Source organism: Massilia polaris, from assembly GCF_012927275.1.
In the GTDB taxonomy this organism is placed as follows: Bacteria; Pseudomonadota; Gammaproteobacteria; order Burkholderiales; family Burkholderiaceae_D; genus Telluria_A; species Telluria_A polaris.
On the sequence record NZ_JABBGG010000007.1, the window covers coordinates 226,531 to 282,629 of the forward strand.

Annotated in this window: 53 protein-coding genes, 2 tRNA genes, 1 other RNA gene, 1 pseudogene and 1 riboswitch (2 of these 58 only partly in view); of the genes and pseudogenes, 26 read left to right on the forward strand and 31 right to left on the reverse strand. The window is 62.8% G+C overall.

Annotated features, from left to right (window positions below):
- Window positions 1-2,691: the 3' portion of an efflux RND transporter permease subunit gene (locus HHL21_RS14130; protein ID WP_169466901.1), read on the forward strand. Its footprint begins 522 nt before the window's first position; only the last 2,691 of its 3,213 coding nucleotides appear in the window; its start codon lies beyond the left edge, outside the window; the stop codon is at window positions 2,689-2,691.
- A gap of 142 nt (window positions 2,692-2,833) precedes the next feature.
- Here HHL21_RS14130 and HHL21_RS14135 read toward each other — a convergent pair whose 3' ends face one another.
- The 16 genes from HHL21_RS14135 to HHL21_RS14210 all read right to left on the reverse strand — a co-directional run bounded on the left by HHL21_RS14135 (window position 2,834) and on the right by HHL21_RS14210 (window position 14,583).
- Window positions 2,834-3,145: a hypothetical protein gene (locus tag HHL21_RS14135; protein ID WP_169466903.1), complete on the reverse strand. Its 312-nt coding sequence runs from the start codon at window positions 3,143-3,145 to the stop codon at window positions 2,834-2,836.
- A gap of 318 nt (window positions 3,146-3,463) precedes the next feature.
- A complete protein-coding gene (locus tag HHL21_RS14140) occupies window positions 3,464-4,381 on the reverse strand; it encodes an NAD(P)H-hydrate dehydratase (RefSeq protein ID WP_169466905.1) in 918 nt (305 codons plus the stop codon).
- An 11-nt stretch (window positions 4,382-4,392) separates the two neighbouring features.
- Complete coding sequence (locus HHL21_RS14145) at window positions 4,393-5,124, reverse strand: histidine phosphatase family protein (RefSeq protein ID WP_370659729.1); 732 nt, start codon at window positions 5,122-5,124, stop codon at window positions 4,393-4,395.
- A 111-nt stretch (window positions 5,125-5,235) separates the two neighbouring features.
- Window positions 5,236-6,636 (reverse strand): L-cystine transporter, encoded by a 1,401-nt coding sequence (locus HHL21_RS14150; RefSeq protein WP_169466909.1) that lies wholly within the window; start codon window positions 6,634-6,636, stop codon window positions 5,236-5,238.
- A 212-nt stretch (window positions 6,637-6,848) separates the two neighbouring features.
- Entirely contained in the window at window positions 6,849-7,097 is a 249-nt protein-coding gene (locus HHL21_RS14155; RefSeq protein WP_169466911.1) for a DUF3297 family protein, read from the reverse strand.
- Window positions 7,098-7,186: 89 nt separating this feature from the next.
- Entirely contained in the window at window positions 7,187-7,594 is a 408-nt protein-coding gene (locus HHL21_RS14160) for a GYD domain-containing protein (protein WP_169466914.1), read from the reverse strand.
- A gap of 182 nt (window positions 7,595-7,776) precedes the next feature.
- Entirely contained in the window at window positions 7,777-8,193 is a 417-nt protein-coding gene (locus tag HHL21_RS14165) for a PaaI family thioesterase (RefSeq protein ID WP_169466916.1), read from the reverse strand.
- Window positions 8,194-8,311: 118 nt separating this feature from the next.
- Window positions 8,312-8,387: transfer RNA gene (locus HHL21_RS14170), tRNA-Lys, on the reverse strand.
- Window positions 8,388-8,459: 72 nt separating this feature from the next.
- Window positions 8,460-9,221 carry a tol-pal system protein YbgF gene (gene ybgF, locus HHL21_RS14175; protein ID WP_169466919.1) on the reverse strand — a complete coding sequence of 254 codons (762 nt, stop codon included), beginning with the start codon at window positions 9,219-9,221 and terminating at the stop codon, window positions 8,460-8,462.
- Between the two features lie 142 nt (window positions 9,222-9,363).
- The gene (gene pal / locus HHL21_RS14180) at window positions 9,364-9,882 is read right to left on the reverse strand and encodes a peptidoglycan-associated lipoprotein Pal (protein WP_169466922.1); all 519 of its coding nucleotides are present in this window, start codon (window positions 9,880-9,882) and stop codon (window positions 9,364-9,366) included.
- 31 nt (window positions 9,883-9,913) lie between these two features.
- Window positions 9,914-11,176, reverse strand: a complete 1,263-nt coding sequence (gene tolB, locus HHL21_RS14185) for a Tol-Pal system beta propeller repeat protein TolB (protein WP_169466925.1) — start codon at window positions 11,174-11,176, stop codon at window positions 9,914-9,916.
- Window positions 11,177-11,214: 38 nt separating this feature from the next.
- Window positions 11,215-12,096 carry a cell envelope integrity protein TolA gene (tolA, locus tag HHL21_RS14190; RefSeq protein ID WP_169466927.1) on the reverse strand — a complete coding sequence of 294 codons (882 nt, stop codon included), beginning with the start codon at window positions 12,094-12,096 and terminating at the stop codon, window positions 11,215-11,217.
- 10 nt (window positions 12,097-12,106) lie between these two features.
- Window positions 12,107-12,541 carry a biopolymer transporter ExbD gene (locus HHL21_RS14195; protein ID WP_169466929.1) on the reverse strand — a complete coding sequence of 145 codons (435 nt, stop codon included), beginning with the start codon at window positions 12,539-12,541 and terminating at the stop codon, window positions 12,107-12,109.
- Between the two features lie 15 nt (window positions 12,542-12,556).
- Entirely contained in the window at window positions 12,557-13,240 is a 684-nt protein-coding gene (tolQ, locus tag HHL21_RS14200; protein WP_169466931.1) for a protein TolQ, read from the reverse strand.
- 30 nt (window positions 13,241-13,270) lie between these two features.
- A complete protein-coding gene (gene ybgC / locus HHL21_RS14205; protein WP_169466933.1) occupies window positions 13,271-13,675 on the reverse strand; it encodes a tol-pal system-associated acyl-CoA thioesterase in 405 nt (134 codons plus the stop codon).
- Window positions 13,676-13,836: 161 nt separating this feature from the next.
- A complete protein-coding gene (locus HHL21_RS14210) occupies window positions 13,837-14,583 on the reverse strand; it encodes an SDR family NAD(P)-dependent oxidoreductase (protein WP_169466935.1) in 747 nt (248 codons plus the stop codon).
- Window positions 14,584-14,712: 129 nt separating this feature from the next.
- Window positions 14,713-14,822, forward strand: a riboswitch (ZMP/ZTP riboswitch).
- A gap of 97 nt (window positions 14,823-14,919) precedes the next feature.
- On the opposite strand from HHL21_RS14210, the gene glyA reads away from it, so the two are divergent.
- From glyA to HHL21_RS14240, 6 genes are all read left to right on the forward strand, one after another.
- The gene (gene glyA / locus HHL21_RS14215; protein ID WP_169466937.1) at window positions 14,920-16,167 is read left to right on the forward strand and encodes a serine hydroxymethyltransferase; all 1,248 of its coding nucleotides are present in this window, start codon (window positions 14,920-14,922) and stop codon (window positions 16,165-16,167) included.
- A 68-nt stretch (window positions 16,168-16,235) separates the two neighbouring features.
- Window positions 16,236-16,703: a transcriptional regulator NrdR gene (gene nrdR / locus HHL21_RS14220; RefSeq protein ID WP_169466939.1), complete on the forward strand. Its 468-nt coding sequence runs from the start codon at window positions 16,236-16,238 to the stop codon at window positions 16,701-16,703.
- A gap of 82 nt (window positions 16,704-16,785) precedes the next feature.
- Window positions 16,786-17,349 carry a type IV pilus modification protein PilV gene (gene pilV, locus HHL21_RS14225; protein WP_370659730.1) on the forward strand — a complete coding sequence of 188 codons (564 nt, stop codon included), beginning with the start codon at window positions 16,786-16,788 and terminating at the stop codon, window positions 17,347-17,349.
- Window positions 17,346-18,287, forward strand: coding sequence for a PilW family protein (locus HHL21_RS14230; RefSeq protein ID WP_169466941.1), 942 nt, complete (start codon window positions 17,346-17,348; stop codon window positions 18,285-18,287). Before pilV ends, HHL21_RS14230 begins: the two co-directional genes overlap by 4 nt.
- 7 nt (window positions 18,288-18,294) lie before the next feature.
- Complete coding sequence (locus HHL21_RS14235) at window positions 18,295-18,915, forward strand: PilX N-terminal domain-containing pilus assembly protein (protein WP_169466943.1); 621 nt, start codon at window positions 18,295-18,297, stop codon at window positions 18,913-18,915.
- Window positions 18,912-22,454, forward strand: a complete 3,543-nt coding sequence (locus tag HHL21_RS14240; protein ID WP_169466946.1) for a pilus assembly protein — start codon at window positions 18,912-18,914, stop codon at window positions 22,452-22,454. Before HHL21_RS14235 ends, HHL21_RS14240 begins: the two co-directional genes overlap by 4 nt.
- On the opposite strand, the gene HHL21_RS14245 is transcribed toward HHL21_RS14240, so the two are convergent.
- Window positions 22,399-23,544 carry an RNA-guided endonuclease InsQ/TnpB family protein gene (locus HHL21_RS14245; RefSeq protein WP_229496414.1) on the reverse strand — a complete coding sequence of 382 codons (1,146 nt, stop codon included), beginning with the start codon at window positions 23,542-23,544 and terminating at the stop codon, window positions 22,399-22,401. The genes HHL21_RS14240 and HHL21_RS14245 overlap by 56 nt on opposite strands.
- 158 nt (window positions 23,545-23,702) lie before the next feature.
- Here HHL21_RS14245 and HHL21_RS14250 point away from each other — a divergent pair, with 158 nt between their 5' ends.
- From HHL21_RS14250 to HHL21_RS14265, 4 genes are read left to right on the forward strand one after another with little or no spacing between them, the layout of a single operon-like run.
- On the forward strand, window positions 23,703-24,152 hold the full coding sequence (locus tag HHL21_RS14250) for a type IV pilin protein (RefSeq protein ID WP_169466948.1): 450 nt from the start codon (window positions 23,703-23,705) through the stop codon (window positions 24,150-24,152).
- Window positions 24,140-24,691: a GspH/FimT family pseudopilin gene (locus HHL21_RS14255; RefSeq protein ID WP_169466950.1), complete on the forward strand. Its 552-nt coding sequence runs from the start codon at window positions 24,140-24,142 to the stop codon at window positions 24,689-24,691. Before HHL21_RS14250 ends, HHL21_RS14255 begins: the two co-directional genes overlap by 13 nt.
- A 15-nt stretch (window positions 24,692-24,706) precedes the next feature.
- Window positions 24,707-25,810 (forward strand): bifunctional diaminohydroxyphosphoribosylaminopyrimidine deaminase/5-amino-6-(5-phosphoribosylamino)uracil reductase RibD, encoded by a 1,104-nt coding sequence (gene ribD, locus HHL21_RS14260; RefSeq protein WP_370659731.1) that lies wholly within the window; start codon window positions 24,707-24,709, stop codon window positions 25,808-25,810.
- A gap of 7 nt (window positions 25,811-25,817) precedes the next feature.
- Entirely contained in the window at window positions 25,818-26,444 is a 627-nt protein-coding gene (locus HHL21_RS14265; protein ID WP_169466953.1) for a riboflavin synthase, read from the forward strand.
- Between the two features lie 60 nt (window positions 26,445-26,504).
- Here HHL21_RS14265 and HHL21_RS14270 read toward each other — a convergent pair whose 3' ends face one another.
- The gene (locus tag HHL21_RS14270) at window positions 26,505-29,321 is read right to left on the reverse strand and encodes a M16 family metallopeptidase (protein WP_169466955.1); all 2,817 of its coding nucleotides are present in this window, start codon (window positions 29,319-29,321) and stop codon (window positions 26,505-26,507) included.
- 240 nt (window positions 29,322-29,561) lie between these two features.
- Here HHL21_RS14270 and ribBA point away from each other — a divergent pair, with 240 nt between their 5' ends.
- Genes ribBA through nusB form a run of 3 tightly spaced genes read left to right on the forward strand, consistent with a single transcriptional unit; the run spans window position 29,562 to window position 31,699 of the window.
- Window positions 29,562-30,674: a bifunctional 3,4-dihydroxy-2-butanone-4-phosphate synthase/GTP cyclohydrolase II gene (gene ribBA / locus HHL21_RS14275; RefSeq protein WP_169466957.1), complete on the forward strand. Its 1,113-nt coding sequence runs from the start codon at window positions 29,562-29,564 to the stop codon at window positions 30,672-30,674.
- A gap of 46 nt (window positions 30,675-30,720) precedes the next feature.
- On the forward strand, window positions 30,721-31,200 hold the full coding sequence (gene ribH / locus HHL21_RS14280; RefSeq protein WP_169466959.1) for a 6,7-dimethyl-8-ribityllumazine synthase: 480 nt from the start codon (window positions 30,721-30,723) through the stop codon (window positions 31,198-31,200).
- Between the two features lie 31 nt (window positions 31,201-31,231).
- Window positions 31,232-31,699, forward strand: a complete 468-nt coding sequence (gene nusB / locus HHL21_RS14285) for a transcription antitermination factor NusB (protein ID WP_169466961.1) — start codon at window positions 31,232-31,234, stop codon at window positions 31,697-31,699.
- Window positions 31,700-31,841: 142 nt separating this feature from the next.
- Here the strand turns inward: nusB and HHL21_RS14290 are convergent, their stop codons facing one another.
- A complete protein-coding gene (locus HHL21_RS14290; protein WP_229496416.1) occupies window positions 31,842-32,666 on the reverse strand; it encodes a lytic transglycosylase domain-containing protein in 825 nt (274 codons plus the stop codon).
- 34 nt (window positions 32,667-32,700) lie between these two features.
- Here HHL21_RS14290 and HHL21_RS14295 point away from each other — a divergent pair, with 34 nt between their 5' ends.
- The 8 genes from HHL21_RS14295 to HHL21_RS14330 all read left to right on the forward strand — a co-directional run bounded on the left by HHL21_RS14295 (window position 32,701) and on the right by HHL21_RS14330 (window position 40,258).
- The gene (locus HHL21_RS14295; RefSeq protein WP_169466505.1) at window positions 32,701-32,949 is read left to right on the forward strand and encodes a hypothetical protein; all 249 of its coding nucleotides are present in this window, start codon (window positions 32,701-32,703) and stop codon (window positions 32,947-32,949) included.
- A gap of 299 nt (window positions 32,950-33,248) precedes the next feature.
- Window positions 33,249-34,733 (forward strand): 4-hydroxy-3-polyprenylbenzoate decarboxylase, encoded by a 1,485-nt coding sequence (gene ubiD / locus HHL21_RS14300; protein WP_169466965.1) that lies wholly within the window; start codon window positions 33,249-33,251, stop codon window positions 34,731-34,733.
- 54 nt (window positions 34,734-34,787) lie between these two features.
- Window positions 34,788-34,886, forward strand: an RNA gene (gene ffs / locus HHL21_RS14305) — signal recognition particle sRNA small type.
- A gap of 213 nt (window positions 34,887-35,099) precedes the next feature.
- On the forward strand, window positions 35,100-37,229 hold the full coding sequence (locus HHL21_RS14310; RefSeq protein WP_169466967.1) for a DNA polymerase III subunit gamma/tau: 2,130 nt from the start codon (window positions 35,100-35,102) through the stop codon (window positions 37,227-37,229).
- Between the two features lie 56 nt (window positions 37,230-37,285).
- Complete coding sequence (locus HHL21_RS14315) at window positions 37,286-37,612, forward strand: YbaB/EbfC family nucleoid-associated protein (RefSeq protein ID WP_131422741.1); 327 nt, start codon at window positions 37,286-37,288, stop codon at window positions 37,610-37,612.
- Window positions 37,613-37,618: 6 nt separating this feature from the next.
- Complete coding sequence (recR, locus tag HHL21_RS14320; RefSeq protein ID WP_169466969.1) at window positions 37,619-38,209, forward strand: recombination mediator RecR; 591 nt, start codon at window positions 37,619-37,621, stop codon at window positions 38,207-38,209.
- A gap of 167 nt (window positions 38,210-38,376) precedes the next feature.
- Window positions 38,377-39,516, forward strand: coding sequence for a glycosyltransferase (locus HHL21_RS14325; RefSeq protein WP_169466971.1), 1,140 nt, complete (start codon window positions 38,377-38,379; stop codon window positions 39,514-39,516).
- Complete coding sequence (locus tag HHL21_RS14330; protein WP_229496418.1) at window positions 39,503-40,258, forward strand: DUF2334 domain-containing protein; 756 nt, start codon at window positions 39,503-39,505, stop codon at window positions 40,256-40,258. Before HHL21_RS14325 ends, HHL21_RS14330 begins: the two co-directional genes overlap by 14 nt.
- Here HHL21_RS14330 and HHL21_RS14335 read toward each other — a convergent pair.
- Window positions 40,249-40,533: a hypothetical protein gene (locus tag HHL21_RS14335; protein ID WP_229496420.1), complete on the reverse strand. Its 285-nt coding sequence runs from the start codon at window positions 40,531-40,533 to the stop codon at window positions 40,249-40,251. The genes HHL21_RS14330 and HHL21_RS14335 overlap by 10 nt on opposite strands.
- 190 nt (window positions 40,534-40,723) lie before the next feature.
- Here HHL21_RS14335 and HHL21_RS14340 point away from each other — a divergent pair, with 190 nt between their 5' ends.
- Complete coding sequence (locus HHL21_RS14340) at window positions 40,724-43,126, forward strand: penicillin acylase family protein (protein ID WP_169466976.1); 2,403 nt, start codon at window positions 40,724-40,726, stop codon at window positions 43,124-43,126.
- Between the two features lie 114 nt (window positions 43,127-43,240).
- On the opposite strand, the gene HHL21_RS14345 is transcribed toward HHL21_RS14340, so the two are convergent.
- From HHL21_RS14345 to HHL21_RS14360, 4 genes and pseudogenes are all read right to left on the reverse strand, one after another.
- Window positions 43,241-45,349, reverse strand: coding sequence for a putative bifunctional diguanylate cyclase/phosphodiesterase (locus HHL21_RS14345; protein WP_169466978.1), 2,109 nt, complete (start codon window positions 45,347-45,349; stop codon window positions 43,241-43,243).
- Between the two features lies 1 nt (window position 45,350).
- The gene (locus HHL21_RS14350; RefSeq protein WP_169466980.1) at window positions 45,351-48,194 is read right to left on the reverse strand and encodes a response regulator; all 2,844 of its coding nucleotides are present in this window, start codon (window positions 48,192-48,194) and stop codon (window positions 45,351-45,353) included.
- Between the two features lie 239 nt (window positions 48,195-48,433).
- A complete protein-coding gene (locus HHL21_RS14355; RefSeq protein WP_169466982.1) occupies window positions 48,434-48,631 on the reverse strand; it encodes a YbdD/YjiX family protein in 198 nt (65 codons plus the stop codon).
- 7 nt (window positions 48,632-48,638) lie between these two features.
- Window positions 48,639-49,217, reverse strand: a pseudogene (locus HHL21_RS14360) (carbon starvation CstA family protein); the annotation flags it as partial.
- Between the two features lie 130 nt (window positions 49,218-49,347).
- On the opposite strand from HHL21_RS14360, the gene HHL21_RS14365 reads away from it, so the two are divergent.
- The 3 genes from HHL21_RS14365 to HHL21_RS14375 all read left to right on the forward strand — a co-directional run bounded on the left by HHL21_RS14365 (window position 49,348) and on the right by HHL21_RS14375 (window position 51,530).
- Complete coding sequence (locus HHL21_RS14365) at window positions 49,348-49,983, forward strand: response regulator transcription factor (protein ID WP_169466987.1); 636 nt, start codon at window positions 49,348-49,350, stop codon at window positions 49,981-49,983.
- Window positions 49,984-50,051: 68 nt separating this feature from the next.
- Window positions 50,052-50,141 (forward strand) — tRNA-Ser (locus HHL21_RS14370).
- Window positions 50,142-50,336: 195 nt separating this feature from the next.
- On the forward strand, window positions 50,337-51,530 hold the full coding sequence (locus HHL21_RS14375) for a tyrosine-type recombinase/integrase (RefSeq protein WP_169466989.1): 1,194 nt from the start codon (window positions 50,337-50,339) through the stop codon (window positions 51,528-51,530).
- Here HHL21_RS14375 and HHL21_RS14380 read toward each other — a convergent pair.
- The 7 genes in view from HHL21_RS14380 to HHL21_RS14410 are tightly spaced (at most 51 nt apart) and all read right to left on the reverse strand, a layout consistent with a single transcriptional unit that may run on beyond the window.
- The gene (locus HHL21_RS14380; protein ID WP_169466991.1) at window positions 51,494-51,709 is read right to left on the reverse strand and encodes an AlpA family transcriptional regulator; all 216 of its coding nucleotides are present in this window, start codon (window positions 51,707-51,709) and stop codon (window positions 51,494-51,496) included. The genes HHL21_RS14375 and HHL21_RS14380 overlap by 37 nt on opposite strands.
- A gap of 11 nt (window positions 51,710-51,720) precedes the next feature.
- Entirely contained in the window at window positions 51,721-52,365 is a 645-nt protein-coding gene (locus tag HHL21_RS14385) for a 3'-5' exonuclease (RefSeq protein WP_169466993.1), read from the reverse strand.
- The gene (locus tag HHL21_RS14390) at window positions 52,362-52,748 is read right to left on the reverse strand and encodes a calponin homology domain-containing protein (RefSeq protein ID WP_169466995.1); all 387 of its coding nucleotides are present in this window, start codon (window positions 52,746-52,748) and stop codon (window positions 52,362-52,364) included. Before HHL21_RS14390 ends, HHL21_RS14385 begins: the two co-directional genes overlap by 4 nt.
- Complete coding sequence (locus HHL21_RS14395; RefSeq protein ID WP_169466997.1) at window positions 52,745-53,488, reverse strand: DUF5906 domain-containing protein; 744 nt, start codon at window positions 53,486-53,488, stop codon at window positions 52,745-52,747. Before HHL21_RS14395 ends, HHL21_RS14390 begins: the two co-directional genes overlap by 4 nt.
- Before the next feature lie 15 nt (window positions 53,489-53,503).
- Window positions 53,504-53,761 carry a DUF7706 family protein gene (locus HHL21_RS14400; RefSeq protein WP_169466999.1) on the reverse strand — a complete coding sequence of 86 codons (258 nt, stop codon included), beginning with the start codon at window positions 53,759-53,761 and terminating at the stop codon, window positions 53,504-53,506.
- Complete coding sequence (locus tag HHL21_RS14405; RefSeq protein WP_169467002.1) at window positions 53,731-55,878, reverse strand: ParB/RepB/Spo0J family partition protein; 2,148 nt, start codon at window positions 55,876-55,878, stop codon at window positions 53,731-53,733. Before HHL21_RS14405 ends, HHL21_RS14400 begins: the two co-directional genes overlap by 31 nt.
- 51 nt (window positions 55,879-55,929) lie before the next feature.
- Window positions 55,930-56,099, reverse strand: the 3' portion of a protein-coding gene (locus HHL21_RS14410) for a hypothetical protein (protein ID WP_169467004.1). 172 nt of this gene lie beyond the right edge of the window; only the last 170 of its 342 coding nucleotides appear in the window; the start codon falls outside the window, past its right edge; the stop codon is at window positions 55,930-55,932.

Here is a 56,099-nt window from a genome sequence, read left to right on the forward strand (position 1 = left end):
AACGTCAACGGCTCGCTGCGGCGCGAGCTGTCGGTGCTGCTGCGCGCGGAAAAGCTGCGCGAATACAACGTGTCGGTCTCGGAAGTTGTGACTGCCTTGCGCAGCCAGAACACCAACGCGCCAGTCGGCAAGATTCGTGGCGACCTGGACGAGAAGAGCATCCGCCTGATCGGCCGTATCGAGTCGCCCGACGACTTCCAGCAGATCGTGGTCAAGCGCCGCGGCGACGAGCTGGTGCGCCTGGCGCAAGTGGCGACAATCGAAGACGGTTTTGCCGACGTGAACAACGTCAGTATCCGCAGCGGCAAGCCGAACGTCGGCATTACCGTGACGCGCTCACGCGAAGCTTCCACGGTCAGCGTGGCCAACAAGGTCAAGACCCTGATCAAGGAAATCGAGAAGGACCTGCCTGAAGGCACCAAGCTGGAAGTTACCCGCGACGGCGGCGACGAAGCCCAGCGCAGCCTGAACAACGTGATCGAATCGCTGATCTTCGGCGCGGTGCTGACCATTTTCGTGGTCTACGCCTTCCTGAATTCCTGGCGTTCTACCTTGATTACCGCGCTGTCGCTGCCAACCTCGGTACTGGCATCGTTCATCGCCGTGTGGTTGTCGGGCTTCACCCTGAACTTCATGACCTTGCTCGGCCTGTCGCTGGCGATTGGCGTGCTGATCGATGACGCGATCGTGGTGCGTGAAAACATCGTGCGCCACATGCAGATGGGTTCCGAGCGCCGCAAGGCTGCGCTGGAAGGTACCGCCGAGATCGGTATGGCGGTGGCCGCGACGACCTTCTCGATCATCGCCGTGTTCATTCCGGTGGCGTTCATGCCAGGCATTTCCGGCGAATGGTTCCGTCCGTTCGCACTGACAGTGACCTGCTCGGTGCTGGTCTCGCTGGTGATCTCGTTCACGCTCGACCCGATGCTGTCGGCCTACTGGGGCGACCCGGTCGACCATCACACCGCGCCGAAGAAGGGCCTGTCGAAAGTCTTGCAGCGCTTCAACGACTGGTTCGACCACCAGGCCGACCGCTATGGCAACGTGATCGCCTGGGCGCTGCACCACCGCATCTGGATGGTCCTGATTGCGGTCGGCTCGTTTGTCGGCGCGATCGCACTGCACGCGATGTTCGGCGGATCGAGCTTCCTGCCTGCGGCCGACTCCGGCAACCTGATGATCGAAATCCGCACCCCGGCATCGTCGAGCGTTGGTTACTCGCAGGCAAAGGTTGAGAAGGCGGCCGAGCTGGCCCGTTCGATTTCTGAAACCAAGGATACGAACAGCTTCATCAATACGGGCGGTGGCCGCGTGTATGTCGACCTCGGCAAGCGCAACACCCGCGACCGCAGCGCCAAGGAGATCGCGGTCGAGCTGCGCGGCAAGGTTGCCCAGCTGGTTGGCGCTGAATACACGGTGATCGACGACCTCAACGGCGGCGGCAAGCCGATCCGCATGGAGTTCACCGGCCCTGATTCACGCAAGCTGCTGGAAATAACGACTGCGTATATGGAAAAGCTGCGCCAGGTACCGGGCGTGGTCGACGTCGGCCTGTCGGAGCAGGATCCGAAGAACGAGCTGCAGATCGAACTCAACCGCGGCCTGGCCAACTCGATGGGCATCTCGGTCAACGACGCCGCCCAGTCGCTGCGCGTGGCATTTGCTGGCGTGGAAGTAGGCGACTGGGTCGACCCGACCGGCGAAACCCGTGACGTCGCAGTGCGCCTGCACCCGGCTGACCGCGTCAGCGCCGAGAACATCGAGCGCCTGCCGATCGCCGTGACTGGCACCAACCAGATGGTTCCGCTCGACCAGATCGCGACGATCACGATGGGCAAGGGTCCATCCGCGATCTCGCACAAGGATGGCAAGCGCGTTATCGCTGTGTCCGCCAACGTCCAGGGCCGTTCGTCCGGCGAAGCGACCCAGGACGCCGTCAAGCTGGCAGAGACGATGGACTATCCGCCAGGCTACGGCCGCAAGCTCGGTGGCGCTGGTGAAGACCAGAAGGAACTGTTTACCGAGATGACCATTGCGCTGGTATCGGGTATCGGCCTGATGTACCTGATCCTGGTGATGCAGTTCGGCTCGTTCACCGCACCGGTGGCGGTGATGCTGTCGCTGCCGCTGTCGCTGATCGGCGTGGTGCTGGCGCTTATGCTGACCGGCAATACCCTGAACCTGATGAGTTTCATCGGCATCATCATGCTGATGGGCCTGGTGGCGAAGAACGCGATCCTGCTGCTGGATGCGGCGCGCAAGCGTGAAGCGGAAGGCTACGGCCGTGAAGACTCGCTGATGTACGCCGGCCGCATGCGCCTGCGTCCGATCCTGATGACCACGTTCGCGTTGATCGCCGGTATGTTCCCGGTCGCGCTGGGCTTGGGCGAGGGTGGCGAGTTCTACCGTCCGCTGGCGATTGCGATTATCGGTGGCACGATCACGTCGACGATCCTGACCTTGCTGGTGGTGCCGACGTTCTACGACAGTATCGAGATCAAGCGCGACAACATGGTTGCGAAGTTCCACCGCCGCGCCGAGCGTTTCCATGCACTGCCTGCGTTCGTGATGACCTTCGTGGAAGTGATCCTGTTCATTACGTTCATCCGCCTGATCTACCGCCTGGTGATGAAGGTGGTTGGCAAGGTGACCGGGCGCCGCGCAGTGGTGGCGCCTGGGCTGGCACGGTAAAAAACAGTCGCTTGGTAATTGAAGAGGGGCCGCAAATGCGGCCCCTTTTTTTTATGGCTGGCTCGAGCGGACGCCAGTGGCAGTCGGGGTCAGACCCCTAACAGAAAAATCGGGGTCTGACCGCTCCCGTGCGTCACCGGCTTTACTTGGTATCAGGCGGCGGCGTCGTGGTGGTCGTGGTGGTGCTTTCCGTGGTGCCAGTAGTGCCGTCGGCAGGCGGCGTGATCGTGGTGGTGGTGGTGCTCTCGGTAGTGGCCGGTGCTGGCGTCTCCATGGTCCCGGTTGCCGCATCGCCCGTGGTGCCACTGGTGCCCGACGTAGTGCTTGGCGTCGTGGTGGTCGTGGTCGTCGTATCGGTGGTGGTAGCAGGTTCGTCACGCTTGCAGGCGCTCAGCGACGTTGTTACCACGACGGCCGCCAGGAGGATCTTCGTTACATTCGAAAGTGATTTCATTGTTAACTCCTCGTTCACGTCAATTGAGTGTCGCCCGCGTTTCAAGAACTTGCGGAAACGTAGGAAACGCCATTCAGTCCCTCGGTTGAACCTGATATCGACCCGCGAAAGGGACTATCGGGGAACCGACGCAGCGAGACACGTGGCCCCGTTCAGTGCACGAATTCGACTGTAAAAATTAGACTTGGAAGCGTGTCGCCAGTTCGTCGAATTGTTTAAAACGCCTCCAATTCGAGATTCGCGCGGCTTTGATTTGATGCGGCGCAAACTTGTATCACCCGGTTAGCGTACGGATGGCAATATACTTCGCACTTTCCCTCATCCGCGGGCAATGCTCTCCATCAAGGCGGGAATTTCATCGGGAAGTTCGCGGGCCAGGTAGCCCAGCGTGCCCAGGCGTTCGGCCAGCTTGTCGCCGGCCCGGGCGTGCAGGGCAACGCCCCAGCATGCGGCTTGCTCGAGGGTGGCGCCGCGCGCAGCCAGCCCGGCAATGATGCCGGCCAGCGTGTCGCCCGACCCGGAAATCGCCAGTCCAATGTTGCCGCCCTCGTGCTGCCATATTGACCGGGCAGGCGAGGCGATCAGGGTGCGCGCACCCTTCAAGGCAACGACCGCGTTCCATTGTTCCGCCGCGCGCGCTGCGTGCATCTCCGGCTGGGCAAGGATCTCCTGTTTAGGCGTACCGGTCAGGTGCGCGATTTCACCGGCATGCGGCGTGACGACAACGGGCAGCTCGAAACGGAAGGGCCGCTGCTGGGGCGCGAGGTCGGGATTCAGGATGATGCCCATGGCGCAGGCGTCGAGCACGACGCTGGTGCCGTCGAGGCGTGGCAGCAGTGCGCGCACCAGTGCGGCCGTGGACGCTTCGTCCTGCATCCCCGGACCGATCAGCACCGCGTTGACCCGGTCCGCCAGCGGGTTCAGCTCCGCCGTCGCGTCGCGGGTGAAACCGCCGTCCTTGTTCTCGCGCAGGCCGATCACGCGCGCTTCAGGAATCGCCAGCGCCACCAGTTTGGCGACGCTCGCGCCGGTCGCGATGGTCAGTTTGCCGGCGCCCGCACGCAGTGCCGCGGTTGCGGCAAGGATCACCGCGCCGGGCATTTCGGCCGAGCCGCCCAGGATCAGGACGTGGCCGCGCGCTTCCTTGTCGCCGTCGGACGGTGTGGCCGGAAGGGCCCACGCGCGCAAGAAAGCGTCGTCGACAGTCGTCGGTGATGCGGGAGTTGCTTGTTTCATCGAGCGCCTTGCTACGCTTTTGGCGCAAATGGAATGTCTTTTTGAACCGTGATCGGCGTGCCGGTGTCGAGCAATGGCGCGACGAAGTTTGCCGTCTGCAGCACCAGCTTGCCGCGCTTGCCCAGTGTGCGGTCGAACGAGTAGGAGGTGGCCGAACAATTCGGCACGTCGCCGGCGCGGTCGATATCGAGGATCATGGCTTCGTCGAGCCGTTCGAACAGGTAGCGGAAGCAGTTCACCGTGACCTGGTGGCCGACGATCAGGACGCGTTCCTTGCAGTATTCGCGCGTGATGGTGTCGAGCACGCTGCGCAGGCGCAGGATCACGTCGCACCAGCTTTCGCCGCCGGGAGGGCGGAAGTAAAACTTGCCGACGTGATGGCGCTGCTCGTACAGCTCCGGGTATTTGTGCGAAATGCCGTGCGTGGTCAGGCGGTCGAGGATGCCGAATTCCTTTTCGCGCAGGCGTTCGTCGACCTGGACAGTCATCAGCTTGTCGCGGCCGATGGCGTGGATGATGATGCGGGCGGTTTCGGCTGCCCGGACGTAAGGCGAGTGCAGGACAACGTTCGGCCGCTTGTCGTCAGGCAGCGAGGAAAACCAGTCGCCGAGCGCGTGCGATTGCCGGACGCCGAGTTCCGACAGCGGCACATCGACGTCGCGCTCCGCGATGTCGATCAGGTGGCCGGCCGCCGCCTCGGCAGCATCGCGGGCAACGTTCCCCGAGCTTTGGCCATGCCTCACCAGCCAGATATCCTGAGGCCACTTTTGTTCCATTCCTGCCGCCTTGCCAATGTTGACATGGCGTTAATCATAGACGGATTCGGCGGTCCGTCAGCGCACGATAGGGCAGGGTCAGGCGACCTGTTCGTCCCTGTCGAGATTAAGTTCGGCGCCGCTGTTGAAGACGGCGAGGTCGGTCTGGCCCAGCACCCGGCTGGTCACGGCGCCTGCGGTAATCGACCCGCTCACATTCAGCGCGGTACGGCCCATGTCGATCAGCGGCTCGATCGAGATCAGCAGGCCGGCCAGCGCCACCGGCAGGTCCAGCGAGGACAGCACGATCAGCGCGGCGAAGGTGGCGCCGCCGCCGACGCCGGCCACGCCGACCGAGCCCACCGCGATGATGGCGAGCAGCGGGACGATGAACGACATGGTCCACGGGTCGATGCCGACGGTCGGCGCGATCATCACGGCCAACATGGCCGGATAGATGCCGGCACAGCCGTTCTGGCCGATCGTCGAGCCGAACGAGGCGGCAAAGTTGGCGATGCCTTCCGGCGTGCCGAGGCGCGCGGTCTGGGTCTGCACGCTCATCGGGATCGAGCCGGCGCTGGTGCGCGACGAGAAGGCGAACGCAAGGACCGGGAAGATCTTCTTCACGAAACGCACCGGGTTCAGTCCGACCGCCGAGATCAGCAGCAGGTGGACGCAGAACATCAGGATCAGGGCGCTGTACGATGCCGCGACGAAGCTGATCAGTTTGGCGATGTCGTCAGGATTGGAGCCCGCCACAACCTTTGTCATCAGCGCGAAGACGCCAAACGGCGTGAGGCGCAGGACCAGCGTCACCATCCGCATGACGATCACATGGGCGACCTTGATGAAGTGGCTGAAGGAATCGAAGATTTCGGGCATCTTTTTGGCGATGCCCGTGGCCGAGATGCCGATCAAGATCGAGAACAGCACGACGGCAATGGTCGAGGTCTTGCGGGCGCCGGTCATATCCAGGAAGGGATTTTCCGGGATGAAGGACAGGATCATGCTGGGCAGCGAAATTTCCTGTGCCGCGCCGAGCTTGCCCTGCATGTATTCGCCACGCGCGACTTCGGCTGCGGTGGACGTCAGGCCGACCGCGGTCAAGCCGAACAGCTTGGCCATCAGGATGCCGATGGCGGCCGCGACGATGGTTGTCGCGATCAGGATGCCGATGGTCAGCGCGCTGATCTTGCCGAGCGAGGAAGCATCCCGCAGCTTGAGGATGGCCGAGATGATCGACACCATGATCAGCGGCATGATGATCATTTTCAGCAGGCTGACATAGCCGGTGCCGACGATGTCGAGGTAGGCGTTGGTGTCGGTGACGACCGGGGATGCGGTGCCGTACAGCAGCTGGAACGCGGCGCCGAGCAGGATGCCCAGGCCCATGCCCGTGAACACCCGCTTGGTGAACGAAGCGTGGGCGGCTTGCATGCGGTACAGCAGGAAGCAGATGGCTAGCGCGACAGAGAGGTTCAGGATTAGCAGGGGGGTCATGTGGTCCTTTTGTAGGGCAGGCACAAGACGAGTATGCCTGCAGCTTTACTGCTGGCATATTCTAAATCTAAACTTGCAAGGGTGCATGTCGAGGCGTCGATCGGACCCGGGAGCGGGGGGAGGGGGGCTGCGCGGCGGTGCGGGCGCCACGTCCATGGCAGCCGGGTGGCCGGCCTGCGATGGACGCGATATAGCGGCGTCAGGCGAAGTAATTATTTGTAGAACGCTTCGACCTTGCCTTTTAGCTTGATCAGCATCGACTTGCCTTTGCGATCCAGGGTCTTGCCGGCAGCGACTTTAATCCAGCCCTCGCTGATGCAATATTCCTCGACATCCGTACGTTCTTTGTCGTTAATGCGGATGCCGATGTCGTGTTGGAACACGTCACGGTTGTGGTAAGGACTGCTCGGGTCAATCGACAGGCGGTCGGGAAGAGGGGGGAGTGTGGTGGTATCGTTCATGGGCAAGGATTATCCACCAGAAGTGCGACGATGACAACGCCAGTTCATCGCCGCTGCCCCGGTGCCGGTGCCATGCTGTGCTGGTTGGCTCATGTTGATTTGCCCTTGCTGCCGCCCGGCGGTCCTTGCACAAGGTGTCCTCCTTCGCCTTCCCACTTCGCCACTTCGGCTTGCTCCTCGTAGCCGGGTGGCCGGTAGACACTGGTCCTCTGCACTGCCTCGTCGATATCCGTGGGGGTGAGCAGGACAGTCGTTTTGCACGTGGTCACGCCGGCAGCGTTGACCCTGATGGCGAGCGCCGCGGCAGCGGCGTTGTCGGGAAGATCGCCAATGATGAAGACGTCCTGGTCACCGAAGGCGTAATAAAAAGCTTCAACAGCCCCGCCCAGGGACTTGAATAACTCATCAACCGCGCCACGGCGCCGGGTTCCGCCTTCCTTGATCAGGCCGTTCAGGCCTTCGCTGAGATAGCTGGCTTCAAATAGAAATTTTGGCATTTCAATCTCCTTCCAGTGGGCAATGTCTAACGGGGACATCACCCTGATCGGTGAGGGCATGCCCGATAGTGAGTATGCACCTCAATTTTGAGATTGGAGCCAGCGTGGGGTGCGGTGTTGTGCGTTTGGCGGTGAAGCCGCGTTCACGGGTTGCGGGCGGGGCCGGCTGCCGTCGTGCAAGTTCAGGTGCGGACGGTGACGATTGTCGCCTGCATGATCGCAACCAGTTTGGAGCCGCTCCCGGTGAAGGCGTGGACTTCGCCTGTGCAGACCGTCAGGAGCTTGCCCGAACTTTGCACTTTGCCGATGGCCACAAAGCGTACACCGATCGCGGGCCGAACGAAATTGACCTTGAATTCGGCGGTGACGACCTCGGCGCCTGCCGGGGCTTTGGTCAACGCTGCATAGCCGCAGGCATTGTCGACGATGCTGGTGATGGCGCCGGCGTGGATGTAGCCGTGCTGCTGCGAAAGCTGGGCAGAGAAGGGAAGCGCGATGTGGACTTCGCCGTCTTCGACCGAGACAAGCTCTGCGCCTAGCGTTGTCATCAGGCCCTGGAGTTTGAAACTGGCGGCGATGCGGTCGTGAAGTTCACTCATGGTGCTAAACCTTCGTCGTTGGTTTGTTGACTGTGGTGGCAACCCCTTGCGTCGACCACCAAAAACAAAAAAGCAGTTACGATTTCTCGTAACTGCTTCATTGCTTACTGCGCATTCGTGGTAGGCCGTGCGGGATTCGAACCTGCGACCAACGGATTAAAAGTCCGCTGCTCTACCAGCTGAGCTAACGACCCGAAAGAAGCAAGATTATAGGGGCCCCTGGCGATCCTGTCAAATGCAGGAAACCACAAACTCCCCATTTTTTCTTACTTCAGTGCAGCTAAACGGCTCTTGGCGGTCTGCGCGGCAGGGGAGCCAGGATACTTCGATACCAGCGCCTGCAGCGCCTTTTTGGCGTTCTTGGTGTCGTTCAGCTCGATGTAGTTGCTGGCGATGTTGAGCATCGCGTCAGGCGCCTTGGCGCTGGCCTTGTAGGTCGCGGCGACCACCTGTTGCGCTGCGATCGCCTTCTTGTAGTCGCGCAACGCGTAGTAGGCGGTGCCGAGCGAGTACTGGGCGTTGGCGGCGTAAGCCGACTCTGGATGGCGGCGTACGAACTCCGACAACGCGGCTGCGGCGCCCTTGTAGTCGCCACCGGTGAGCAGCGCCAGTGCGGCTTCGTAATCCTGCTGTTCGGTCGGCGCGACCGCGGCTTGCTCGCCGTCGATGGTGACCTGGCGCGGCTCGAGCTTCTTGATACGCGCGTCGATGTCGGCGTACAGGTCCTTCTGGTTTTTCTGGATGTTGGCCAGTTCGTTGGCCAGCACTTCAATCTGTCCGCGCAGGCGGGCGATTTCCTGCAGCGTTTGTTCGTGGCGGTTCAGGCTTTCGAGCGCGGCGGTCTTGTCGGACTTGGTCTCGAGGCGGGCGTTAACGTCGCGGGCCAGGTTGTCGACCTTGGTGCGCAGTTCGAGGATGGCGCGGCGCGCTTCATCGTCGTCGAGCAGGCCGGCCGACGCTTGCAGCGGCAGCAGGGCGGCGAACACGAGGCCGGCGGCGGCCAGGCGGGATTTGGAAAATGTAATCATGATCGTGACTCTTTCAAAAACCGGGTGTCGAATCTGTACTGCTTGCTTGGCAAGGGCAGGGTTCTGCCGCTTGCGCCGGGCCCTACAATAACACGGGGCGCAAGCGCCCCGTTGTGTATCTCTACGGTACCGCGGTCAGATATTAATAGACGATGTCTGAACGACGGTTTTCCGACCATGCCGCTTCGGTCGAACCGCTTGCTTTTGGCTTTTCTTCGCCCAGCGATACGGCTTCCATCTGCGACTCGGCTACGCCCAGTGCTGCCATCGACTTGCGAACAGCTTCAGCACGCTTCTGGCCCAGCGCCAGGTTGTACTCGGTGCCGCCGCGTTCGTCGGTGTTACCCTGGATCAGGATCTTGCGTTCCTTGTTCTTGTTCAGGTAGCCGGAGTGGTTCTGGACAATTGGCTGGCCGTCTTCACGCACAACGTAGCTGTCGTAGTCGAAGTAAACGCTACGGTTTGCCAGAACGCCTTTTGGGTCGTTCAGTGGGTCAACCGAGCCGGTCTCGACTGGACGAACGTCACGGGTGTCGGTCACTGGCGCTGCTTCTGGTGCGCGCTCGACGACTGGAGCGTCGTTCAGTTTGACTGGCGAGCTGCAAGCTGCGAGCAGGGCGGCGCTCGTGATGATGAAGGCTACGCTTTTAATATTGCGCATGATTTTTCTCCTGATCGGGGGGGGTTAAAAATTACTTCATGAAGGGACCCCAGTTGGGCTCCCTGATGTTTCCTGCTTGGGTTGTTAAGCGCTGCTTGACGCGTCCATCGACCGAGACCACGGCGAGTGACGTGCGTCCCCCTCCCTTGGTCGCATACATGATGTACTTGCCGTTTGGCGAAAAACTCGGTTCAGTGGCCGACTCGGCCAGGCGGATTTCCTGGCCGCTGGCCAGGTCCATGGCATACAACGAGAAGCCGTTACGCTGCGAGACCCAGGCCAGCGTCTTGCCGTCCGAGGAAACGCGCGGGCTGATGTTGTAGCTGCCGTTAAAGGTGACACGCGATGCGGCGCCGCCATTGGCGCTCATGCGATAGATCTGCGGGCCGCCGCTGCGGTCGCTCGTGAAGTAGATTTGCTGGCCGTCAGCCGACCATTGCGGCTCGGTGTCGATGCCGTTGCTGTTCGACAGGCGGCGCAGTCCGCCACCGTCGGCGTTGACGCTGTACACCTGGGTATGGCCGTCCTTGGACAGCGACACCGCCAGCTTGGAGCCGTCGGGCGACCACGATGGGGCCGAGTTGCTGCCTTTTTCGTTGACCACGATCTTGCGGCCGCCGGTGACGAGGTTCTGCACGTAGATGACCGGCTTGCGTTTCTCGAACGATACGTAGGCGACCTTGGTGCCGTCCGGCGACCACGACGGCGAGATGATCGGTTCGTTCGAGCGCACGGCGACCTGCACGCCTTCGCCATCGGCGTCGGCGATTTCAAGGCGGTAGTCCTTGGCGGAGCGGTTCTCGTTGACGTAGGCGATGCGGGTCGCGAAGGCGCCGCGGGTGCCGGTCATTTTTTCGTAGATGTCGTCGGCGATCTTGTGGGCCGCCAGGCGCGCGTAACGCGGCGTCGGGGTCTGGCCGAGGGTCGACAGTTCCGACGACTTGATGGTGTCGAGCAGTTTGTAGCGGACGTTGAAGCTGCCGTTGGCGAGCTTCTGCACGCTGCCGACCACGACGGCGTCGGCGCCGCGCGATTTCCACTGGCCGTAGTCGATCGGCGAGGTGTCCGACAGCACGGTGCCGGCATCGATTACCTTGAACACGCCGCTGCGCTCGAGGTCGGCCTTGATGATGGCCGACATTTGCGCCGGCGCGACGCCTTCGTCGGCGAACGTGGCGACGGCGATAGGGATCTGGCCGCTGCTGACGCCGGCGATCTCAACTTTGAGCTGGGCATTCGCGCTGGCACCGACAACGACGGCGGCGCTGAAAAACAGGTAACTGATTTTTTTCATGGTTCCGTTCTATCCAGGTTCGTGGTTCCGACAAAGCCTCAGTCGAGGTCCTTCATCGAGAATCCGATTTCAAGTGTTCGCTCTACCGTACCATCTTTCTTCTTTGGCAGTGGTGACGATTTGATAATGCCTTTTTCAACGGCATCGTCAAACGAAGGCACGCCACTGCTCTTGATCTTGCGTGCGGAGATGATCTCGCCGGTCGGCAGTTGCTCGACCTTGAAGACCGCGCGCGGGTTGCCCGGCACATCGGTACTGCCCAGGAAAGTCGTGTTGCTCTTGACCTTCGCCGTGATGCTGGCGGTGTAGCCGCTGTCGATGCGCGGGGCGGTCGACTTGGCGGCGGTGCCGCTGGTGCCCATCCCGGCGATGCTGCGCATGTCGGCTTCGCGAATTTCTTTACGAAGTTTTTCAGCTGCGACTTTCGCTTTTTTATCCGCCTCTTCCTTTTTCTTCTTGTCTGCCAGTTCCTGCTTCTTCTTGTCGTCTTCTTCCAGCTTGCGGGCCTTCTCGTCGGCGAGCTTTTTCTCGGCCGCTTCCTTTTCCTTGCGTTCCTTCAGTTCCTTGGCGCGAAGGATCGCCTTTTCGAGCGCGATATCGGGCGGCTTCGGCGTTGCTTCCACTTCCGGCGGTCGTTCGACCGGTTGCGGCGGCTCCGGCTCGACCTTCGGTTCCGGCGCAGGTTCCGGCGCAGGTTCCGGCGCAGGTTCCGGCGGCGGGGCGGCCGACTGTACCTTCATGTTCCACACTTCCGCCTCGACCGCGACCGGCGGAGTGCTCTGCCAGCTCACGCCCGCCCACAGGAACAGCAGCAGGCCGGCATGCACCAGTGCCGCGAGGGTTAGCGCACCCCAGCGGCTTGGTTCCGGTGGCAGCCGGTATGGCGTGCTGTCGAGGGCAGCAGGGTTTATCGTGGACATTGTTGCTTCATCACTTAGTCGCGAGCCCGACCCGGTCGATGCCCATTTTCTTGGCTTCGGAAATCAGCTGGATCACGTCGTCGTACTTGCTCTCGCGGTCGCCCGAGATCATGACAGGGTAGTCCGGATTCTCCTCATGCAGCGCGCGCAGGCGGCGCAGGACGGCGGCGCGGTCAGGCGCCTGTTCCGCCGCGACCGGGTTCCTGCCGTTGACGCCGATGCTCAGGCTGGTGTCGGGTTTGAGCACGATCTGGATGTAATCGTCCGGCGGCGCGGCGGATCGCTCGGCGCTTGGCAGGTTGATCACGTTCGGATCGTTGGTCTGCGGCACCGCCATGAAAATGATCAGCAACACCAGCATCACGTCGATGTAAGGAACGACGTTGATTTCCGACTTGAACTTGCGTCCGCGTCCGCCGCGCAGGCTGCTGGAGAATGAAGCCATGGTCTGCCTCTTCGCTTAACGGGACTGGCGTTGCAGGATGTTCGAGAACTCTTCAACGAAGCTCTCGAAACGGATCGCAAGGCGGTCGATGTCGTGGGTGAAGCGGTTGTAGGCGACGACCGCAGGGATCGCGGCGAACAGGCCGATGGCGGTGGCGATCAGCGCTTCGGCGATGCCGGGGGCGACAGTGGCGAGGGTTGCCTGCTGCACGCTGGCCAGGCCGCGGAACGCGTTCATGATGCCCCACACGGTGCCGAGCAGGCCGATGTACGGCGACACCGAACCGACCGACGCCAGGAAGTTCAGGTGCGAGTCGAGGCCGTCGATTTCACGCTGGAACGCGGCGCGCATGGCGCGGCGGGCGCCATCGAGCACTGCGCCGACGTCGAGCGACTCGCGCGATGCGGCCTTGCCTTTGACGAACTCGCCCATGCCGGCTTCGAAGATGCGGGCCAGCGCGCCGCTCTGGTCGCGGTTGCTGCTGGCGCTCTGGTGCAGGGTGTGCAGGTTGCCGCCGGCCCAGAAGCTGCGTTCGAACTGCTCGGTCTGGCGGCGGGCCGCGCGGATCGCGAACATTTTGCGGAAGATATAAGTCCAGCTAACGAGCGAGAGGCCCAGCAGCAACGCCATGATCAGCTGCACAATCAGGTGCGCATTGCTGATCAGCGCGAGGAAGGAAAGGTCTTGGGCTGGATTCATTGGATAAGTGTCTTGTGTATGTGTAATGGGTCAGGCGGCACGCATTTTAGCAGCCGTAGCGTCCGGCAGCGAGCGCGGACGCAAGGTGGCGGCATCGACGCAGCCCACTTTGACGCTGGCCGAGGTCAGCAGCGTGTCGCCGCACCAGGCCTGCTGGACGAAACTGACCGACGCGCGGCCCAGTTTTTCGATGCTCAGCGTTAAGTTTAGTACATCATCGAGTCTGGCTGGCGCGTGATAGTCCACGCTGGCGCTCTTGACGACGAACATGGCCCCATCCTGATTCAGCAAATCCTGCTGCGACACGCCCGCCGCGCGCAGCCACTCAGTGCGCGCGCGCTCGAAAAACTTCAGGTAATTGGCGTAGAAAACAATGCCGCCGGCGTCCGTGTCTTCGTAGTACACCCGGACGGTCCAGGTAAATGCTGAGGGCATTTCAGTTGTCATAAGTGAATTTGGGCAACATTTTAGCCTATTTATCAGGCGTTATGTACTAAAGCGTACACATATCACCTTCGGGGTCCGTCCCCGGGGACAGACCCCGGGGACGGACCCCGATGGAGGCGCCATGGAATTGCTTTGGACGCCGGAAGGATTTAGCTGCGCTTGATGTTGAACGGCGCGAATCCCTGGCAGGTCGGCATCAGTTCGATGCTGTTGACGTTGATGTGCGGCGGCAGCGTGGCGATCCAGTACGCGGTCGCGGCAATATCGGCTGCGGTCAGCGGCGTCGTGCCTTCGTAGACTTTGGCCGCGGCGGCGTCGTCGCCCTTGAAGCGGACGTTCGAGAACTCGGTGCCGCCGCACAGGCCGGGCGCGAGGTTGGTCGCGCGTACGCCCGTGCCGGCCAGGTCGGCGCGCAGGTTCAGCGTGAATTGCTCGACGAAGGCCTTGGTCGCGCCGTAGACGTTGCCGCCCGGGTAAGGGTAGTGGCCGGCCACCGAGCCAAGATTGATGACCAGGCCGCTGCCGCGCTCGACCATGGCCGGGAGCAGCGCGCGCGTCAGGCGAACCAGGCCGGTGCAGTTGGTGCCGATCATGGTTTCCCAGTCTTCCAGCGGCGCTTCATGCGCAGGCTTGGTGCCGAGCGCGAGCCCGGCGTTGTTGATCAGGACGTCGACCTGGCGCCACGATTGCGGCAGCAGCGCCAGCGCATCGGCGATCGATGCCGGGTCGGTGACGTCGAGCTCGATCGGCAGGGCGGCTTCTCCCAGTTCGGCGGCCAGCGCTTTGAGCCGGTCGGTGCGTCGCGCGCTGATCACAACCTGATGGCCGTTTTTAACGAAGATTCGCGCCATTTCGGCGCCGAAGCCGGAGGAGGCGCCAGTGATAAATACGATCATGATGAGTGTCCTGAAGGGAGGTGAGCTGCTTCGATTGTAGCCGAACTGGCTATATAAGCTTGAATCCCCCTTGTTTGCGTTGCCATTCCTTGCCCTAATCAACGACTTAACTTACAATTTGGCCTCCATTTCGTCTCACATGACTGGCGAAAAACCGCGGCATCCCGTGCCGGTCGGTGAAAGGTGGGCATCCACCGGGGAATGTGAGATTTCATTAGCCGTTCGCCTGGGCAGCCCGCGATGGAAGCGCGCGACGAGGCTGCCTGCCGTTTTCCGGCCCCTCATTCGATCCAAAATCAGCCAGGTGCCACGCACCGTTATCGATTGGAGTTTCTCATGTTTGCTAAAGATCACACGCTCGCCAATGTCGACCCGGATTTGTGGGACGCTATCCAGAAGGAAAACACCCGCCAGCAGGATCACATCGAGCTGATCGCGTCGGAGAACTACACCTCGCCAGCCGTGATGCAGGCGCAGGGTTCGCAGTTGACCAACAAGTATGCTGAAGGTTATCCAGGCAAGCGCTACTACGGCGGTTGCGAGTACGTCGACGTCGTCGAGCAACTGGCGATCGACCGCGTCAAGCAGCTGTTCGGCGCGGATGCGGCCAACGTGCAGCCGAACTCCGGTTCGCAGGCCAACCAGGGCGTGTTCTTCGCGATGCTCAAGCCAGGCGACACCATCATGGGCATGTCGCTGGCTGAAGGCGGCCACCTGACCCACGGCATGGCGCTGAACATGTCGGGCAAGTGGTTCAACGTGGTTTCCTACGGCCTGACCGAAAAAGAAGACATCGATTACGACGCCATGGAGCGCCTGGCGCACGAGCACAAGCCGAAGATGATCATCGCGGGGGCATCGGCATTCTCGCTGAAGATCGATTTCGAGCGCTTCGCCAAGGTCGCCAAGGCTGTCGGCGCGTACTTCATGGTCGACATGGCGCACTATGCCGGCCTGATCGCGGCCGGCCTGTATCCGAACCCGGTCCCTCACGCCGACTTCGTCACGTCGACCACGCACAAGTCGCTGCGCGGCCCGCGCGGCGGCATCATCCTGATGAAGGCGGAGCATGAGAAGGCGATCAACTCGGCCATCTTCCCAGGCATCCAGGGCGGTCCGCTGATGCACGTCATCGCCGGCAAGGCAGTGGCGTTCAAGGAAGCGCTGACGCCTGAATTCGTCGCGTACCAGAAGCAGGTCGTGAAGAACGCCGACGCACTGGCCAAGGCGCTGATCGCGCGTGGCCTGCGCATCGTATCGGGCGGCACCGAGTCGCACGTGATGCTGGTCGACCTGCGCGCCAAGGGCCTGACCGGCAAGGAAGCCGAGGCCCTGCTCGGCGCCGCGCACATGACCTGCAACAAGAACGGCATCCCGAACGATCCGCAGAAGCCGTTCGTCACCTCGGGCATCCGCCTGGGCAGCCCGGCGTTCACCACGCGCGGCTTCAACGAAGAAGATGCGACCACCGTCGGCAACCTGATCGCCGACATCCTCGACAGCCCGAACGATGCCGACGTCACTGAACGGGTCAAGAAGGAAGTCAAGAAGCTGACCGACAAGTACCCGGTCTACGCTGCGTAATAGTTGTAATTGCCGGGCCTGCGATTTTCGAAGGCCCGGCCCCAATTGAGTAGTCCACGGCGGCCCACATGAAATGTCCGTTCTGTCAGCATGAAGACACCCAGGTCCTCGATACGCGCGTATCGGAGGAGGGCGACGCCATCCGCCGGCGCCGTAAATGCGGAAAATGCGATAAACGATTTACCACGTATGAGCGGATCGAGCTGTCGATGCCGATCATCGTCAAGAAGAACGGCAGCCGCACCGAGTTCTCGTCGGCCAAGCTGCGCGGCAGCCTGATGCTCGCCTTGCGCAAGCGGCCGGTGTCGGCCGAAGCCATCGACACCGCCGTCGCCACCATCGAAGAGAAGCTCCTGACCAGCGGCCGCCGCGAAGTCGACAGCGTCTACGTCGGCGAACTGGTGATGCAGGAGCTTAAGCGCCTCGACAAGATCGCCTACATCCGCTTCGCATCGGTCTACAAGAACTTCGAAGACCTGGCCGAGTTCCAGGACGCCATCGCCGAAGTCGGCCACGAGCGCAAGCCGCGCAAGTAGTTCCCCCCACACAGTTGAGGTAACTCAGGCGTGGCATTGCCCCGCCTGATAACTTGGGCCTTCATCGATATGGAGGTGCCGGGTGCGTCTACGTTCCGTCAGCGGCTTTACGCTCATCGAAGTGCTGGTGGCCGCGTTCGTGCTCGCCGTAGGCGTGATGGGCGCGCTGGCCGCGCAGACGGTCGCGCTGCGCACGCGCCAGGAGTCCGCGCTGATGTCCCGCGGCGTTCAGCTGGCTTCCGCGTTCGCCGACCGCATGCGCGCAAATACGGCGCAAATGCGCGTGCCAGACGACGCCAATCCCTATCTCCAGATCCGCTACACCGCCGCCAGTGACGGTGCGCCAGGCCCGCCGGCGCAGCCGTGCCACTCTGGCGCGGCATGCGACAGCGCCGCGATGGCGTCCTTCGACATTTATGAACTTCAGCGCGAGCTGCACTCTTCGTTTCCTGCGGCACGCGTCTCCGTGTGCCGCGACGCGGTGATGTGGAGCCAGGCAGACGGCAGCCTGTCATGGGACTGCAGCGGCGCGGCGTCCGATCCCGTCGTCATCAAGCTTGGCTGGCGCCTTCGGCCTTCCCGCGATGGCGTGACAGCGACGATAGCGCCGATCGTCGCCATCGTCGTATCCGGGGATCCCGCATGACGCCGGTGCGCCAGCTCGGCCTGACGATGGTTGAGCTGATGGTCGCGCTCACGGTCGGCTTGCTGGTGCTGCTCCTGGCGGCAGGGATGCTGATCTCCGCCAACCGCGGCCACGCTGCGCAGGAAGATGCCGCGCGGCTGGACGACAGCGGTCGCTTTGCGCTCGAAACGATCGCGCGCGCGGTGCGGCAGACTGCCTACGTCAACTGGGACCGCGCCGATGCCGGCATCGCATACGATCCCACCGCACCGGCGCGGGTGGTTGGCCTGGACAACCGCTCGCTGGTCAAGACCGCCGATTTCATCTCCGATCCACGGCCCGATGTGGCCAACGGCAGCGACGTGCTGGCATTGCGCTTCGCGGGCGCTGGCCCAGGGCCGGACGGCGATGCCAGCATGACCAGTTGCGCCGGGTTCGGCGTCAGCGAGCTTGAGGAAGGCTGGAGCATTTTTTATGTTGGCCGCAGCGCTACCGGTGACACTGAGCTGCGCTGCAAATATCGCGGCTCCTCCAGTTGGGGTGCCGATGCCATCGTCGGGGGCGTCGATTCGTTCCAGGTGCTGTACGGACTCGATACCGACGTGCCAGCCGACGGTCTCGCCAACCTGTTCATCAACGCCACTGTCGTTGAAGCGCTTGACGATGGCCTGGCGCTCGAAGGCGCCAACGAGGCGGAACTTGAGCTTGACCTGCGCCGCAAGACGCACTGGAAGCGCGTCGCCAGCATCAAGGTCGGCCTGGTGCTGCACGGCGCGAAGCGCGTGCGTTTCAATGCGCAACCGATTGTCTTCGACGTGTTCGGTCCGGTCTACGCCGACGCGCTTGGCGACGACGACCCGGGCACGCGCATCGGCGAGAGCGACATGCCAGGCTCGCTCCGCGAACGTGAACGACGCTTGTTTTCGTCGACGATCATGCTGCGCAATCCGCCCAGGTGAGGGTGCGATGACCTTGTCTCCTCACGCGCGCGCTGGCGGCGCCGCGCTGGTCACGGTACTGTTCGTGCTCATTGCGGTGCTCGTCGTCGCAGTGTCAGCGGCGACGGCGGCGCTGAACGCCGAGAAGTCGGCGCGCAACGAGCGTGACCGTCACATCGCCCTGCAAGCGGCCGAGGCGGCGCTTGCCGACGCCGAACGCGATATCCAGCCGCTCGATCCCGCCACACCGCGCGCGGCCATGTTCGCTGCCGGCAGTGCACTTGGTTTCGTGGATGGCTGCGGAAAACGCGAGGATGATCCCGACCTCGGTTTATGCAGCCGTGTCGAAGCGCCTGGCGTGCCGGCCTGGATCAGCGCCGCGCTGGCTGCCGAAGACGCAAGCGGCGCGGTTGCATACGGCGCCTTCACGGGAGCTGTCATGCCGACCGGAGCGGGCACGCTGCCTGCACGTGCGCCGCGCTACATCATCGAGCTGATGCCGTTTCCCCGCGCGGGGGAGGACGCGAGCCAGCCGGTGACGAATTTCTACCGCATTACCGCGATAGGGTTTGGGTCGCGTCGAACCACCAAAGTGGTCCTGCAGTCGTTCTACCGAAAGAGCGTTCCGCCTGAGGGGGCAGCGCCATGAGGGCGGCGGCACTCGCGGCTGCGGCGATGTTCAGTGCATGCGCAGTTTGGGCTGCGCCTCCGCAGCTGGCCATCCCCGATGGCCAGGTCGGCCTGCCCGGTAGCCGTGTTGCGCCAAACCTGCTGCTTCACTGGTCGTTGACGATTGCTGATGCTGGCGCCGCGTATCGCGACGAGTACAGCGCGGCGACTGAATACGACGGCTACTTCAATCCCCGCTTGTGCTATTCCTATCTCGGCGACCAGGGCGGATACTTTTCGCCGTTGAAGACCGCCGACGCCAAGCGGCAGTGCGGCGGCGACTCATTCAGCGGGAACCTGCTGAACTGGGCGAGCATGTCGCGGCTCGACCTGTTGCGCCTTGCGCTGACGGGCGGCGACCGCGTGATCGACGACCGGGGCCTGACTGTTCTCCAGCGCGCGTGGCTACCCGAAGCCGCTACCAATTTCCGGTCCAGGTCCATTGATTCAGCGAACACGGTAACGCCTTTCGGCGCTGGTGCCCTCTATATTTCTTCGTGCCGAAACCGCATTATGTTCAGCGAGAACCCGGCGGCCAGTTGCGATAAACCTCCGCCCGGAGAATTTAACGCGCGGGTGAAGGTTTGCGACAAGGCTGATAGCGAGTCCCGTCCGCAGCTCTGTTTCGCGTACAAGGGCGGTCGCAAACCGGAGGGCGCGATCCAGGAAAACGCTGACCTGATGCGTATGGGCGCAATGGGCTACCTGACCGATCTCGCAGCCGATGACGAGAACTTCTACGGCGGCGCCTTGCGGGCGCCGCTCAAGTTTGTAGGACATCCAAAAACCGGCCCGCTGCGGCCTGAATGGAATCCGGTCACGGGCATGCTGGAGGAAGACCCGGACAACGCAGGTGGAGCAAAAAGCGGCCTCCTAAATTTCATCAACCTCTCAAGCAGGAGGGGCGCGTATAAAACTTCCGACCCGGGCGCCGAGCTTTTCTACGAAGGCTTGCGCTACCTGCAGGGACGCCAGGCCAGCCCCGGCAGCGGTGAGGTGGTGGAAGACGACGGACTGGCTGTGTGGAGCACGCGCGACGACCCGGTGACGGAAACCTGTCAACGTACGACGGCGGCAGTCGTCGGGCATTCCAGCTTTGTCCGCGACCGCTACGTTCCTGGCAATACGATTGCGTACCTTGGCGACGCCGCCCGCGCGGCAGACGGTTTTCACGGCACGTTCGATGTCATGCAGGCGACGCGCCGGATCGGGGAGCTTGAGGGCGGTGAACTGGCCAACCTCGATACCAGGAAGGACGGACCGGATGGGGCAGGGAGCTACTACCTGGCCGGAGCTGCGTACTGGGCCCATACCAACGCGATACGTCACGATTCCGACGCGCCGATTGATACGTTGGCGCTCGAGTTGGATGCGTCTCCGAAGCCGCTCAGTAGTGCTTTGTACCTGACTGCCAAATATGGCGCTTTCCTCGACCGGAACCGCGACAAGAATCCATTCGTTACAACGACCGGCGAGGCCACCGACAGCGAATGGAGTTTCGACGGACGCACGCCTGCCGGTTATTTTTCCGGCGCGGATCCGCATCAGATCGGACACGCCGTACGGGAGATGTTCGCGGCGGCGCGGTATCCGCGCGGCGAAGTGATGGGAAAGGCTGCCGGCGGCGGCAACTACCTGATACAGGCCAGCCACGACCGCCAGCAGTCGACCGGCACATTACGGCGTTACGACATCAGTCGTACCCGGGACGGAAAAATCAGCGCGGACGGCGCACCGGCCTGGGACGCCGCGAAACTAACACCAGCGCCGGAATCCAGAAAAATCTATACGTCGGTGCGCGACAGCGAAGGTGGCAGCAAGACCATCGACTTTGCCGCGTCCCGCCTGCCTGCGCTGGATGAGGGATTAGTGAACTTCCTGCGCGGCGACCGTTCGCGTGAAACGGGGCAGGCAGGAGGCAACTTGCGTCGCCGAGCCAGCGTACTGGGAGATATCGTCCATAGCGCTCCAGTGATCGTCGGCTCGCCCTCGGCGTCGGTAATGGGCGCCGGATATGCCCAGTTTCATGCAAGCGTCAGCAAGCGCCGCAGCGCGGTGTACGTTGGAGCAAACGACGGCATGCTCCACGCATTCGACACGGCCACGGGTGTCGAGCTGTTCGCTTACGTGCCAAACGCACTCCACACGCACTTGTACAAACTGGGCCAGCCCGGCTACATGCATCGTCCATACGTCGACGCCAGTCCCGGCGTCGGCGAGGCTCTGGCCGGCGGCAAATGGCGCACCGTTCTTGCGTCCGGAATGGGCATGGGCGCTCGCGGGGTGTTTGCACTCGATGTCACCGATCCTTCCAACTTCGGCACGGGACTTGGCGCCCTCTGGGAATTCACCGAGAAGGACGACGCCGCCATCGGCCATATCCGCAGCGCGCCGCTGATCGCCAAGCTGCGGATCGGGATGAAGGACCTTGTGCCCGAATACCGCTATTTCGTGGCCGTCGCCAGTGGACTTAACAACTACGACCAAGACGATGGGGATAACGCGGCACGCGGTGCGTTATTCCTGCTGGCCCTCGACAAGCCCGCGAACGAGCCTTGGAAGCATGGATTCAACTACTACAAACTGGTGACGCCTTTATCTGAGCCGAAGATTGCGAACGCGCTCGCTCCACCTGCGTTTGCACTCGCCCCGGATGGAAGCGTCCGTTTTGCCTACGCGGGCGATTTGCAGGGCAACCTGTGGCGCTTCGACTTCACCGGCAAGCCGCCGTGGTCCAAGGCAGTCGGTCCCGGCAAGGAAGGGGAGCCGCTGTTCGTCGCGCGCGATGACTCGGGCAACCGCCAGCCAATCAATCACGCGCCACGGGTGGTGTTTGCGCCAGGCGCTGGCTACCTCGTGCTGGTGGCTACAGGTCGGCTATTGGAGAACGCGGATCTCGACCCTTCCGGCTACGCGATGCAGTCGTTTTACGCGATCCGCGATAGCGCGGCAAAGCCGCCAGTGCTCGTAGCCGGGCGGCGCGAACTCGCATCGCGCTCAGCGTCCGGAAGCGGCCCATATGTGATCAACGGAGACGCAGTGCGTTTCGAAGGCAGCCGCGCGCGCAAAGGGTGGTATCTCGATTTTCCCAACTGGCGCGCTGAAGGCGAACGTACAGCGGGAACGGCGTTCCTGGCGTCCGGAGCCCTGATCTTCGACACGCTGGCGCCGGGAGCCAGCGTATGCGCCTCCATGGTGACGCGGACTTACGCCGTCGATGCCTTGACGGGCCTTGCATATACGAGCGGCGGCGTTTCGGAAGCCGGGCAGGTGACAGGCGAGGTCGTGGAGCAAGCGGCGTTGTTGTCGCCCCCGCTGCTGTTCGATATGGGCATGGTTGCCGGGCAGCGCAGTGCGACCGGCGCGACGGTTGCGACCCACACCGTCAACATCGTCAGGCTTCGGGGCGAGGGCAAGCCGCCGCTGTCGCAGAAGGTAACCGTCAAGACGCCGGCCGGTCGCCTCAGCTGGCGCGAGGTCGCCAACTGGCAGGAGCTGCACGAGGCGGCAAAGAAATAGGAGCCGATTTGACGTCCTCCCCGACCTGAACGTCGGGGATTCCTACAGCTAGCGTCGCACGTCCGCGACGGAGAATGTTTAGCGCAGCATTGAGATCACGATCATGTACCGCTCCGCAATCACAGCAACGCCATTCTTTCGCATGTTCAGTGAACATGCTTCCAAGGTCTGCGATACCTTTCGGCCGCGAATCCGGAACAGCGCCGCAATCCGAGCAGATCTGGGTGGTAAAGCTCTCGTTCACTTCTTCAAACCAGGCGCCATGCTTAACAGCCTTGTACGCCAGTTGTATGCGGAAGGACGACCAGCTGACATCGTAGACGGACTTCGCCATGCCGGTCTTGGCGAGCGCGGAAGCATTGATATTACCGACCACAATGTAGTCGAACGCGCCGACGACGGCGCTGGTGCAGGTGTGCAGGTAATGGTGACGACGATTGGCAATCTTTGCGTGGATCGCCGCGATCCGCTTCTTCTTGCGCGCGCGCTGGGCCATCGCCAGCTTCGCCTCGCTGGCACGGTAGATGTGCGGCGCCGCGATGCGGCTGCCGTCGCTCAGTGTCGCGAGGTCTTTCAGGCCAAGATCGATTCCCTCAGCGCGCACCGGCAAGCGGGCGGGAGCCGCCTGCACTTCAAGGACGATATTGAGGAACCAGTTGCCGCGCCGGTCGCGCGAGAAGTTGGTCCCATCGGTGATTTTGCCCTCGGGCAGCGCGCGCGAATGGAATACGCGGAAGGTATTGCCGGCGAAGCGGAAGGCATTGCCTTCGCGTTTCAGTTCACGCCCTTTCAACGGCACCCAGCCCATCGACTTCCTGCCGCGATAGCGAAGGTAGGGCCGATGCGACCCGGAGCGCGACTTCGCGTACTGCTGGCACACGTCGTTGACCGTACCCGAGTGAAGGCCAAGCTCCTTGCTGCACCCCGTGGTGAGCTTGATCAGGTCAAACCCGGTATGCCAGCGGCGACCGAAACGCAGCGCATCCCTCTGCCTGTCGTTGCAGTAGTTCCAGACGAAGTTGACTGTCCTGGCCTGCTTGTTCAGCAGGCCGGCCAACGACTTGACGCGGTAACGGTAAACCAGCTTCATCCAGGTTCGACAGCAATTGTCGACCATGGTTCCACACTTACAACCACGGCATCGACTGCTGCGGCATGTCTTTTTACGGGGCCCGAATTGCTGCGCAATTCGCAGTCGGATCCTTTCACTCCTCGTCCTGAAGGACGAGGTTTCTCGGAGCAAATCTGATGAAACGCACCGCTGGTTTTTCGCTGGTCGAGATCATGATCGTGCTGGCGATCGTCGGCATCCTCGCGTCGGTGGCCTACCCCGGTTACGCCAGCTACATCGCCCGGTCGCGGCGGATCGAAGGGCAGATGGCCTTGCTCGACATCCTGCAGCAGCAGGAGCGCTTTTACTCGCTCCACAACACCTACGTCGAGTTCTCCGCCGATTCGACCGATCCGGACGCGCAGCGCTTCAAATGGTGGTCGGGTGGCGAGGCGACCGGCAGCGCTTACGAGCTGCGCGGCGAAGCTTGTCCGGACCGCGACATCAGCGAATGCATCGAGGTCAGGGCGGTGCCGGGAACACCAAGGGTCGACGCGAAGTTCAGGGACGGTGCGTGCGGCACGCTTACCATGAACAGTATCGGCCAGCGCGGGCCGTCGGGCGGGGCGGGGCGATGCTGGCCATAAGGCGTGCGCGCGCCTTCTCGCTGGTGGAGCTGCTGGCCGTGATCGCGGTGGCGGCGGTGCTGCTCGGGATCGCAGTGAGCGACCTCGGCGCGATGATCCGCCATCAGCAGTTGAAGGCTGCGCTATCCGATCTGTTCGGCGCGATCGACCTGACGCGGTCGCAAGCCATCACAAGAGGCATGCGCGTTTATTTGGCGCCTTCCGATGGCGGCTGGACCAGTGGATGGACGGTTTTCATCGACAATGATGGCGATGGCATAGCGGGCGATGGCGATGAACTGATCGCCACCCACGGGCCGGTCGCGGAGGGCATTGTTATCACGACGGGTTTCACGAGTCCCCGGACGCCGGACTACATTGCCTATAATGGCGGTGGGCGCAGCTGTAGCCATGCCAGCAGCATGGCGGCGCGCTGGGGTACGCTGTCGCTGACGCTGGATGGGCAGACGCGGCGTATTAAAATCAACATGCTTGGCCGCGCGCGCGCGTGCGATCCGGCGCGCGATGGCGAAAGCTGCTCCGGGCCCGAGACACCGTAACCAAACTTGAGAACTGTGCGAATAGTGAACGATAACGACAGCATGGCGCTTGCGCTCGAACTGGCCGCCAAAGGCATGTACACCACCACGCCGAACCCGCGCGTGGGCTGCGTGATCGTCCGTGACGGCGAAGTGATCGGCTCGGGCTACACCCAGCCGGCGGGGCAGGCGCACGCGGAGATCATGGCGATGCGCGACGCGCAGGAGCGCGGCCACGACGTGCGCGGCGCCACCGCCTTCGTGACGCTGGAACCGTGCAACCATCACGGCCGCACGCCGCCTTGCTCCGATGCGCTGGTGCGCGCGGGCCTCGGGCGCGTGGTCGCCGCCATCACCGACCCGAATCCGCTGGTGGCCGGGGAGGGCATGGCCAAGCTGGCTGCTGCTGGAATCGCTGTCAGTTCGGGTGTTTTGGCCGAGCAGGCATACGAGATGAACATCGGCTTCTTCTCGCGCATGCAGCGCAAGCGGCCCTGGGTGCGGATGAAGGCCGCGGCCAGCCTCGATGGCATGACGGCGCTGCACAGCGGCGAGAGCCAGTGGATCACCGGTCCGGCCGCACGCGATGACGGTCATGCCTGGCGCGCGCGCGCCTGCGCCATCCTCACCGGGATCGGCACCGTCAAGGCGGACGACCCGCAGTTGAACGTACGTTCGGTCGATACGCCGCGCCAGCCGCGCCGTATCGTCATCGACAGCAAGCTCGAAATCAGCCTGGATGCGCGCGTGCTGGCCGGCGGCGGGACATGGATCGTCGCCGCAGTGAGCAACCCCGGAAAGGAAGCGGCGCTGGCGGCTGCGGGCCACGAAGTGATTTTGCTGCCGAATGCCGCCGGCAAGGTCGACCTGCCCGCGCTGATGCTCGAGCTGGGGCGGCGCGAGATCAATGAGCTGCACGTCGAAGCCGGGTCAAAGCTGAACGGCTCGCTGGTGCGCGAAGGCTGCGTGGACGAGCTGCTGCTGTACCTGGCGCCATGCCTGATCGGCGACGCGCAGGGCATGTTCGCGCTGGCGCCGATCGACCGGCTTGATGCGAAAATCGCCCTCAAATTTCACGAGGTTCGGCAGGTTGGCGAAGACTTGCGTATCCTTGCCAGATTCACCCCACAACAGGAATAGAAACAGCATGTTTACTGGAATCGTCGCCGCTGTCGGCAAAATCACCTCCGTAACCCCGCTTGAAGGCGGACAGGATGCGGGCGTTCGACTCGATATCTCTTCCGGCGGCTTGCCGCTGCAGGACGTCGCGCTGGGCGATTCGATCGCTATCAACGGCGCTTGCATGACGGTGGTATCGAAGACCGATCAGGCGTTCAGCGTCGACGTGTCGCGTGAAAGCCTGAACTGCACCGCTGGCCTCGACGCGGCGGGCGAAGTAAATCTCGAAAAGGCGCTGACGCTGGCCGAGCGCCTGGGCGGCCATCTGGTGTCCGGGCATGTGGATGGGCTGGGGCGTGTTCACCGCTTCGAGCCGGTGGGAGAATCGTGGGAGCTGGTGATCGATGCCCCGCAGGACCTGGCGCGCTTCCTGGCGTTTAAAGGATCGGTGGTGGTGAACGGCGTGTCGCTGACCGTGAACCGCGTTGAGGATGTCGATACGGATGCGGGCACGGTGTGCCGGTTCTCGATCAACCTGATTCCGCATACGATTTCGGTGACCACGCTCAAGCACCTGCGGGCGGGCAGCCAGGTCAATCTGGAGATCGACCTGATCGCGCGCTATGTGGAGCGGATGCTGTCGTTGAAGGCATGAGCAAACGCCGGCTTAACGCTTAGGTGGCACGGGTTCCCGCGTTCGCGGGAACGGCGTCGTCTATTTTTCGGGGTAGAGCACAACCTGCACGTAGTTGTTCATGTCGAAGTAGCGCTTCGCGGCATCCCGCACCTGCGCGGGCGTGATCGCAGCGACCTGTTTCTCATACGTCAGGATCAACCCAGGATCGGTCTCGTGCAGCAGCGATGTCTGCAGGTGATTGATCCAGTACCCATTTTCGCGCAGCGATTTCTGGTGGCTCTGGATCCAGTTCTGCTTGACCTTGTTCAGGTCCGCGACGTCCGGTCCTTTTTCCTTGATATGTTCCATCTCCGCGAAGGTCGCGGCCAGCACCTTGTCGACGTTGGCCGGCCCGGTCGGCAGCGAGAGCGCAATCGCGTAGTTCTCGTACGGGATCTTGCTGAGGCTTCCGTTCATGCCGCCGCCGTAGATCAGCGCCAGTTTCTCGCGCAGGATGTCGGTGATCCGGATGTTCATCACTTCGAGCAGCGCGTGGAAACGCATCTGCTCTTCCTCTGAAAAGAGCGCCTTGCCGGTAAAGTTGATCGAGACGTTGCTCTTGGCTTCAGATCCGCTGCGCACTTCCTTCTTCACGACGCCGCCGACCGGACGCACGCCGGTGTCCCTGGCTTCGACCGTAAGGTCCGGCGTCGGCAGGTTCGCCAGGTAGGTCGCCAGCAGCGGCTTGATTCGTTCCGTGTCGAAGCTTCCGACCAAAATGAAGGTCAGGCCCCTGGCACTGCCGAAGCGCGCCTTGTAGATGCCGATCGCGCGGTCCAGGCTGACTTTCGCGAAGTCTTCCGGGCGCGCCGTGCGCGCCACGCGCGGGTGATTGTTGTACAAGGTGGTGATGATCTCGTCGCGGAACACGATTTCAGGCTGCGTCATCGCGTTGCGCGCGGCGTCGACCTGCCGCGCGATGAACGACTTGTACAGGTCCGAGTCGCGCCGCACGCCATTGAACTGCAGGTGCACCAGCTGCAGCATGGTCTCGATGTCGCTGCTGCCGGCGCTGCCGCTGACGATATCGGTATTGCTGCCAAGGCCCGCGCGCACGGTGGCGGATTTGCCGGCCAATACCTTTTGCAGGTCAAGCGGCGAGTAGTCCTTCAGGCCCATGCTGGCGATGATCGAGCTGGCATAGCGCGAGGTGTAGGCGTCGGCTTCGTCGAACAGCATCTGGCCGCCGAAGCGCACCGCGCTCATCAGCACCTGGTCGTTGCGGAAGTCGGTCGGCTTGAGGATCACCTTGACGCCGTTCGACAGCGTCAGGCGGGTCAGTCCGAGGGCGGCATCGGGCGCTTCGCTGACGATGCTGCCGGGTGCCGGCGGCTGGTCCATCAGGTCGGCCGCAACGGCCTTGTCGTCACGTGCGACGACGGCGGTTTTCTCGGCCTTCGACACCGATTCGAGCAGTTGCGCGCTGGTCGGCACCGGCGTATCGCTGTCGGTATTCCCCATGTAGACCACCAGCTTGGCCGAGCTGTCAGGGATCGTCTCGCGCGTGTACTTGTTGATCTCGTCCAGCGTTATGCCGGGGACCATCTCCTGCACATAGCGATATTCGTTTTCAATGCCCGGAATGCTCTCCTGTTCGAGGAAGTTGCGCATGTACTCGCCGACATAGCTGGCCGAGTCGGTTTTGTCGCGCTCGTTGTAGGCGCGTTCGTAGAAACGCATCAGGTTCTTCTTGGCGCGTTCGAACTCGCCCGCGCTGAAGCCGAACTGGCGCGCGCGTTCATTTTCCTGCACCAGCGCGTCGATCGCCGGCGTGGCGCCGCCATTGCCCAGTGCGGCAAACGCCGTGTATGATTTGTAGCGCGCCGTGAGGCGGCTGATATTGCTGCTGCCGCCGATGAAGGGCGGGGCCGCTTGCTGCGACAGTTCCTGCATTCGCTGGCTCAGCATGCCGGTGAACAGGCCTTCGACCAGTTTTTCGCGGTAGTCGCCAAAGGTCGGTTGCTCGATGGATTCCTGCACCGGATAGCGGATCAGCAGCGAATCGCTGCTCGCTTCCTTGTCGGTGATGACGAGCGCTTCGGTCTCCGAGCGCGCCGGGATGGTCGCGTACTCGCGCGGGCGCGGATTGGCCGGATTTTTCAGCGCGCCGAAATGGCGCTTGACCAGCCGTTCGGCTTCGCGCGGGTCGATGTCGCCCACCGCGACGACGGCCATCAGGTCGGGCCGGTACCAGTCGCGGTAGAAGCGTTTGAGCGCCTCGTATTTGAAGTTTTTCAGCACCGCTTCGGTGCCGACCGGCAGCCGGTCCGCATAGCGCGAGCCGTTGAACATCTTCGGCAGCAGGATCTTGTTCATGCGGTCGCTGGCGCCTTTGCCGAGCCGGAGTTCTTCCAGCACGATGCCGCGTTCCTTGTCGATGTCGGCGTGGTTGAAGGTCAGGCCGCTGGCCCAGTCCTTCAGCACCAGGAAGCCTTTGTTGACGTTGGCCTTGCGGTTGGTCGGAATCGGCAGGATGTAGACGGTTTCGTCGAAGCTGGTGTACGCGTTCAGGTCGGCGCCGAACTTGACGCCGATCGACTGCAGGTACGAAACCAGTTCGTGCTTGCGGAAGTTGGCCGAGCCGTTGAACGCCATGTGCTCGGTGAAGTGCGCGAGGCCTTGCTGGTCTTCGTCTTCCAGGATCGAGCCGGCCTTCACGACCAGCCGCAGTTCGAGCTTCTTTTCGGGCTTGTCGTTCTTCTGGATGTAGTAGGTCAGGCCATTGGCCAGTTTGCCTACCTTGACCTGCGGGCCGACCGGAATGGTGCCGGCCAGGTCGATCGCGGCGTGCGCGGCGATCGAATACACGAACAGGCAAGCGCTGACGCATACTGTCTTGACGAAGTTGGTGGTCATCGGCACATCTTCCTGGCATCGGTCTCGGTGCCGGAATTCTACTCCTTATGCCGCTCCGCAAGCTGTGCCGTAATGCGTGGCCTTACGGCATGGTTTGTTGTTCTTTTGTAACAACTGCGGCGCAAGCGGAAAAAAGCCCTGCGCGGATCGGGGTTTTGGGCAGCCTAATGCCGGTGGGAAGTTGGTAAATCCTTTAAAATAGCGGATTACGCTTTACTTGCCGTCTAAGAGGAATCCTTAATGTCTATCTCCAGCACCCAGGAAATTGTTGCCGAATTGCGCGCAGGCCGCATGGTCATTCTGGTCGACGAGGAAGATCGCGAAAACGAAGGCGACCTGGTGCTCGCGGCCGATTTCGTGACTCCGGAAGCCATCAATTTCATGGTCACGCATGCGCGCGGCCTGGTCTGCCTGACCCTGACCGAAGAACGTTGCCAGCAGCTCGACCTGTCGATGATGACGAGCCGTAACGGCACCTCGTTCGGCACCAACTTCACCGTCTCGATCGAAGCGGCCGAGGGCGTGACGACCGGTATTTCCGCGGCCGACCGCGCCAAGACCATCCAGGTTGCGGTCGCCAAGGGCGCGAAGCCTGACGATATCGTCCAGCCGGGCCACATTTTCCCGCTGAAAGCCCAGAAGGGCGGCGTACTGATGCGCGCCGGCCATACCGAGGCAGGCTGCGACCTGACCGAAATGGCAGGCCTGACGCCGGCGTCGGTGATCTGCGAGATCATGAAGGACGACGGCACCATGGCGCGCCTGCCTGACCTGCTGGAGTTCGCCAAAGACCACAACCTGAAGATCGGCACGATTGCCGACCTGATCCACTACCGCAGCGCGAATGAATGCCTGGTCGAGCGTGTGGCTGAGCGTTCGATGAGCACGACCTTCGGCGACTTCCGCCTGGTCGCCTTCCGCGACAAGCCGAGCGGCAGCGCCCACCTGGCGATGGTGCACGGCGACCTGGCCCCGAACCTGGAGTGCCTGGTGCGCGTGCATCAGCCGGTATCGATCCTCGACCTGCTGGAAACCAAAGCGACCACTCACTCGTGGACGATGGCGTCGGCAATGCAGGCGATCAAGCAATCCGAACGGGGCGTGCTGGTGCTGCTCAACTGCGGCGAGACCGCCGACGCGCTGTTTGCCCAGTTCGCCGCCCTCGACACCACCAACACCCGTCCAAACGCGCGTGCCGCCTCGATGGACCTGCGCACCTACGGTATTGGCGCGCAAATCCTGAAAGACCTGGGCGTCGGCAAGATGCAATTGCTGGCCAGCCCACGCAAAATGCCGTCGATGACAGGTTTCGACCTGGAAGTTACCGGTTACCTCGCCAAACCGGCCGCCTGACGCGGTACTATTCACCACCAACCAAACGATAAAAAAGGGGCCGACCATGACCGTAGGAACTTATGAAAGCAATCTGACTGGCGCCGGCCTGCGCATTGGCATCGTCCAGGCACGCTTTAACGCCGACGTGGGCCACGGCCTGCTGTCGTCCTGCCTGGCAGAGCTGAAACACCTCGGCATCGCCGACGAAGACGTGCTGCACGTCACCGTGCCGGGCGCGCTGGAAATTCCGCTGGCGCTGCAGAAGATGGCGGAAACCCAGCAGTTCGACGCGCTGGTCGCGCTGGGCGCGGTGATTCGTGGCGAAACCTACCACTTCGAACTGGTGTCGAACGAATCGGGCGCCGGTATCACCCGTATCTCGCTGGACTACGGCATGCCGATCGCTAACGCGGTGCTGACCACCGAGAACGACGAGCAAGCTGAAGCGCGCATGGCAGAGAAGGGCGCCGAAGCGGCGCGCGTGGCCGTTGAAATGGCCAACCTGCTGCTGGCGCTGGAAGACCTGCAAGCCGACGAAGACTAAGAAGAACAGAAATAAGAACGGGTAAGAAACCATGACTGACAAATCGATTCACGCCAATCCCAGCAAGAACCGCACGCCGCGCCACCGGGCGCGCGAGTTCGCCTTGCAGGGCCTGTACCAGTGGCTGCTGAACAATGAGCCGGCGGCCACGGTCGTCAACAACATCCGCGCCGCGCATGGCTTCGAAAAGGCCGATGCCGACTACTTCGCGGCCCTGCTGTATGGCGCGATCCAGGATTCGGTCGCGCTGCGCGACACGTTTGCGCCGCTGATCGACCGCGGCGTGGCCGAGTTGTCGCCGATCGAGCACGGTGTGCTGCTGATCGGCGCGTACGAACTGAAGAACAACCTGGATATTCCTTACCGCGTCGTCATCAACGAAGCGGTCGAGCTGACCAAGTCGTTCGGCGGTATCGACGGCCACAAGTATGTCAATGGCGTGCTGGACAAGCTGGCGCCGGTGCTGCGCGCCGATGAGGTGGCTGCTACCCGCCGTTAAGCTGCGTCAGCGTTCATGAGAAAGCCACCGTGCGTTGCACCGGTGGCTTTTTTAATATTTCGTTGCCGCGAACGCGGGAACGACGTGCCAAGGAAAAAGGCCACCGCAACCGCCGGTGGCCTTTCTGTTGAGATCGGGCTGATTACAGGCCGGCGATCTGCTCGCTTGCGACGTCTGTCACGACCGGGGCTTCAACCTTCGGCGCTGGCGCCGCAGGAGCGGCCGCTGGCGCTGCTTTGTCGGCCACCATGGTCGCCGCGGCAGGACGAGTGAAGATCGGCACATCCTTGCCGCGCGCAACCTGCTTCAGGCGCTGGTATTCAGCCAGCACGCGCGAACCGTAGCCGGAATCGGTCTCGAAGGCCGCTGCGCCTACGTAGCTCTTCAGGCCGGCTTCCACCGATCCGCCGCGCTGGACGTATTCCTTCAGGATCTGCGAACCGACGCGGATGTTGGCTACCGGGTTCAGAGCAGCCCGGGTGCCGCCCATTTCCTGGAACTTTTCCTTGTGGACCTTGGACATCACCTGCATCAAGCCTTGCGCGCCAACCGGGCTTTCGGCAAACGGATTGAAGCGCGATTCGATCGCCATCACCGCGAGGATCAGCAGCGGGTCGAGCTTGATTTCGCTGGCCGTCAGGTAGGCCGTCGAGACCAGCATGTTGGCCGCGTCGCCTGCCACGCGATAACGCTTGGACAGCCACGAGGTCACGAATTCCTGCTGCTTCCTGCTACCGAGCATCGCCTTTTCCTGGGCTGTCAGCGGCGCTGCTTCCACTTCGACAGGGTGGGCGGGCGCTTCCATCAACGCCGTCAGTGCCGGCGCTTCGATTTTTGCAACCGGCATTGGCTCCGGTGCGACGAACTGGTAGAACTGCTTGGCCAGGTCTGGATTGCCGTAGAGCAGAGCGATTACCGCTACTGCAGAGAGGCCGAACACGGTCAGAGTATGTTGGGCGGTAGTCATTACACCACGGGCGGCCTTGGTCACGGAAACCCACGTGATTGGCTGGATGGCCATGGTTTGGGCGAGCTTTGCTGTCGCCCCGTTGAAACGATTTGTCATCGAATTCCCCTTTGTCGCGGAAAAAGTGATCCCGTCGCTGCCTTCTAAGGGCAACGGGCTAACTAATGCCGTGCATCAGAAATATCGTCTATCGTCCCGTTCGCGGGTGCCGCGATCCGGTCGATTTACGCCGTCATTGCTTGCTTCAGCTGGTGGTTCCCTTTGGTATTTGACCAGTGGCTAAACAACTTTTTTCGGGGGAGTAGGCAGACGCCTGTCGGAAACACTCCTTAAAATGTCATTGGGGCCCCGACCCCGTGGATGTATGAGAACGGCTAGAATCATGTCCTTGGACGTGCCATCTCATCAATTTAGAGCAAATTGTATGGGCTGCCTTATATCAAGTCAATACTAACACGATTGCGCGTTATTACTTTTAGGTATAGCTTTTCGTGCTGCGTCGCAACAAAGTCCTGTGAAATCAATCACTTGGACTAGCTATTTGAACAACTCTGTCGCCATCAAAAAAAGAAGCGAAAACCGATGAAATATTCTGATTTGCGAGATTTTATTTCTCAGCTGCAACAAATGGGTGAGCTCAAGCGGGTCACGGCGCCGGTGTCGCCGTATCTTGAAATGACCGAAATTTGCGACCGCACACTGCGTGCCGAGGGGCCGGCGCTGTTGTTCGAGAACCCGACCGGGCACCAGATCCCGGTGCTGGGCAACCTGTTCGGCACCCCGCGCCGGGTAGCGCTGGGCATGGGCGCGGACGACATCTCCGAGCTGCGCAAGATTGGCCACGTGCTGGCGCGCCTGAAGGAGCCGGAGCCGCCGAAGGGCTTCAAGGACCTGATGGGCATGGGCTCGCTGGTCAAGGCGGTGTGGGATATGTCGCCTAAAGAGCTGCGCGGCGCGCCGTGCCAGGAGATCGTGTGGGAGGGCGCCGACGTCGACCTGTCGCGCCTCCCGATCCAGCATTGCTGGCCGGGCGACATCGCGCCGCTTATTACATGGGGACTGGTCGTCACCAAGGGGCCGCACAAGAAACGCCAGAACCTGGGCATCTACCGCCAGCAGGTGATCGGGCCGAACAAGGTGATCATGCGCTGGCTGGCGCAGCGCGGCGGGGCGCTCGATTTCCGCGAGCACGCGATAGCGACCAGGGGGCAGCCGTATCCGGTGGCGGTGGTGCTGGGTTGCGACCCGGCCACCATCCTCGGCGCTGTGACGCCGGTACCGGACAGCCTGTCCGAGTACCAGTTCGCCGGCCTGCTGCGCGGCAGCCGCACCGAACTGACCAAGGCGATCGGCAGCGAGCTGCGCGTGCCGGCCTACGCCGAGATCGTGCTGGAAGGGCATATCTACCCGGACGAACACCATCCGAGCGGCTACGAGCACGCGCTGGAAGGCCCGTTCGGCGACCACACCGGCTATTACAATGAGCAGGACAGCTTCCCGGTGTTCACCATCGACCGCATCACGATGCGGCGCAACCCGATCTATCACTCCACATATACAGGCAAGCCGCCCGACGAGCCGGCGGTGCTGGGTGTCGCGTTGAATGAAGTGTTCATCCCGCTGCTGCAAAAGCAGTTCAGCGAGATCACCGACTTCTACCTGCCGCCGGAAGGCTGCAGCTACCGGATGGCCGTGGTGCAGATGAAGAAGCAGTACGCCGGCCATGCCAAGCGCGTGATGTTCGGCGTGTGGAGCTTCCTGCGCCAGTTTATGTATACGAAGTTCATCGTGGTGGTCGACGAGGACGTGAATATCCGCGACTGGAAGGAAGTGATCTGGGCGATCACGACCCGCGTCGACCCGACCCGCGACACGGTGCTGGTCGATAACACGCCGATCGATTACCTCGACTTCGCCTCGCCGGTCAGTGGACTGGGCAGCAAGATGGGCATCGACGCGACCAACAAGTGGCCAGGCGAGACCAGCCGCGAGTGGGGCACGACGATCGCGATGAGCGATGAGGTCAAGAAGCGGGTCGATGCGATGTGGCAGGAACTGGGTATTTGATGGATGCGGCTCGCAGGTTTCCATAAATCCTGCGGGTCGGTTATAATTGACGCTGGCGGGCCCCTGCGCATTGTGGCACGGCTAACCTGGTCAGGTCCGGAAGGAAGCAGCCACGGCTGTTCACCATAAGTGCCGCAGATCAGGCTCGCCTCTTTCGTTTTTTCCTTCGCTCCGGTTCCGGACGCGCGCAATTCAAGATCCCGGCATTACAGTCGCTGCACCGTCGTCTTCGCCATTGGCGAAACCGACTTCCCGTGAATACGGGAATGACGGGCAAAATCGCCCATTATCGGTCTGATACAATACCGTTTTACGCTACCCGCTCGTATTGTCCGCCGGGCGCGCCACCTACGGTAAAATCCCAGCATGTCCTATCAAGTCCTCGCCCGCAAATACCGTCCCAAGAACTTCGAAACGCTCGTCGGCCAGGAGCACGTGGTGCGCGCATTGACGCACGCGCTGCAAACCGGCCGCCTGCACCATGCGTACCTGTTCACCGGCACGCGCGGGGTCGGCAAGACGACGCTGTCGCGCATCCTCGCCAAGTCGCTCAACTGCATCGGCCCTGACGGCAACGGCGGCGTGACCGCCCAGCCTTGCGGCGTGTGCGATGCCTGCGTCGCGATCGATAGCGGCCGCTTTGTCGACTACATCGAAATGGACGCGGCATCGAACCGCGGCGTCGACGAGATGGCGCAGCTGCTCGAGCAGGCCGTGTACGCGCCATCGAACGCGCGCTACAAGGTCTACACGATCGATGAGGTGCACATGCTGACCAACCACGCCTTCAACTCGATGTTGAAGACGCTGGAAGAGCCGCCTGCGCACGTCAAGTTCATCCTGGCGACGACCGACCCGCAAAAGATTCCCGTGACCGTGCTGTCGCGCTGCCTCCAGTTCAACCTGAAGCAGATGCCGCCGGGGCACATCATCGGCCACCTCGAGAACATTCTTGGCCAGGAAGGCATCACCTTCGAGCAACCGGCGCTGCGCTTGCTGGCGCAAGGCGCGCACGGCTCGATGCGCGACGCGCTGTCGCTGACCGACCAGGCCATCGCGTACGCGGCCGGCCAGGTCACGCTTGAAGCGGTGCAGGGCATGCTCGGCGCGCTCGACCAGTCCTACCTGATCCGCCTGCTCGATGCGCTGCTCAAGCAGGACGGCGCCGACCTGATGGCGGTGGCCGACGAAATGGCCAGCCGCAGCCTGTCGTACAACGGCGCGCTGCAGGACCTGGGCACGCTGCTGCACCGTATCGCACTGGCGCAAAGCGTGCCGTCGGCGGTGCCGTCGGACCTGCCGGAGCTGGCCGATATCCAGCGCCTGGCCACCCAGTTCGATCCGCAGGAAGTACAGCTGTATTACCAGATCGCCGTCCACGGCCGCAATGAAATCGGCCTCGCGCCGGACGAATACGCGGGCTTCACCATGACACTGCTGCGCATGCTGGCTTTCCGTCCCGGTAACGGCGGCGCGGAAGGCGTCGCAGCGGGCGCGCCCGCAGCGGCGCGGCCTGCCGCGCCAGCGCCACGCGCAGCGGCGCCGGCGGCGCGCGCCGAATCGGCCGCCGTGGCAAGCCACGCGGCAGTGGCGCCTGCGCCGGCCCCGCCGCCAGCCCCGCTCCAGCAATCTGCGCCTGCGCCGTCTGCCCCTGCACCGGCAATGAGCTCCGCGCGCGCCGCGCTAAACGCGGCCCTGGAAGCCGCCCGTTCCGGCAGCCGCGGGCAGGGCGGTGGCCAAAAGCGTCCGACCGCGATGTCGATCCAGGCCGACCAGAATGCCTCGCAAGCTGCTGCGCCAGCGCCGGCTCCCGCACCCGCCGTGCAAGCCGCGCCAACGGCGGCGCCGGTCGCCACAGCGCCTCCGCCGTGGGAGCAGCCATCCGCGCCGCCAGCCGCTGCCGTCCAGCTGCAGCCGCAGGCCGTCCAGCAGGCAGACGAGGAACCGGAAGCCGACGACGGCCCGCCATCGTGGGTGATGGAGTTCTCCGATGACACCGCGGTCGCGCAGGAAGCGCAAGCCGTCGCGGCCGCGCCGGTACGCGCGCCAGCCGCGCCGCGCCACGCGTACCTGATCACGCCGCTGCCCGAGATCGACTGGGACGGCAACTGGCCCGGCCTTGCCGCCGGGCTGCCGCTGCGCGGCGTCTCGCAGCAGCTGGCGTTCCAGACCGAACTGATCAGCTGCACGGTCGACGGCAATGTGACGACCTTCAAGCTGCGCGTGCCGATCGATACGCTGCGCGCCAGCGGCAACAGCGACAAGCTGGCAGCCGCGCTGCAGGAGCGTTTTACCAGTACCAAGGTCGCGGTCGACATCGAGATCGGCCACGTCTGGTACACCGCCAGCGCCGAAGCCCTGGCATTCCGCGAGGAGTGCCAGCGCAAGGCCGAGGAAACCGTGGTGAACGACCCCTTCGTCAAGGACCTGATGCGCGAATTCGGCGCGTTCGTGGTCCAGGGATCGATTCGCCCGCCGCCGGCCACAGCGGCTTGAAGCGCGGAATTTTTTTACACTATTTGTCCTACTCTTAGATTTCGGAGAACAGCACCATGATGAAGAACCAGCTCGCAGGCTTGATGAAACAGGCGCAAGCCATGCAGGACAACATGAAAAAGGCGCAGGAACAGCTGGCGCTGGTCGAAGTGGAAGGCCAGTCGGGCGCCGGCCTGGTCAAGGTCGTGATGACCTGCAAGAACGACGTCAAGCGCGTGTCGATCGATCCGTCGCTGCTGGCTGACGACAAGGACATGCTGGAAGACCTGGTGGCCGCCGCCTTCAACGACGCCGTGCGCAAGGCCGAGGCGACCTCCGCTGAAAAGATGAGTGGCATGACCGCCGGCATGAACTTGCCTGCCGGTTTCAAGATGCCGTTCTAAACTTACATGCCCAGTTCGCTAGATTTCCTGACCGAGGCCTTGCGCCGGCTGCCCGGCGTCGGCCCCAAGTCGGCGCAGCGCATGGCATTCCACCTGCTGCAGCACGACCGCGAAGGCGCATCCATGCTGTCGCGTGCGCTGTACCAGGCGGTGGACAATGTGCATCACTGCGCGCTGTGCAATACCTTCGCCGAAACGGCAGTCTGCGACACCTGCCTGGACGAACGGCGCGACAAGACTTTGTTGTGCGTGGTCGAAACGCCTGCCGACCAATTGATGATCGAACAGACCCTGACCTACAAGGGCCTGTATTTCGTGCTGATGGGCCGGCTATCGCCGCTGGACGGCGTCGGCCCCAAGGACATCCATCTGGACAAGCTGGTCGGCCGCGCAGCCGACGGTGTGGTCAGCGAAGTGGTACTGGCGACCAACTTCACCAACGAAGGCGAGGCGACCGCGCATTACATCAGCGAAATGCTGAAGGCGCGCGGACTCAAGGTCAGCCGGCTGGCCCGTGGCGTCCCGGTTGGCGGCGAGCTTGAGTATGTCGATGCCGGCACCATCGCGCGCGCAATGCTCGACCGTCGCAGCACCTGATCCGGCCCGGAGTCGCGCCGCTTCAAGCGGACTCAACTACACCAACCAAACCCGAGCCTCTTGCGCCAGCGCCAGTCCTGAGCGGAACGCCGGTTCAAGTTTGCGTGCGCTCAAGTCAGCGCCGTACTACACTGATATCGTGGATTTTCATTTTGTGAAGCCACAATATGCATATCGCCGACATCACGATGTTCTACGCCGCCCGGGGCGGGGGCGTGAGCACTTATCTGAACGCAAAGGCGCGCTGGCTGCTGCAGCGAACGCGGATACGCCACACCATTCTCAGCCCGAATGTCGCGACGACCGACGGCAAAACGCGTTCCCTGGTCACCATTCCTTCCATCCCATTTCCTGGTATTCATGGCTATCGCATACCCTTGTCGGTGGCGGGAGCCGCGCGCATCCTGCAGGGCCTTGAACCAGACCTGATCGAGGCCGGCGATGCCGGGCACTGCGCCTGGGCGGCATTGCGGGTCAAGCGCCGGTTGAATATCCCGGCCGTCGCCTTCTATCATTCCGACTTGCCGCGCATCATTGGCGCCCGCATGGGCGACAGCGCGGAGCGTGCGGCCCGCAGCTACCTGGCCCACCTGTACCGCCAGTTCGACCTCGTCATGGCCCCGAGCAAGCTGATGGTGCAGCAGCTCGACAACATCGGCGTGCGCGGCGTCTTCCACCAGCCGCTCGGGATCGACATCGACACATTTTCCCCCAAGCGGCGCGCCAATTCCCTGCGCGACCACCTGAATCTCGCGCCGGAAACGCGGCTGCTGGTCTACGCAGGGCGCTTTACCGCCGAGAAAAAACTGCCGATATTGATCGAGGCGGTCAGGCGCCTCGGCCATCCCTACCACCTGCTGCTGATCGGCGGCGGCGTGACATTGCCGCCTCTCGACCGCGTCACATGCCTTCCTTTCAAGCGCAACCAGCAAGACCTGGCGCGCCTGCTCGGCAGCAGCGACGTGCTGGTGCACCCCGGCGACCGCGAGACCTTTGGCCTGATCGTGCTCGAGGCGATGGCGTGCGGCACCCCGGTTGTCGGGACCACTGGCGGCAGCGTAGCGGAGCTGGTGGAAGCCGGGACCGGAATTCTGGTCGAACCAAACAGCGTCGCGCGGCTGTGCGAGGGCATTGACGCCATCTACCGTTGCGATATGGATCAACTTGGCAAGAACGCCTTGCGACACGCGCGCGCGCGGTACGACTGGCACCACATCATGCCGCAAATGCTCCAGCGCTATGCAGGCCTGCTGGCCACGCGTGAACGAGCGGAACTGGAAGCGGAGCGAATCTTTGTTGCAGAATGACCTGAGCGACCCGGGCACCTTGTGCGTTTCAATTCATGACGTGGCGCCGGACACATGGACCGAGTGCGAAGTGTTGCTGCAAGCGGTACGCGCCGTTGCGGACATCCCGCTGACCTGGCTGGTGATTCCGCATTACCACGGCAACGGCGCCCGTTCGCACCAGCTTGAAAGCACGCTGCAACAGATGCTCGAACATGGGCATGAGCTGGCGCTGCACGGCTATACCCATCTCGACGATGCGCCGGCGCGCGCCGGCCCGGTCGGATCGCTGGTCCGCAACGTCTACACCGAACGCGAGGGTGAGTTTGCCGCGCTCGATGAGCAGGAAGCGCGGCGCCGGATCGCGCTCGGGCTCGAATGGTTCCAGGCGCGCGGATGGCCGGTGTCAGGCTTTGTCGCGCCTGCGTGGCTGATGAGCCAGCAGGCGTGGCACGCCGTGCATGCGTTTCCCTTCCTCTACACCACAACCTTCACGCACTTTCACTTGCTCCAGCAAAAGCGCGAGGTGTTCTCGCCAAGCCTGGTCTATACGGCGCGCAACAAGGGGGGCAGGGCGCTGTCGCCCGTCACGGCATCCACCATCGCCTACCTGCTGAAGGATGCGCCGCTGGTGCGCTTTTCACTGCATCCGCGCGACGCGCATTATCCGGCGCTGGTGCGCCACGCCCAGCACCTGATCGCGCGCCTGCTCGAATCGCGCATGCCGCTGACCAAAGCGGCGTTCGCCCAGGCCTACCAGTAGGGACCCCAGCCACCGCCGAAGCGCCAGTGCGGCCGCGCGTAGCCGGCGTAATAATGCGACCGGCCGTAGCGTTCCATGTCGTCCTTCGCGCTCAGCTGAAGAACGCAGCCTCGCCACTGGTCGGAATTGGCGGCAAAGCCCAGTTTGGCGCACGCGGGGCCGTAAATCTGCATCATCCGGTCCATCTCGGCCTGCATGCTGGCGGCGCGCTGTTCGGGCGTCGCGCAGGCGGTTACAAAAAGAGCGGTCAACAACAGCATCAAGTAGCGAAGCATGGCGGTCTCCTTCCACTGGCGCGATGCCTGCGGCATCGTGCTTAAACCTAGCTTAGAACCCTTACATCAACGACCGCTGATGTACATCAGATCGTACTGCGGAACGTCTGTTTGTTCAACACCAAACTTCCCGTTTTGTACTTTCGGTTTTTCTGGCAATATCGCTTCCGGAGACAATAAAAGGATAACCATGAGAAAGCATGGCGTAAAGATCTGGACCGTGCGCGCGGTATTGACGCTGCTCGCACTGCTGGTGTCAGGACTGTTGGGTGCATGGCTGTTCCTGCGCGGAAGCCTCGCCCAGCTTGACGGACGCCGTACCTCAACCGGGCTGTCGGCGGAAGTGACGGTTGTGCGCGACGCGCAAGGCATCCCGACGATCAGCGGCAGCACCCGCGACGACGTTGCGTATGCCACCGGCTTCGTGCATGGACAGGATCGCTTCTTCCAGATGGACCTGCTGCGCCGTGTCGGCGCCGGCGAACTGGCGGAGCTGTTTGGAGCGCGCGCGGTCCCGCTCGACAAATCGCACAGGCTGCACCGCTTCCGTGCCCGGGCCGATGCCACGCTCGCAGCGATGACGCCGGCCGAACGCCGCTTCCTCGAACGCTACGCCGCGGGCGTCAACGACGGCCTCGCAGCACTCGCGTCGAAGCCGTTCGAATACGCGCTGGTCAGCGCGGCGCCGCGGCCGTGGACGCCGGCCGACTCGCTGCTGGTGGTGTGGGCCATGTACTTCGACCTGCAAGGCATGCTGGAGCCGCGCGAACTGGCGCGCGGCTGGATCCGCGACAATACAAGCGCCGCGCAGCTGGCCTTCCTGCTGCCGGAAGCGACGGCGTGGGATGCGCCGATCGACGGCGACAGCGTGCCGGTGGCAGCGTCGCCGTTACCGGAATCCGCCCCTGCTTGGTGGGGCAAGCCGCGCAAGGGCGAACCGACCCGCATCGCCTCGGCGGACTTTGTCGATTCCGTCGGCAGCAATAACTGGGCGCTCGCGGGCAGCCGCAGCAAGGACGGCGCGGCAATCGTCTCGGACGACATGCACCTCGGGATCCAGCTTCCGAACACCTGGTACCGCCTGGCGCTGCGCTTCCCGGCGTCCGACGGCACCATGCGCCGCGTCGCTGGCGTCAGCCTGCCGGGCGCGCCGCCGCTGATTGTCGTCGGCAGCAATGGCAAGGTCGCGTGGGGCTTCACGAACAGTTACGGCGACTACCTTGACCTCGTTGAAATCACGACCGATCCTTCGCGGCCAGGGCAGGTGCAAACCCCGGCCGGGTGGGAGACGCCGGTGCGGCATGAAGAATCGATCCTGGTGAAGGGGGAAGCGGCCGAGAAGTTCGAAGTGCGCACCACGTCGTTCGGACCGGTGCGCGAGGCGGGCGGGCGAAGCTATGCGATCCACTGGATTGCGCATTCCGCGCAGGCGATCAACCTGAACCCGATGAAGTTCGAAACCGTCGACACGCTCGATGCGGCGCTGTCCGCCGCGGCCACGGTGGGCATCCCGGCCCAGAACTTCGTCGCCGGCGACGACCAGGGCAACATCGGCTGGACCATCGTCGGGACGATGGCGCGGCGCGCACAGCCTGGCATCGCTTCGACCTTCCCGCTGACGCTGGAGAATGCCGGGGCAGGGTGGCAGACGGCGCTCGCGCCTGACGCTTACCCGGTGCTGCGCAATCCGCCGGGCGGACAGCTGTCGACGGCCAACAGCCGCCAGCTGCAAGGGGCAGGCGCGCAGGTGATCGGCGATGGCGGCTTCGATATCGGCGCGCGCAACCGGCAGGTGCGCGACCAGCTCGCAGCCCTTGGCGCCGGCGCGGATGTCGCTGGCGTGTACGGCATTGCGATGGATGATCGCGCGGTCTTCATCGCGCCCTGGCGTGAGCGCGCGCTGAACGTACTGGATGCGGCCGCGCTGGATGGGAAGCCGCAGCGCGCGGAGTTCCAGCGTTTGTTGAAGGACAGCTGGAGCGGGCGCGCCAGTATCGATTCGGTCGGTTACAGGCTGGCGCGCCACTTCATGTGGTCGATGCACGATGTGCTGTATGGCGCCGCGAACGGGGAGATGGCTTCGCTCGATGAAAAGGCGGCTGCGGCTGCGGCCAGTTCGCGCTGGCCGGCCGTGGTGGCGCGTTTGCTGGACGAGCAGCCGGCCGGGTGGCTGCCTTCTTCTTATCGCAGCTGGCGAGAGGTACAGCTGGCCGCGATTGATGGCGTGATCGAGGAATTGACCAGGGATGGCAAGCAGCTATCGGCGGCGACCTGGGGTGAGCGGAATACGGCCACGATCGTGCACCCGATCGGGAATGCGGTGCCGTTCCTGAAGCCCTGGCTGTCGGCGCCGCCGGACATGCTGCCAGGGGATGCGAACATGCCGCGCGTGGCGGGGGCGAAGTTCGGGCAGTCGCAGCGGATGACCGTGTCGCCGGGGCGTGAGGAGGAGGGTGTGTTTAATATGCCAGGTGGGCAGAGCGGGCATCCGCTGTCGCCGTTCTTCCTCAGCGGGCACCGGGATTGGGTGGAGGGGAAGGCGACGCCGTTCTTGCCGGGGGCGGCGAAGCATACTTTGGTGTTGGCGCCCTGATTCGGCGGATGCGCCTTGCTAAGGAGTGCCCGCTTACAAGCGGGTACCGTTCCGCAGGCGAATCGCATGCGATTCGAAACCCCTGCTACACCGCTTGCGCGCTTATCCGCCGAATCACTTCGCCGGAGCCGCTATCGCGCACACCTTCTGCAGCATCAGCGCGATCGAATCGTGCGGCGACGGATGCCCCAGATAGAATCCCTGCACCATATCGCAGCCCAATTGCTCGAGCAGCACCAGCTGCTCGTCGGTCTCGACGCCCTCGGCCACCACCGACATCTTCAACCCATGCGCCATCGCGATGATCGCGCGCGTGATCGCCGCGTTCTCCGAATCCTGCGGCAGCCCGCAGATAAAGCTCTTGTCGATCTTCAGCGCCCTCACATCGAAGCGCTTCAGGTAGTTCATCGACGAGTAGCCGGTGCCGAAGTCGTCGATCGACAAATACACGCCGATCGCGCGCAACTGCTCCAATGTGGCCATGGTCGCCCGCGCGTCGTCCATCAAGGTGCCTTCGGTCAGTTCGAGCTCCAGCAACTTCGGATCGAGCCCGGTGTCGTGCAAGGCCGACATCACGATCTGCGCCAGGTTCTCGTCCTTGAACTGCCTGGCCGATAAATTCACCGCCATGCGCACCATTCGCTGGGTCTGGCGCTGCCACCGCTTGGCCTGGTGGCAGGCGGTGCGCAGCACCCATTCGCCAATCGGCACGATCAGGCCCGTCTCTTCGGCGAGCGGGATGAATTCGTTCGGCGAGATGATGCCGCGTTCCGGATGGCGCCATCTCACCAGCGCTTCAACGCCGACGATTTCGGTCGAACGCACGTCGATCTGCGGCTGGTACAGCAAATAGAGTTCGTCGTTCTTGATCGCCTTGCGCAGGCCGACTTCGAGCTTTACGTGGCTCATGATCTGCATCGTCAGCGATGAGCTGTACAGCTTGGCGTTGTTCTTGCCGCAGTTCTTGGCGTGGTACATGGCGGTATCCGCGTACTTGAGCAGCGAGTCGCAGTCGTCGCCGTCTTCGGGGAACAGCGAGATGCCGATGCTCGCGGTGACGAAGATCTCGTGGCCTTCGATGAGGAAGGGCCTGCGCATCGCTTCCTTGACGCGGTGCGCGACGTTGAGCGCGTTCTCGACCCGCTCCAGGTCGGGGATCAGGATCGTGAACTCGTCGCCGCCAAGCCGGGCCAGGTTGGTGGCCTGGTCGCCGCGCGACACCAGGTCGCTGGGCCGGATGGTTTCACGCAGACGTTCGGAGACGATCTTGAGCAGGTGGTCGCCGACGTTGTGACCCAGCGTGTCGTTGATGCGCTTGAAGGCGTCGAGGTCCATGAACAGCACTGCGAACTTCTTGTTGCCGACCTTGGAGCGGTGCAGTTCGCGCTCCAGCGTTTCGAGGAAGGCCTGGCGGTTCGGGATGCCGGTCAGGCTGTCGCAGTAGGCCAGCCGCCGTATCTGTTCCTCGGTGCGTTTGCGCTCGCTGATGTCGCGCACGAGGCCGAGCACTTCTTCGGGGCCGGTGGCGACCAGGCGCGCTTCGAAGTGCTGCACCGTGCCGAAGCGGATCAGCTCATAGTCGACCGAGCGGATATGCTGGGTTTCGAGCACGGCGCGCATCTGTTCCAGCAGCCGTTCGGCGATCTCGCGCGGGAACACGTCGGTGATGTGCTTGCCGACGCAATTCTCGGTCGGGAAGGCGGCGGAGGCGTCGTGGCCTTGTTCGTAATCGAGGTAGAAGCCGTCTTTATTCAGGCGGAAGAAGGTGTCGGGAATGGCCGCGAGCACCGCACGGTTGTGGGCGTCGGCGATGCGCAGCCGGACGATGGCGTCGCTGGCGCGCAGCACGTACAGCACGCGGTGTCCGAGTATCGGCCAGTTGATCGGCTTCGAGACGAAGTCGGTGGCGCCGACCTCATAGGCGTTGGTGACGGCTTCGATGTCGTCGCCGCCGGTGACCATGATGATCGGGACGGCGGAGCCGGTTTCGATGCGGCGGATTTCGCGGCAGGCGGCAAAGCCGTCCATGTTGGGCATGTCGACGTCCATCAGGATCAGGTCGGGCGACATGCTCTGGAAAAGGCTCACGGCCTGCCGGCCGTCTTCGGCTTCGACGGCGTCGAGTCCGACCTGGCCGAGCATCTCGAGCATCAGCAGCCGCATGACCGGATCGTCGTCGGCGACGAGGACGACGCCGCGCTTGGGAGGTTTGGATGCGGCCATGTCAATGTTCCTTCTCAAGGATGGCACTGAGCGAATTCCGCACTGCCTGGAATTCGAGCTCCATGTCGGTGAGGATGCTAGAGGCGCCTTCTGTCGTATCGGTGCGTCCCAGGGTTTCCATCTCTTTGCACAGTTGGGCGAGGGTCTCGGCGCCGACGTTGGCGCTGCTCGACTTCAGGCTGTGCGCCGTCTTGCGCAGGTTGCTGGCGTCAACGGCGGCGATCGCGCGGCGCAGCGCCTGCAGTTGCTGCGGCGTGTCGCCGACGAAGGCATCGACCACTTTTTGCACCAGCGCGTCGCCGCGGTCGCTGGACAGCGCGCGGATGTTATCGAGTGCGTGGCGGTTGATGACGTCGCGTTCCGCCATCGACGGCGCGAGCGCAGGCGGAACCGTCGGCGGGGCCGCCGCACAGACCGGATCGTCGTCGTGGTGCACCGTCGCGGGCATCGGCAGCACGACCCAGCGGCCGATCACCGCGCCAAGCTGCTGCTGCGTGAATGGTTTGCTCAGGTAGTCGTCCATGCCCGCTGCGAGGCACGCTTCGCGGTCGCCCTGCAAGGCATTCGCGGTGATGGCGATGATCGGCAGCGAACGTGAACGGTCGGTCTGGTGTTCCTGGCGGCGGATCTCCGCGGTGGCTGCGAAACCGTCCATGACCGGCATCTGGCAGTCCATCAGCACGATGTCGTATTCGCCGCTGCGCGCCGCCTTGACGGCTTCTTCGCCGTTCGACACGCAGTGCACGTCCAGTCCCAGGCTGTCGAGCATCGCGGTGGCCACTTCGACGTTGACCGGATTGTCCTCGGCCAGCAGCACCTTGCGCAGGCGAGGGCGCTGGTTCGGCTGAGGCGCCGAAGGAGGGGCGACGATGATGCCGCCCGCTGCGGCGAGCGGCGCGCGCTGGCGCGTCGACAGGCATTCGAACAGGTCGCCCGCACGCTCCGGGCGGATCATCTGGTAGGCCACGCCGGCCTCGCGCCGCTGTACCGGGTCTGCCGCCAGCCGGTCGCTGCTCAGAAGGAGGATGCGGGTGGCGCGCGTGGCCGGATCGGCCTTGATGCCGGCCGCCAGCGCAAGGCCGCTGGTACGCTGCAGGTCCATGTCGAGGATCGCCACTTCGTACGGTGTGCCAGTGCGGGCGGCTGCCAGCAGGCGGTCCACCGCGTCCATCGCACTGGCAGCGCTGTCGGTGCGCACGCGCCATGCACGCAGTTGCTGTTCGAGTTCCTGGCGGCTGCCCTGTTGTTCGTCGACGATCAACACGCGTAATCCTTCGATGGTGTGCAGGGCTGCCCCGGGCTCGTCGGGGTCAACCCGGCGCTTGTCGAACGGTACCGTGAACCAAAAAATCGATCCTTGTGATAAAGCATTGTCGACTCCGATTTTTCCGCCCATCAACTCGACCAGCTGCTTCGAGATCGCCAGGCCCAGGCCGGTGCCGCCATACCGGCGCGTGGTCGAACTGTCGGCTTGCGAGAACGCTTCGAAAATGCGGGTGCGCGCCTCGCGCGAGACGCCGATGCCGGTATCGTGCACCTCGAAGCGCAAGGTGACCGCCTGCGGGTCCTCCGACACGACCTGGACCTTCGCCAGGATGTTGCCGCGGTCGGTGAACTTGAGCGCGTTGCCGAGCAGGTTGGCCATGATCTGGCGCAGGCGGTTGGGGTCGCCGCAGATGGCGATCGGGATGTCGTTCGCGATCGCGAAGTCGAGCGCGATGCCCTTGGCCTGGGCCTGCGGCGTGTAGACGGTGTTGATGTCGTCGAGCATGTCCCACAGGTTGAAGTTGATGTACTCAACGCTGAGCTTGCCCGCCTCGATCTTGGAGAAATCGAGAATGTCGTTGATGATCACCAGCAGGTGCTCGCCGGAACGCTTGACCAGCCTGGTGAAGTTGCGCTGCGATTCGTTCAGCGGCGTGCCGAGCAGCATCTCGGTCATGCCCAGCACCCCGTTCATCGGGGTGCGGATTTCGTGGCTCATGGTTGCGAGGAAGGCGCTTTTCGCGCGGCTGGCGGACTCGGCGGCGTTCTTGGCTTTTTCCAGCTGCTCGGTGCGCACGCTGACCTGGCGCTCGAGCTCGTCGCGATGGTTGGTCAGCGCGGTGCCACGGCCTTCGATCTGCGCCAGCATGTCGTTGAAGCTGTCGATCAGCGTGCCGAGCTCGTCGGTGCGTTCGTGCTGGATGCGCAGGCTGTAGTTCTGGCTGGCAGATACGCGCTGCGCGGCATTGATCAGCTTGGTAACCGGATCGGCAATGCTGCCCTTGAACCGGCTCGCCAGCAGCAACGCGACCGCAAGCGAACAGCACATCGCGACCGCGATCACGGACAGGCTCTTCAGCACGTCGAGCCACATATTGGTCAGGTTAGCTTCGATCATCACCACGCCGACCTGCTGGTTGGCTGCGGGAATCGAGCGGTACAGCCGCATGCGGGTCGACCAGAAGGTGCTGTTCCTGGCGTTGTAGGCGGCGAGGGAATCTTCGTCGATGTCGAGCGAGGGGACTTCTTCGTCCTCCTGCTCGAGATGGCCGGGCGGCAGGTAGCGGGCGAAAGGCTTGCCGTTCCGGTCGTACAAAATCGCGTCGGAAATTTCCACCTTCGCCTTCAGTGCCGACAAGGTGGCCTGGGCCTGCTTGCGGTTCTTGAACAGCAGCGCGTCGACGCTGTTCGCCCCGATCACGCCGGCGAATGACGACAGCTGCATCCCCTCGTCCTTGCGATGGTTGAGCACCGAGGTGATGGCGAAGGCGACGAACACGAACAGCAGAGCCGTGCCGGTCGACAACAACGAAATGATGGTCAACTTCTGATTCAGGCTCGAACGCTCAAAATTCAGCATGTGGTTTCCTGCGGAAGCACGACGGAGTGGGCACGCGGATGAGCTATTTCACTACGTAAAATATTGCAATTCCATCAGGAAAAATATACGGGGAAAGATTCTGGGGAGCCTTGAGCGAGCGCAAGTAAGGCAGGCGCGCGCGGCTGGAAGGAAACAGTGGTGGGGGTGTAAACGAAAAATCGGGGTCAACGTGACCCCGATTGACAAGACGCGCGGCGATGGACCGCGTCAACTCTTTGCTAGCAGCAGCCCCCGCTTCTGGCACTGCCGTAGCGCGCTTCTTGCCGCTCGCGGAAGAATTCCTCGTACGTCATCATGGGCTGGCCCGGATGGGTCGTTTCCATGTGCGATACGTAGGTGTCGTACTCGGGTAGGCCGACCATCAGGCGCATGCTCTGCCCCAGATACCGACCCGCCTGCGCCAGCTTGTCGAACATGGCCGCCTTATGCCGCAGCCGACGGCGCGAACGGCGTTTCTTTGGTGCTCGGCATGGCGTGGGCGCGTGCAGCCATCGCGGCACGAATACCGAAGACCAGCACCGACACCACGACCACCATGAAGAACATCGCCAGGCCCGCATCGAGGTAATCGTTGAACACGATGCGTTCCATCTGCTCCATGCTCTTGGCCGGCGCCAGCACGATCCCCTCGTTAATCGCCGTCTGGAACTTGTTGGCGTGCGCCAGGAAGCCAACCTTGACGTTTTCGCTGAACACTTTCTGCCAGCCTGCGGTCAGCGTGCACAGCAGCAGGAACACCGTCGGCGCCAGCGTCACCCACGCATACTTCGCACGCTTCATCTTGAACAGTACAACGGTGCCCAGGATCAGCGCGATACCGGCCAGCATCTGGTTGGCGATGCCGAACAGCGGCCACAAGGTGTTGATGCCGCCCAGCGGATCGGCCACGCCCTGGTACAGGAAGTAGCCCCAGGCAGCAACGCACAGCCCGGTTGCGGTCAGGTTAGCTACCAGTGAATCGGTGCGCTTGAACGAAGGAACGAATGCGCCCATCAAGTCTTGGTCCGAAGCGGGGCATTGGCCTACGCAATATGATGGAACGAATGGACGCTATCGGCGGCCGCCTGGATATCGCGTCTTCCGCTGACGGGACTGTGGTAAAGGCGTCGATTGTAATGAACCGATTGGAATCATGACGACACAAATAATCAGGATTATGCTGGTCGACGACCACCCGCTGGTGCGCGACGGTCTGCGCGCGCGTCTTGAAGCAGTTCCGCATTTCCAGGTCGTGGCCGAGGCGGATGGCGCAGACGACGCACTCAGGCAAGCGGGATCGGAGCAGGTGGACCTGGTGCTTATGGACATCAACATGCGCGGCACTAATGGCATCGAGGCAACCAGCCGGCTCGCAGCGGCTTACCCGCACATCGCGGTGCTGATCCTGTCGATGCACGACAAGCTCGAATACGTCAGCCAGGCAATGCAGGCCGGCGCGCGCGGCTACGTGCTGAAGGACGCGCCGGGCAAGGACATTGTGCTGGCGATTGAGACGGTAACGTCGGGCGGGATTTACTACAGTGCGGCGCTGGCGCGGCAACTGGCGCATCCAATGGCGCAGGACAACCAACTGACGGTGCGCGAGCAGGAAGTGCTGCAGCACATTGCCGCCGGACAGTCGAACAAGCAAATCGCGCGCGATCTTGATTTGTCAGTGCGAACGGTTGAAACGCACCGCTTGAACATCAAGCGAAAGTTGGGCATCGAGGGGCAGGCCGAGCTGATCAAATTCGCCGTGCAGCACGCCCATTTCGAGGGCGGGCGGTAGACGAACGCTCAGCAGGATTGGCGCCCGCTGCCCATCCGGGAATGATTTCTGTATAATGCGGGCCAGCAGGAAGCGTGGCCGAGCGGTTGAAGGCACCAGTCTTGAAAACTGGCGACGGGGGAACCTGTTCGTGAGTTCGAATCTCACCGCTTCCGCCAGAACAATGTTCCTAGTCATTCCCCAACGTTCCAAATCCCCGGAATCTACCGCAATCCTCCTATGAGAACACGTTTCTCATTGTTCCGGGTTGTTTGTTGCCAGCCCGCAAAATTGTTGGTATAAGTGTTGGTACGCTTTCGATACCAACAACGCCGTATACCAACACATCGGATTCGGCACATTCCATACCAACAATGCGCCTCACGGACATCAAATGCCGGCAAGCCAAGCCCGGCGAAAAGCTGCTAAAACTTTCGGATAGTGGTGGACTCCAGCTCCACGTGTTTCCTGCCGGATCAAAGCTCTGGCGTGGCGCCTATCGCTACAACGGCAAGCAAAAGACGTTTGCCATGGGCGCCTATCCAGCGTTGAGCCTGCAGGACGCAAGGGAAACCTGGAAGGCTGCCAAGGCGCAACTGGTCGCAGGAATCGACCCCACCACCGAGCGGCGCGTCGAGAAGTTGCGCGCGGCCGCAGCTGACGGAAAGACCTTCGAGCAGGTTGCAATCGAATGGCGCGGGACAAAATACCCTGCCGTGTCGAAGACCGGCGACGACGCGCTGCACCGAGTCACGATGAACATCTTCCCTGATCTCGGTTTGCTACCGATCGCGTCGATCGATCCGCCGATGGTTCTCGCATCATTGCGTCGTATCGAAGCACGCGGCTCGCTGGATATGACCAAGCGAGTTCAGCGCCTGGTGGTTCGGATATTCAACTACGCTATCGCATCCGGCCTGCGCAAGGACAATCCGGGTGCACCAGTCGGGGAAGCTTTGAAGGGGCATAAGGCCGGGCATTTTGCATCGATCGACGTTGAAGAGCTCCCGCAATTCCTGGTCGATCTGGCCAAGGCCGAGGCTGAACTGGAAATGAAGACGAGGACAGCCACGCGGCTTGTGATGCACACTTTCGTCCGTACCGAGGAGATTGTTGGTGTGCCCTGGAGCGAGCTCGACCTGGATAAGGCGCTGTGGGAGATCCCCGCGGAGCGGATGAAGATGAAGCGCGGTCACATAGTGCCGTTGTCGCGCCAGGCAGTGGCGTTGTTCCGGCAGATGGAGCCGATTACTGGCGGTCGCCACTACGTCTTCGCGCACAGGTCGAAGTCCAGGGAACACATGGACAACAACACCATCCTCCGCGCGCTTGGCCGCATGGGCTACAAAGGCAAGATGACCGGACATGGCTTCAGGTCGCTGGCCATGTCGGCAATCACCCAGCAGCTTGGCTACGACGAGAAGATCGTCGACCTGCAGCTGGCGCACGTCAAGGAAAATAAGACTGACCAGGCTTACGATCGTGCGAAGTGGCTCAAGGAGCGCACGCGCATGATGCAAGACTGGTCTGATTACATCGACAAGGTGGCGGCCACTGGGGTCCTTTGACGCGCCCTCATGCGTTCTTCAATCCACTTGTCGATCTCGGCCTCGATCCAGCCCATGGCTTTACCGCCCAGGCTGATCGACTCGGGGAATTGCCCGGCCGTGGACATTCGGTAGAGGGTCGTCCTCCCGAGGCCAGTTTTCTTGATTACCTCAGGGAGGCGGATGACACGGTGCGTCATGATGCGATTCCTTATTCCGTTACGTTGCGTTCAGGTGATTCATGGGCGGGGTGTACAGGGCAGGGCCAGCCCAACGAGCCGTCGCCGGACGGGCAGGTACAACTTTGCAGACCGCCTGCGTGCGCAGCAGTTGGGCGGTGCTGCATAACCGCGATCAGGTGCTTTGCCTGCGTCATGGCGTCGTCCAGCGCGTTGTGGTGCGTGCCAGTGCGAACGGCCTTCAGGTCCGGCTGCAGCCCCTTCATGGTCCTATAGCATCGGTTATTCCAGAAATGCCAAGGGCGGGTCAGTTGCGAGCGTCGATACGCTTCTTCCAGAACCACGTTGTCGAAGCCGGCGCCGTTGCCCCACACGCGCAAGTCGTCACGGGCCGCGCACTGGCTCAGCCAGGTGGTGAAGCGCAACAAAGCGACGTTGATGTGCTCCGCGTCGGCGCAGACTGCCTTGCGCGCCTCGTCCGACTGGCCCAGCCACCAAATGACCGTCGATGGGTCGATCACGCCGCCATTCGTCACGCTACTCTCGAGGCTGACCACTGCATAGAATCTGTCGCCCACTTCCCCTTTCGCCAAGTCGAACTCGACAGCACCGATGGCGATGATGGCAGCGTTTGGCCCGGTGCCCATCGTTTCCAGGTCTACCATCACGTCGTTCATGCTGCGCCGCCTTTCAGATCGACTGAGCCCACAGCAGTAGCAGTGCTTGGACCAGGCGGCGCCGGGATCGGTTTGCCGCTATCCTTCGCGAATGCGCGCAGCGCAACCAGGTAGTCGATCGCCTGCAGGGCGTCCGGCACATCCGAATACACCATCTGCGCCGTGGTCACGGCGGCCGACCATTCGGCATCGGCGCGGTTCACCTGGTGGATATTCGCGGCGACCAGCTGCGCCGCGTCGAGGTTATCGAGGTGCTGCAGGAGCGCGCTGCGGTACTTGTCAGTGCTTTGGAACGTTCCGGCATAACGGTCGTTCGCAATGACGTCACGGAGAGAATCGCGCACTATTGGTGACATCAGGTTGTCGGCTGAATGCTTAATCATGCGAACTCCACTTGGGCCCTGACGCGGGCAGTAACCGGCGGCAGCGTGTATTGGTCGAACGTGCCGAGGTCGATACCGCGCATCAGGTACTCGCGGAAGGCGTCAACGCCACCGTTGTCAATCTCGTCCCGCACTGCGCGATAGAACAGAGGGCCGCGCGCCGGCGGGACTTCGATTACGACGAAGCGACGATCGCCAACGCTGGCCGGGAGGAAGTCCGCGGCGCCCGAGAGGAACACGAAGTTCATGCGGTTAGGCTCAGCGTACTCAGGCACGCCTTTGCCATTGATGGTCACGATATCGGATGAGATCAGGCGCTTGAGCGTCACTTGGGCCTGATTCGTCAGGTCGTCCTCAGCCAACACGAAGCGAGCGGACGCCGCCCATGCATTGAAGGAAGCGGTCAGGACTGAGTCGTTCACGTGGCGCGCCTCGCCGCCGTAAAGGCCTGTGACAACACGGTTGAAGAACAAGCTCTTGCCGCTGCCCGCGCCGCCGTTGAAGATCAGTGCGCGGTTCATCTTTGCGCCTGGATGGCGCAGCGGATACGCCAGCCACTTGAGCACGTACCCGTAGAGCTCGTGATCGAAGTCGCACAGGTGCAGCAGCAGGGCGTTGATGTTGACGCAGCACGATGGCATGCGTGTAGGCGCGGGGCGGGTCAGCAGCGCGAGCGTGCGTACAAACACCTTGGAGGATTCGGCGAGGCGTGAGGCGATGGCGGTCATGTTAGTTTTCATATCTGGTCCTTGAGCTTAGCGAGGAGCGAATCCGGCGTTGGCGAGCGCGCGGCGGACGCGGTCGATACCGTCGCGCATCTGATAGGCACGCTCGGCCCGGTCATGATCGGGCAGGTGCGGTTCGGTGTATTCGTAGAAGGTGCTGTACGTCGAGCGTTTGCAGAACTGCGCGAGCTGCGTTGCGTCGGCATCGTCAATCTCGAAAGTGATTGTTGTGGTTGCCATGATGGGTTCTCTCGTAATCAGGCTGCTGCGGGTTTCGGAAACGGCCATGCTGCTTCCGGCGCCAACGGTTTCGTCGCTTGCTTGATCGTCGCCTTGGCTTTCACCGGGGTCTTGGCTGGCGCAGATGGCTTTGGCGCCGGCGTGGCGGCTTTGCCCTTTGGTTTTGCTTTCGTTGGCTTGGCTGCGGGGACTACCGGCGCTGGCTCGGCGGCTTCCGGTTCGGCAGCTGCGGCCGTGCCTTCACCCATCGCAGCTGGTGTTGCGACTTCCACGACTTCTGCTGCTGTGCCAACGTTCTCGGCCGCGACCGGCGCCGAAGGCTTCTCGAAGCGGCCGGCTGCGTAGACGAAGCCGAGGCTCTTGGCGGCGTCCTCGAGCATCTGGATCAGCTCGGTGCGCGGGTGCACAATGACGATGTCCTTCAGCTCGTTGATACGGCCAGGCGCGCGCACGATGAACTTCGCCAGGTCGGCGTAGTGCATGTCCGTCACGTTGATCGGCGACGGGAACAGTTCCTCGCGCACGGCCACCGGGTCGATGCCTTCGTGCTGCGCAATGGCCGTGATGGTGCTGAAATCATCCTGGTCGACGACGTTGTCGCGCACGTCATAATGGTGAACCTCCAGCGGCGATCCCAGCAGCAGATCGATCAGGATCATCTGAACCTCTGGAAGGCCTGCAGCATCGATGTGGGAATTGACCGCATCTTCGTCTTTGCAGTCGAACTCATAGATAGAGCTGAGCGATCGCGGCAAAGAGAATTCGCGGAATGCGTCCTTGGTGACTTCGCGCAGGGTCTGCAGGCTGAATCCCGATTGCGCGCCATGACGGCGGACTCGTTTGTAGAGCTCGACCCGATATGTGGTTTCGTCTGCGGCGATCTTTTCCTTTGCCTGGTGCTCCTGCTGGGCCGCATCCCGCGCCGCCTGCTTAGGGTCAACGTTTGCTGACCCAGACTCGCCTTGGAGCGCTTGCATGCGCGCGGCGTGTGCCTCCACTGTTTCGCAGGCACCAGCATCCTCGAGCGCGGACTGCAGATCCACGCGCTTGTAAAACGGCTTGAGAGACCCATCCGCCGACTTCACGTACGAAGCGACGGGCGGCAGCGTCTCTGGAGTGAGATACGCTTTCGGTGAGCCAGCGTTCTTCGTGTGCGGCGCGTTGCGGAGGAACTGCTGCAAGCCGACCTCGTCGGTCACCAGCTCGCTGGTGGTGGTCCAGCGATCGTTCAAGACGCGCTGCGCTGCCTCCCCCTCAAGAATAGGGATTCCCTTCTTGTTCGCCTCAACTATGGTGGCCGCATCGTGCGCTGCGCGCTTCTCGGCGTGGCAGTCGGGATCAGTGCAGACGTCTGCACTTTTCACATCGGGGTAAAGCTCGGGCTGGTTGCCGGTGCGCTTCGGGCATTTCGAGCACGCGCCGGCGCTGGCCAGCAGCCTCGCGTCATTGATGGGGAAGCGTGCCTCGGCGAGGTTGAGCATGTAACGGCTCTGCACGTGATCCACCGCGCGGCGGTACGACAGCGCCTCGCCATACTGTGGGGTGGCGATTTCCTTCAGCGCCTGCACTTGCAGCTTCGGGACCGGAATCCGGGCGATCAGCAGCGCGGTCGACGCGGGAATCTGGTCGTTCAGGAATTGCTCGCGCACGTCAGTGGTGAGCGCGCACAGCTTCAAGCGGCCGTAGATGTAGGCGCGGCTCTTCTTCACTTCCTCGGCCAGTTGGTCGGCGCTGAAACCGTGCTGCAGCATCAGCTGCTGGTATCCCTCGGCTTCCTCCATCGGATGCGGGTCTTCGCGCTGCAGGTTCTCCAGGATGCGGATCTTGGCCGCGTCCAGATCGCTCAGCGTGCGGCACATTGCCGGGATCGTGCCCATGCCGGCGATGACCGAGGCGCGGTACCGGCGCTCGCCGGCGACGATCTCGAACTCCTCCGGCGCCTCGGCGGTTGGCGTGACTGGCCGGATCAGGATCGGCTGGGCCACGCCCATCGACTTGATGCTGGCGGCCAGCTCCTGCAGGGCCTGCTCGTTGAAACGCTTGCGGTTATCCGGCGACTTGCGGATCTTCGCCAGTTCGTATTTGCCGTAGATACCGTCGTCCGCGATGATCTGGTCTGCGATCGCGTCGACGACTGACTGTGCTGCTGTAGGGGTAATTTTCATGACTGCTCCTGGTTGATCTCGTTAGTAAAAGTGGCTGAGAAAAACCGGGCACTACGAAGTGTTCGGGGTGGCGAACCCCATTTGTAGTGAGGTGCCGTTTGGAGTCGTGACGTCGATCAGCCACGTCGTAAAGCCCTTCTTCGGCTGGTGTTGCGGCCGTTTGGGCGGCGACACGTCATAGCCGAGGCTGCGCATCAGGTCGAACACCCGCAGCATGTCAA

Coding starts and splice junctions, on each gene's coding strand:
- HHL21_RS14240 (WP_169466946.1), top strand. CDS start 18,912: ATGAGGGCGGCGGCACTCGCGGCTGCGGCGATGTTCAGTGCATGCGCA.
- ribBA (WP_169466957.1), top strand. CDS start 29,562: ATGTCTATCTCCAGCACCCAGGAAATTGTTGCCGAATTGCGCGCAGGC.
- HHL21_RS14250 (WP_169466948.1), top strand. CDS start 23,703: ATGAAACGCACCGCTGGTTTTTCGCTGGTCGAGATCATGATCGTGCTG.
- pal (WP_169466922.1), bottom strand. CDS start 9,882: ATGCGCAATATTAAAAGCGTAGCCTTCATCATCACGAGCGCCGCCCTG.
- ubiD (WP_169466965.1), top strand. CDS start 33,249: ATGAAATATTCTGATTTGCGAGATTTTATTTCTCAGCTGCAACAAATG.
- HHL21_RS14375 (WP_169466989.1), top strand. CDS start 50,337: ATGCGCCTCACGGACATCAAATGCCGGCAAGCCAAGCCCGGCGAAAAG.
- HHL21_RS14210 (WP_169466935.1), bottom strand. CDS start 14,583: ATGATCGTATTTATCACTGGCGCCTCCTCCGGCTTCGGCGCCGAAATG.
- HHL21_RS14150 (WP_169466909.1), bottom strand. CDS start 6,636: ATGACCCCCCTGCTAATCCTGAACCTCTCTGTCGCGCTAGCCATCTGC.
- ybgC (WP_169466933.1), bottom strand. CDS start 13,675: ATGCCCTCAGCATTTACCTGGACCGTCCGGGTGTACTACGAAGACACG.
- ribH (WP_169466959.1), top strand. CDS start 30,721: ATGACCGTAGGAACTTATGAAAGCAATCTGACTGGCGCCGGCCTGCGC.
- HHL21_RS14155 (WP_169466911.1), bottom strand. CDS start 7,097: ATGAACGATACCACCACACTCCCCCCTCTTCCCGACCGCCTGTCGATT.
- nrdR (WP_169466939.1), top strand. CDS start 16,236: ATGAAATGTCCGTTCTGTCAGCATGAAGACACCCAGGTCCTCGATACG.
- HHL21_RS14310 (WP_169466967.1), top strand. CDS start 35,100: ATGTCCTATCAAGTCCTCGCCCGCAAATACCGTCCCAAGAACTTCGAA.
- recR (WP_169466969.1), top strand. CDS start 37,619: ATGCCCAGTTCGCTAGATTTCCTGACCGAGGCCTTGCGCCGGCTGCCC.
- HHL21_RS14325 (WP_169466971.1), top strand. CDS start 38,377: ATGCATATCGCCGACATCACGATGTTCTACGCCGCCCGGGGCGGGGGC.
- tolB (WP_169466925.1), bottom strand. CDS start 11,176: ATGAAAAAAATCAGTTACCTGTTTTTCAGCGCCGCCGTCGTTGTCGGT.
- HHL21_RS14230 (WP_169466941.1), top strand. CDS start 17,346: ATGACGCCGGTGCGCCAGCTCGGCCTGACGATGGTTGAGCTGATGGTC.
- HHL21_RS14390 (WP_169466995.1), bottom strand. CDS start 52,748: ATGATTAAGCATTCAGCCGACAACCTGATGTCACCAATAGTGCGCGAT.
- HHL21_RS14165 (WP_169466916.1), bottom strand. CDS start 8,193: ATGAGTGAACTTCACGACCGCATCGCCGCCAGTTTCAAACTCCAGGGC.
- HHL21_RS14380 (WP_169466991.1), bottom strand. CDS start 51,709: ATGACGCACCGTGTCATCCGCCTCCCTGAGGTAATCAAGAAAACTGGC.
- HHL21_RS14135 (WP_169466903.1), bottom strand. CDS start 3,145: ATGAAATCACTTTCGAATGTAACGAAGATCCTCCTGGCGGCCGTCGTG.
- HHL21_RS14350 (WP_169466980.1), bottom strand. CDS start 48,194: ATGCTGAATTTTGAGCGTTCGAGCCTGAATCAGAAGTTGACCATCATT.
- HHL21_RS14195 (WP_169466929.1), bottom strand. CDS start 12,541: ATGGCTTCATTCTCCAGCAGCCTGCGCGGCGGACGCGGACGCAAGTTC.
- HHL21_RS14235 (WP_169466943.1), top strand. CDS start 18,295: ATGACCTTGTCTCCTCACGCGCGCGCTGGCGGCGCCGCGCTGGTCACG.
- HHL21_RS14140 (WP_169466905.1), bottom strand. CDS start 4,381: ATGAAACAAGCAACTCCCGCATCACCGACGACTGTCGACGACGCTTTC.
- HHL21_RS14365 (WP_169466987.1), top strand. CDS start 49,348: ATGACGACACAAATAATCAGGATTATGCTGGTCGACGACCACCCGCTG.
- HHL21_RS14265 (WP_169466953.1), top strand. CDS start 25,818: ATGTTTACTGGAATCGTCGCCGCTGTCGGCAAAATCACCTCCGTAACC.
- HHL21_RS14345 (WP_169466978.1), bottom strand. CDS start 45,349: ATGGCCGCATCCAAACCTCCCAAGCGCGGCGTCGTCCTCGTCGCCGAC.
- HHL21_RS14400 (WP_169466999.1), bottom strand. CDS start 53,761: ATGGCCGTTTCCGAAACCCGCAGCAGCCTGATTACGAGAGAACCCATC.
- nusB (WP_169466961.1), top strand. CDS start 31,232: ATGACTGACAAATCGATTCACGCCAATCCCAGCAAGAACCGCACGCCG.
- HHL21_RS14355 (WP_169466982.1), bottom strand. CDS start 48,631: ATGTTCGACAAGCTGGCGCAGGCGGGTCGGTATCTGGGGCAGAGCATG.
- HHL21_RS14290 (WP_229496416.1), bottom strand. CDS start 32,666: ATGACTACCGCCCAACATACTCTGACCGTGTTCGGCCTCTCTGCAGTA.
- HHL21_RS14385 (WP_169466993.1), bottom strand. CDS start 52,365: ATGAACGACGTGATGGTAGACCTGGAAACGATGGGCACCGGGCCAAAC.
- HHL21_RS14160 (WP_169466914.1), bottom strand. CDS start 7,594: ATGCCAAAATTTCTATTTGAAGCCAGCTATCTCAGCGAAGGCCTGAAC.
- tolA (WP_169466927.1), bottom strand. CDS start 12,096: ATGTCCACGATAAACCCTGCTGCCCTCGACAGCACGCCATACCGGCTG.
- HHL21_RS14340 (WP_169466976.1), top strand. CDS start 40,724: ATGAGAAAGCATGGCGTAAAGATCTGGACCGTGCGCGCGGTATTGACG.
- ybgF (WP_169466919.1), bottom strand. CDS start 9,221: ATGATTACATTTTCCAAATCCCGCCTGGCCGCCGCCGGCCTCGTGTTC.
- HHL21_RS14315 (WP_131422741.1), top strand. CDS start 37,286: ATGATGAAGAACCAGCTCGCAGGCTTGATGAAACAGGCGCAAGCCATG.
- HHL21_RS14405 (WP_169467002.1), bottom strand. CDS start 55,878: ATGAAAATTACCCCTACAGCAGCACAGTCAGTCGTCGACGCGATCGCA.
- glyA (WP_169466937.1), top strand. CDS start 14,920: ATGTTTGCTAAAGATCACACGCTCGCCAATGTCGACCCGGATTTGTGG.
- tolQ (WP_169466931.1), bottom strand. CDS start 13,240: ATGAATCCAGCCCAAGACCTTTCCTTCCTCGCGCTGATCAGCAATGCG.
- HHL21_RS14245 (WP_229496414.1), bottom strand. CDS start 23,544: ATGAAGCTGGTTTACCGTTACCGCGTCAAGTCGTTGGCCGGCCTGCTG.
- HHL21_RS14335 (WP_229496420.1), bottom strand. CDS start 40,533: ATGCTTCGCTACTTGATGCTGTTGTTGACCGCTCTTTTTGTAACCGCC.
- HHL21_RS14270 (WP_169466955.1), bottom strand. CDS start 29,321: ATGACCACCAACTTCGTCAAGACAGTATGCGTCAGCGCTTGCCTGTTC.
- HHL21_RS14395 (WP_169466997.1), bottom strand. CDS start 53,488: ATGAAAACTAACATGACCGCCATCGCCTCACGCCTCGCCGAATCCTCC.
- HHL21_RS14255 (WP_169466950.1), top strand. CDS start 24,140: ATGCTGGCCATAAGGCGTGCGCGCGCCTTCTCGCTGGTGGAGCTGCTG.